This is a genomic window from Psychrobacter sp. NG254, assembly GCF_015277735.1.
GTDB lineage: Bacteria > Pseudomonadota > Gammaproteobacteria > Pseudomonadales > Moraxellaceae > Psychrobacter.
Window position 1 is genome coordinate 1 of sequence record NZ_JADHDA010000007.1, and the last position, 57,671, is coordinate 57,671.

39 protein-coding genes (1 of these 39 running past the window's edge) are annotated in these 57,671 nt (G+C 43.7%); 21 read left to right on the plus strand and 18 right to left on the minus strand.

What is annotated here, in order from left to right:
- Positions 1 to 162 precede the first annotated feature (162 nt).
- The gene (gene rimI, locus IP510_RS12005) at positions 163 to 660 is read left to right on the plus strand and encodes a ribosomal protein S18-alanine N-acetyltransferase (protein WP_194365091.1); all 498 of its coding nucleotides are present in this window, start codon (positions 163 to 165) and stop codon (positions 658 to 660) included.
- A gap of 130 nt (positions 661 to 790) precedes the next feature.
- On the opposite strand, the gene IP510_RS12010 is transcribed toward rimI, so the two are convergent.
- From IP510_RS12010 to trxB, 3 genes are read right to left on the minus strand one after another with little or no spacing between them, the layout of a single operon-like run.
- Entirely contained in the window at positions 791 to 1,249 is a 459-nt protein-coding gene (locus IP510_RS12010; protein WP_194365092.1) for a MerR family transcriptional regulator, read from the minus strand.
- Between the two features lie 24 nt (positions 1,250 to 1,273).
- Complete coding sequence (aat, locus tag IP510_RS12015) at positions 1,274 to 2,080, minus strand: leucyl/phenylalanyl-tRNA--protein transferase (RefSeq protein ID WP_194365093.1); 807 nt, start codon at positions 2,078 to 2,080, stop codon at positions 1,274 to 1,276.
- On the minus strand, positions 2,081 to 3,103 hold the full coding sequence (gene trxB / locus IP510_RS12020; protein ID WP_194365094.1) for a thioredoxin-disulfide reductase: 1,023 nt from the start codon (positions 3,101 to 3,103) through the stop codon (positions 2,081 to 2,083).
- A 1,031-nt stretch (positions 3,104 to 4,134) separates the two neighbouring features.
- Between trxB and IP510_RS13925 the strand changes: the two genes are divergently transcribed.
- Entirely contained in the window at positions 4,135 to 7,584 is a 3,450-nt protein-coding gene (locus IP510_RS13925) for a DNA translocase FtsK (RefSeq protein ID WP_194365095.1), read from the plus strand.
- 234 nt (positions 7,585 to 7,818) lie between these two features.
- Complete coding sequence (locus IP510_RS12030; RefSeq protein ID WP_194365096.1) at positions 7,819 to 9,306, plus strand: amidase; 1,488 nt, start codon at positions 7,819 to 7,821, stop codon at positions 9,304 to 9,306.
- Between the two features lie 318 nt (positions 9,307 to 9,624).
- Here the strand turns inward: IP510_RS12030 and IP510_RS12035 are convergent, their stop codons facing one another.
- The 8 genes from IP510_RS12035 to dapC all read right to left on the minus strand — a co-directional run bounded on the left by IP510_RS12035 (position 9,625) and on the right by dapC (position 18,855).
- On the minus strand, positions 9,625 to 10,530 hold the full coding sequence (locus tag IP510_RS12035; protein ID WP_194365097.1) for a DODA-type extradiol aromatic ring-opening family dioxygenase: 906 nt from the start codon (positions 10,528 to 10,530) through the stop codon (positions 9,625 to 9,627).
- Positions 10,531 to 10,612: 82 nt separating this feature from the next.
- Entirely contained in the window at positions 10,613 to 11,101 is a 489-nt protein-coding gene (rlmH, locus tag IP510_RS12040; protein WP_194365098.1) for a 23S rRNA (pseudouridine(1915)-N(3))-methyltransferase RlmH, read from the minus strand.
- A 73-nt stretch (positions 11,102 to 11,174) separates the two neighbouring features.
- Positions 11,175 to 11,717: a DUF421 domain-containing protein gene (locus IP510_RS12045; RefSeq protein ID WP_194365099.1), complete on the minus strand. Its 543-nt coding sequence runs from the start codon at positions 11,715 to 11,717 to the stop codon at positions 11,175 to 11,177.
- Positions 11,718 to 11,842: 125 nt separating this feature from the next.
- Positions 11,843 to 12,328: an ABZJ_00895 family protein gene (locus IP510_RS12050; RefSeq protein WP_194365100.1), complete on the minus strand. Its 486-nt coding sequence runs from the start codon at positions 12,326 to 12,328 to the stop codon at positions 11,843 to 11,845.
- 110 nt (positions 12,329 to 12,438) lie between these two features.
- Positions 12,439 to 14,487 (minus strand): D-alanyl-D-alanine carboxypeptidase/D-alanyl-D-alanine-endopeptidase, encoded by a 2,049-nt coding sequence (locus IP510_RS12055; RefSeq protein WP_194365101.1) that lies wholly within the window; start codon positions 14,485 to 14,487, stop codon positions 12,439 to 12,441.
- A 359-nt stretch (positions 14,488 to 14,846) separates the two neighbouring features.
- Entirely contained in the window at positions 14,847 to 15,452 is a 606-nt protein-coding gene (locus tag IP510_RS12060) for a 3'-5' exonuclease (RefSeq protein ID WP_194365102.1), read from the minus strand.
- A gap of 23 nt (positions 15,453 to 15,475) precedes the next feature.
- Positions 15,476 to 17,425 carry a DUF294 nucleotidyltransferase-like domain-containing protein gene (locus IP510_RS12065; RefSeq protein WP_194365103.1) on the minus strand — a complete coding sequence of 650 codons (1,950 nt, stop codon included), beginning with the start codon at positions 17,423 to 17,425 and terminating at the stop codon, positions 15,476 to 15,478.
- Positions 17,426 to 17,595: 170 nt separating this feature from the next.
- On the minus strand, positions 17,596 to 18,855 hold the full coding sequence (gene dapC, locus IP510_RS12070; RefSeq protein WP_194365104.1) for a succinyldiaminopimelate transaminase: 1,260 nt from the start codon (positions 18,853 to 18,855) through the stop codon (positions 17,596 to 17,598).
- A 250-nt stretch (positions 18,856 to 19,105) separates the two neighbouring features.
- Here dapC and IP510_RS12075 point away from each other — a divergent pair, with 250 nt between their 5' ends.
- Positions 19,106 to 19,777 (plus strand): hypothetical protein, encoded by a 672-nt coding sequence (locus tag IP510_RS12075; RefSeq protein ID WP_194365105.1) that lies wholly within the window; start codon positions 19,106 to 19,108, stop codon positions 19,775 to 19,777.
- 21 nt (positions 19,778 to 19,798) lie between these two features.
- On the opposite strand, the gene glnD is transcribed toward IP510_RS12075, so the two are convergent.
- Both glnD and map read right to left on the minus strand, forming a co-directional pair.
- Positions 19,799 to 22,555: a [protein-PII] uridylyltransferase gene (glnD, locus tag IP510_RS12080; RefSeq protein ID WP_194365106.1), complete on the minus strand. Its 2,757-nt coding sequence runs from the start codon at positions 22,553 to 22,555 to the stop codon at positions 19,799 to 19,801.
- 298 nt (positions 22,556 to 22,853) lie between these two features.
- On the minus strand, positions 22,854 to 23,645 hold the full coding sequence (gene map / locus IP510_RS12085) for a type I methionyl aminopeptidase (protein WP_194365107.1): 792 nt from the start codon (positions 23,643 to 23,645) through the stop codon (positions 22,854 to 22,856).
- A 298-nt stretch (positions 23,646 to 23,943) separates the two neighbouring features.
- On the opposite strand from map, the gene IP510_RS12090 reads away from it, so the two are divergent.
- The 10 genes from IP510_RS12090 (at position 23,944) to IP510_RS12135 (ending at position 41,569) form a co-directional block, all read left to right on the plus strand.
- Entirely contained in the window at positions 23,944 to 25,020 is a 1,077-nt protein-coding gene (locus IP510_RS12090) for an esterase/lipase family protein (protein WP_194365108.1), read from the plus strand.
- Positions 25,021 to 25,110: 90 nt separating this feature from the next.
- Entirely contained in the window at positions 25,111 to 26,208 is a 1,098-nt protein-coding gene (locus IP510_RS12095; RefSeq protein WP_194365109.1) for a lipase secretion chaperone, read from the plus strand.
- A 344-nt stretch (positions 26,209 to 26,552) separates the two neighbouring features.
- Entirely contained in the window at positions 26,553 to 27,041 is a 489-nt protein-coding gene (locus IP510_RS12100) for an META domain-containing protein (protein ID WP_194365110.1), read from the plus strand.
- Positions 27,042 to 27,259: 218 nt separating this feature from the next.
- The gene (locus IP510_RS12105) at positions 27,260 to 28,195 is read left to right on the plus strand and encodes a Xaa-Pro aminopeptidase (protein WP_227669746.1); all 936 of its coding nucleotides are present in this window, start codon (positions 27,260 to 27,262) and stop codon (positions 28,193 to 28,195) included.
- A 106-nt stretch (positions 28,196 to 28,301) separates the two neighbouring features.
- The gene (locus tag IP510_RS12110; protein WP_194365112.1) at positions 28,302 to 28,952 is read left to right on the plus strand and encodes a DUF1449 domain-containing protein; all 651 of its coding nucleotides are present in this window, start codon (positions 28,302 to 28,304) and stop codon (positions 28,950 to 28,952) included.
- 459 nt (positions 28,953 to 29,411) lie between these two features.
- Positions 29,412 to 31,487 (plus strand): flotillin family protein, encoded by a 2,076-nt coding sequence (locus IP510_RS12115; RefSeq protein ID WP_194365113.1) that lies wholly within the window; start codon positions 29,412 to 29,414, stop codon positions 31,485 to 31,487.
- 372 nt (positions 31,488 to 31,859) lie between these two features.
- A complete protein-coding gene (locus IP510_RS12120) occupies positions 31,860 to 38,018 on the plus strand; it encodes a DNA repair ATPase (RefSeq protein ID WP_194365114.1) in 6,159 nt (2,052 codons plus the stop codon).
- A gap of 252 nt (positions 38,019 to 38,270) precedes the next feature.
- On the plus strand, positions 38,271 to 38,441 hold the full coding sequence (locus IP510_RS12125; RefSeq protein ID WP_010196547.1) for a DUF2256 domain-containing protein: 171 nt from the start codon (positions 38,271 to 38,273) through the stop codon (positions 38,439 to 38,441).
- A gap of 51 nt (positions 38,442 to 38,492) precedes the next feature.
- Positions 38,493 to 38,639, plus strand: a complete 147-nt coding sequence (locus tag IP510_RS12130) for a DUF2256 domain-containing protein (protein WP_194365115.1) — start codon at positions 38,493 to 38,495, stop codon at positions 38,637 to 38,639.
- 95 nt (positions 38,640 to 38,734) lie between these two features.
- A complete protein-coding gene (locus IP510_RS12135; protein ID WP_194365116.1) occupies positions 38,735 to 41,569 on the plus strand; it encodes an SIR2 family protein in 2,835 nt (944 codons plus the stop codon).
- A 174-nt stretch (positions 41,570 to 41,743) separates the two neighbouring features.
- Here the strand turns inward: IP510_RS12135 and IP510_RS12140 are convergent, their stop codons facing one another.
- Complete coding sequence (locus IP510_RS12140; RefSeq protein ID WP_194365117.1) at positions 41,744 to 42,673, minus strand: bile acid:sodium symporter family protein; 930 nt, start codon at positions 42,671 to 42,673, stop codon at positions 41,744 to 41,746.
- A 208-nt stretch (positions 42,674 to 42,881) separates the two neighbouring features.
- Positions 42,882 to 46,676 (minus strand): methionine synthase, encoded by a 3,795-nt coding sequence (gene metH / locus IP510_RS12145; protein WP_194365118.1) that lies wholly within the window; start codon positions 46,674 to 46,676, stop codon positions 42,882 to 42,884.
- A gap of 590 nt (positions 46,677 to 47,266) precedes the next feature.
- Between metH and IP510_RS12150 the strand changes: the two genes are divergently transcribed.
- On the plus strand, positions 47,267 to 47,821 hold the full coding sequence (locus tag IP510_RS12150) for a fasciclin domain-containing protein (RefSeq protein ID WP_194365119.1): 555 nt from the start codon (positions 47,267 to 47,269) through the stop codon (positions 47,819 to 47,821).
- Between the two features lie 511 nt (positions 47,822 to 48,332).
- Positions 48,333 to 48,947, plus strand: coding sequence for a fasciclin domain-containing protein (locus IP510_RS12155; RefSeq protein ID WP_194365120.1), 615 nt, complete (start codon positions 48,333 to 48,335; stop codon positions 48,945 to 48,947).
- Positions 48,948 to 49,311: 364 nt separating this feature from the next.
- Here IP510_RS12155 and IP510_RS12160 read toward each other — a convergent pair whose 3' ends face one another.
- Positions 49,312 to 50,859, minus strand: a complete 1,548-nt coding sequence (locus tag IP510_RS12160) for an alanine/glycine:cation symporter family protein (RefSeq protein ID WP_194365121.1) — start codon at positions 50,857 to 50,859, stop codon at positions 49,312 to 49,314.
- 1,023 nt (positions 50,860 to 51,882) lie between these two features.
- Here IP510_RS12160 and IP510_RS12165 point away from each other — a divergent pair.
- The 4 genes from IP510_RS12165 to IP510_RS12180 all read left to right on the plus strand — a co-directional run bounded on the left by IP510_RS12165 (position 51,883) and on the right by IP510_RS12180 (position 55,656).
- Complete coding sequence (locus IP510_RS12165; protein ID WP_194365122.1) at positions 51,883 to 52,512, plus strand: LemA family protein; 630 nt, start codon at positions 51,883 to 51,885, stop codon at positions 52,510 to 52,512.
- A gap of 125 nt (positions 52,513 to 52,637) precedes the next feature.
- Positions 52,638 to 53,828 (plus strand): TPM domain-containing protein, encoded by a 1,191-nt coding sequence (locus tag IP510_RS12170; RefSeq protein WP_194365123.1) that lies wholly within the window; start codon positions 52,638 to 52,640, stop codon positions 53,826 to 53,828.
- A gap of 100 nt (positions 53,829 to 53,928) precedes the next feature.
- A complete protein-coding gene (locus IP510_RS12175; protein WP_194365124.1) occupies positions 53,929 to 54,453 on the plus strand; it encodes a TPM domain-containing protein in 525 nt (174 codons plus the stop codon).
- 204 nt (positions 54,454 to 54,657) lie between these two features.
- Positions 54,658 to 55,656, plus strand: a complete 999-nt coding sequence (locus tag IP510_RS12180; protein WP_194365125.1) for an adenosine deaminase — start codon at positions 54,658 to 54,660, stop codon at positions 55,654 to 55,656.
- An 87-nt stretch (positions 55,657 to 55,743) separates the two neighbouring features.
- On the opposite strand, the gene IP510_RS12185 is transcribed toward IP510_RS12180, so the two are convergent.
- Complete coding sequence (locus tag IP510_RS12185) at positions 55,744 to 56,544, minus strand: SIR2 family NAD-dependent protein deacylase (RefSeq protein WP_194365126.1); 801 nt, start codon at positions 56,542 to 56,544, stop codon at positions 55,744 to 55,746.
- 35 nt (positions 56,545 to 56,579) lie between these two features.
- Here IP510_RS12185 and IP510_RS12190 point away from each other — a divergent pair, with 35 nt between their 5' ends.
- The gene (locus IP510_RS12190) at positions 56,580 to 56,942 is read left to right on the plus strand and encodes a hypothetical protein (RefSeq protein ID WP_194365127.1); all 363 of its coding nucleotides are present in this window, start codon (positions 56,580 to 56,582) and stop codon (positions 56,940 to 56,942) included.
- Positions 56,943 to 57,254: 312 nt separating this feature from the next.
- On the opposite strand, the gene IP510_RS12195 is transcribed toward IP510_RS12190, so the two are convergent.
- Positions 57,255 to 57,671 carry the 3' portion of a tyrosine-type recombinase/integrase gene (locus IP510_RS12195; RefSeq protein ID WP_194365128.1) on the minus strand. It continues 405 nt past the right edge of the window, so only the last 417 of its 822 coding nucleotides appear in the window; its start codon lies beyond the right edge, outside the window; it ends in the stop codon at positions 57,255 to 57,257.

Here is a 57,671-nt window from a genome sequence, read left to right on the forward strand (position 1 = left end):
TAAACTAATCTATTAGTCTCAGTAATGAGCTGCTAAGTTAGTCATAAAAAGGCCACCCTGTTTTGGGTGGCTTTTTTGTGGGTGTAGAGTATTGAGCCAATTTTCTATAAGCTTTGCTAATATCATTTAGGCAAGTCTAAGCAATAATAATAAGGGATCGTTATGTTTTTGATAGAGGCGCTACCGACTGATGTAGTCATGCGTAAGCAGTTGATTCATGCTGTATCAGATATCGAAGCTGAAATTCAGTCGCAAGATGCTTGGAATGATCAGGCTCTATCTGAATTACTCATGCAAGACAGTATCGATATGCTAATAGTCTATGGGCCAGAGAAAACTGAGCGAGCTGAAGAAAATACAGTGGTTGGCTACTGTTTATATCAAGTGGTTTTTGAGCAAGCAGAAATTTTACGTATTGGTACCTATCCTGACTATCAGCGACAAGGCATCGCTTCACAGGTTTTTAGCAAGCTGCATAAATGGCTGGCAGAGAGTCAAGTAGAGAGTCTTCTATTAGAAGTACGTGCAGACAACACTGCTGCAATCGCATTGTATGAGCAGCAGGGTTTTACCATTATTCATAGACGTAAAGGCTATTACCAACAGCCGCATCAGCTAGCAATCGACGCGCTTATTATGCAGCGTGTCTATACTGACTAACTGACTAACTGACTAACTGACTAACTGACTAACTAACTTACGGACTGAGCTGATATGTTTGATGAGGTGCTTAACGTTCTAACATCTGATTAAACACGTAAGACAAAGGTTCTAGTAGAGAAAAAGTATCTCAATCAATATTAAATGCATAGTCGATACTGTCAGGTATCTTTTTTTTGCATACTTCAATGTCCAACTGATAGGCTTTATCCGCTTTCATATGTCCTAAGATATCTATGCGCTCGCTCAGCAGTTCTATCATGACGCTGATATTGGCTTGCTGCTTTTTGACTTGTGCCAGTTTTTGCTGGGTTAGCATCAGTTGCAGATCGACATCCAGTTGCCCATCGTAATAGTCGTTTAGGCTGTCTTTGATTTCCGTGAGCGTAAAACCGATGGCCTGTGCGCTTTTAATCAAATCAATCCGTTCGATACACTCTGAATCAAACTCGGTATATAGACGTGATCCTGCTTGGCGCTTTCGTGATTTTAGTAGCCCCAGCTGATCATAGTGGCGAACGGTGTCTTTGGTCGTATTGGCGCTTTTTGCCAGCTCTCCGATCAATAAAAACAATGTGTCAGTAGCCATAATCGCCTCGTAACGCTTTAGCCATTATAATTGCTCTTGCCAAGGTTGTGCTGTACCGAGATGCGACACTGACAAGGGTTTATGAGAGTTGCTATGCCATTTGCTCCAGTGACCCGCTATCTGCGTGTCTAGTTGAGTCAAAAAATCAGCACGCGGTAGAGTGGTGGCACCCAAGCTCATCAGATGGTCGTTTGGCAATTGACAGTCGACGAGTGCCACGTGGGTTTGTTCACACAATCGCATTAGGCCCCAAAAAGCAAGCTTTGAGGCATTGGACGCATGGTGAAACATCGATTCACCAAAATAGATATTGCCTATTTTTAACCCATATAATCCACCAACAAGTGACCCTGTCTCATCCCAAACCTCGATACTATGGGCAAATCCTTGCGCATGCAGTTCGGTATAGGCCTCAATCATCTCATCATGAATCCATGTGTGCTCACCTTCAGGCAGATCAGTATTGAGACCATCACTACGGGGTAGACTACAAGCATGTATAACCTCGTCAAACGCTTGGTTAAGAGTCAGCTGCCAACGCGTGCGACTTGCTTGTTTGCGTAGGGATTTGCTCGGTATATAGTCGGTTGGTACAATCACGCAGCGCGGTTCTGGGCACCACCAAGCGATCGGTTCATCTTCATTGAACCAAGGAAATAGCCCTTGAGCGTAGGCTGATATCAGTGTTTCGGGTGCAAGGTCGCCGCCCACTGCAACGATACCAACACCCTCAGGATCGACAGAGATGGGACTTGGGAAGTCATAACGCCCAAGACTTTTTAAGGTCTCAGGCGTGATGTTTTTATTATTATATTCAGAGAGAGTGACCATTTAGGCGTCTTGATCAGCGGTCAATGTTGAGGCATAGGTATGATCAGCAGCATGGGCTTCACCAATAGAATCCAAGTACTTTTCAGCATCCAGTGCTGCCATACAGCCCGTACCGGCAGAGGTAATAGCCTGACGGTAGATATGATCGGCCACGTCCCCTGCGGCAAACACACCTTCGATACTGGTTTGCGTGGCATTACCATGGAGACCACTGTTGACGACCAAATAGCCATCTTTCATGTCTAGCTGATCTTTGAACAGGTCCGTATTGGGCTTATGACCAATCGCCACGAACATGCCAAATACATCTAGTTGCTTGGTGCTGCCATCGATGGTTGATTTGATGACAACGCCATTGACGCCCATATCGTCACCAACCACTTCTTCAACACTGTGATTCCACTCGATTTTGACATTACCGTTCTTTACTTTTTCAAACAGTTTGTCTTGTAGGATTTTTTCAGAGCGTAGGCCATCACGGCGATGTACTAGCGTGACTTCAGCAGCAATATTGGATAAATACAAAGCTTCTTCGACAGCTGTATTACCACCGCCAATCACCGCGACTTTTTGATTTTTGTAGAAAAAACCATCGCAAGTGGCACAAGCTGACACGCCTAAGCCTTTAAACTTGGTTTCTGACTCTAGTCCTAAATACTGAGCAGATGCACCCGTTGAGATAATCAACGCATCACAAGTGTAAGTACCATTGTTACCCGTTAGTTGAAAGGGACGTTCATTGAGGTTCACATCATTGATATGGTCATAAACCAATTCTGTACCAAAACGCTCAGCATGGGCTTTCATACGTTCCATCAAGGCAGGACCGGTCAAGTCATGGGCATCACCTGGCCAGTTATCAACTTCCGTGGTGGTCGTTAATTGTCCGCCCACTTCCATACCGGTGATCATAACAGGCTTGAGGTTGGCACGTGCAGCATAAACGGCAGCAGAGTACCCAGCAGGGCCTGAGCCTAAAATAATGAGTTTTTCGTGACGTGGAGCAGTGGTGTCAGTTGCCATGAGTTGTTCCTTGCTAAATAGACTGATTAAAAGTATCAGGGATAAAATGAGTGATAAACAAATCAAAAATTACAACGAATAAGGTTTTGCTGATTGCTATGGGATAATAACATAAGGGCATATCGCACAAAGTGCAAGTTTGCTAAAACAAATACAGGTATCATTAGAATCAAAGCATATATAGTCAAGTCTATATAAATCCGCTACATCGTTATCCTCGCTACGCATACTAGGGTCTGTTTGATATTCAAATGTGGTGCTGGCAGTCACTATTTTTTAGACAATATGCAGTGAAATTTTTGATACCTAGTCATTCTAGGTGAAACAATTTCTCCATATATTGGCAAAAAAGAGTACTGCCCTGAAAGGCTGATGCTAAAATCACCCCAAACGTTGTTACAAAACTAGCCAAGGTCTCGACATTATCGTCGGTTTGCGCCTAGTTTGGTGCAATTTTAGCGATCAGCAGTCCTAATATTTGAATATCAAACAGACCCTAACGTATAACTTGCACTCGGTTTCCTTGTATCGAAATTATATTGAACTGACTATAGTCAATCCGCTAGAAAGGAGCGACAGTGCTGATTCGCGTAAAGCCTCTCATCAGCGTTTGCACTTAGCTACCTTGTAGCATTTATACTCGTAGCATTCGTGCATGGCATCAACGATAAAAGCCTTGAGACACACGTACCAAAAACAGTAGTACGTTTATAGGATTTGTGCAAGATTATTAGCCATGCTCTGTTAGCCGTGTTTTGCTATCGGGTTGCTTTTTGCGCAAATCAGCCATTGATTTACTTTCTTACACGCTTTCTTGATAAGAGTGTCGCCACTATACCTATGTATTTGTTATTATAAGAAGTTATGCCAAGTGTGATAGAGCCGAAGCGATACCGGTTATATCAGGGTCTTATGATAGGTACGTCCTCCCGACACTTTGCCAGCACTCTATGTCAGCACTCTATGTCAGCATGATTAGATTTAGTCATGCGTTGGCGACCATTTAGTATTAATAACAAGGCAGATCTTACGTGATATCAGCACCGCTTATTGAGTATTTAAAAAAGGGAATATTTACCCTTCTTGGGTTAATACTGGCAGTCTATTTATTTGTCATCTTGATGACCTATACCGGTAATGATCCGAGTTGGTCGCATATCAGCAGTGATATGACTACGATCAATAATATGGGTGGCCAGATGGGTGCTTGGTTATCGGATTTGCTATACAGCTTTTTCGGTTTTGGTGCATGGTGGTTTTTTGCGTTTGTGGTCTATGAGTCCATTCTTATTTGGTGGAACAATAAACCGACGTTTTGGCTCATGCGATTGGTCGCCTATGTGTTTTTATTATTAAGTGCCAGTGCGTTATTTGCCCAACTGGTTGCACTGGTTCAGCACATGACCAACCCTGCATCGACAGGTCTAGAGGGCGTAGCTGGCGGTATCATTGGACTTGAGTTGCAGGAGCGTTTGGCGCAATTGTTATCGCAGTGGGGGAGTGTGGTCTTCTTAGCCGTATTTGTCGCTATTACTTCGACTTTTGCGTTCAATGTGCATTGGCTTGCGATATATCAAAAAATTACAGCACTGTCATGGCTTGGATCAGGTATCAAAAATAAAGACACGGCTCAAAACTCACATAGCGATGAGTCACGCAGCAACGGTCTAAACGATGACAGCACTCTAGACGGTAGCACTCTAAATGACACGACCAGTCAAAAAGCAGAGCATGAGCAGCTGCCACTTGAATTGCAACCGGCAGAGCATGCCAGTAATGCCCAAGCCTTTGGCAGTGGCGGTCGTTTTGGTCATGCATTATCAGATTTTTTGACGACGTCAGGATTGGCCGATAGCGTGAAAGCCTCTCTAGCAGTAGCAAAAGAAGCTGCAACCTCTAGTCATCAAAAAGAGCCGCAAGCTTCTACCGCTGCGAACAGTAGTGGCAATAGTAATAATAGCAGCAATGATGACACGAACAATGCTATGTCTGTCTCGACGCCAAGTCCTGCTGTGGCACCGAATCGTAAAGTCGAGCCAAGCTTTGCATGGAATGATGTCAATACGGTTGATGACTTGCTGGCTCGTGAGCAAATGGCTCATAGCACAGACAGTACGGATAGCTTTGCTTCGCCGATACCTAATTATGCCAGTTCCCAGACCAGCACTTATGCAGCGCTTCAAGAAACGTTAGCTGATACTAGCGTATCCCAGTCAGCTACCTATGACGAAGAAAGTATCTTTCAGCCAGCAGTGAATGAAGTGATCAATACTGCAACAATTAGTCAGGACATTGGTGAAGGGGAAGTGGTCGTATCAGACACTGAACTAGGCAATGAAACAGACACTGATAGCAAAAGCGTAGATAAGCTAGCAGAGGCATGGTTGGCTGAGCATGCTGATATATCAGATCCAGTGACTATTCAGGCAGTTGAGACCAAAGCGCCTACCATTCAGGCGGCTACGACTCAGACAGTTGATAGCGTGCAAAAAGAAGTAATCGAGCAACCAGTGGCAAAAATAAGCACGCCTGTACCAGAACCAACGCCGCAACCAGTATCAAAACCGGTAGTAGAAGTCACTACTGATTATTCAGATTCGTCTGAGCATCAACCGTCCAATGAGGCAGACGTGCTAGCGGATAATGATGAAGCCTTTATCGCATCTGAAGCTACCGTCGCATCAGTACAGTCAGAGGTTGCGCCGGTAGTACCAAACACTTTGGATATGACGCCGACCAATACGCCACCTGCCAACCCAACATTACCACCAACAGCTAAATCAGTTGCTGTGGTTGAGTCAATGACTGAGACAGTCACTGCCCCTAAAGCCAATGTCAGTTTTGATATTCCTGAGGGCGATTCTAGCAACCATATTGCCGATATGATGCCAGATGATACAAGTGCCGATGTTGCTGCTCCTGTTATGCCGGATATCAGCGATGATGCAGCGTTCAGTACCAAGTCACGCTCAATGCAAACAGCGGCCTACCGTAGTAGTCTGACGCCGATTCCTGAGATGTCGATTTTAGACAAGCCAGATCCTGATCGCCAACCGAGTTACACCGACGAAAAACTGGTTGAGCTGTCAGAGCTGTTAGAAATCAAATTACAAGAGTTCAATGTAAAAGCATCGGTCGTCAACGCGATTCCGGGACCGGTTGTGACCCGCTTTGAGGTCGAGCTGGCGGCAGGGGTAAAGGCTAGCAAGGTCACCGGTATTTCACGTGATTTAGCGCGCTCGCTGTCTATGGCCTCTCTGCGTGTGGTTGAGGTGATACCGGGCAAGCCTTATATTGGTATCGAAGTACCCAATCCAAAGCGCGAAATGGTGCGCCTGATAGAGCTGTTAAATACTGAAAAATTCAAAGACCCCAAAGCGCAAATCAGCATGGCAATGGGTAAGGATATTGGTGGTAAACCTATCATTACTGACCTTGCGCGTGCGCCGCATATGCTGGTCGCTGGTACGACAGGTTCTGGTAAATCAGTATTGGTCAACTCGATGCTGTTATCGATGCTACTCAAATACACGCCCAATGAGCTGCGCCTTATTTTGATTGATCCCAAGCAGCTTGAGCTTGCTAACTACAATGATATTCCACATCTGCTAACGCCTGTAGTGACAGATATGACGGAAGCAGCGAGCGCATTATCATGGTGTGTGGCAGAGATGGAACGCCGCTATCAACTGATGAGCTTACTCAAAGTTCGTAAACTCGATGAATTCAATAAAAAAGTACGCGCCGCTGAGGCCTCAGGCAATCCTATGCTTGATCCGTTATGGCGACCGAATGACAGCGTGAGTATCAGTCAAGCGCCCAAGCTCAAAACCTTACCGATGATTGTCATCGTTGCGGATGAGTTTGCCGATATGATTATGCAGGTCGGTAAACAAGCAGAAGAACTCATCACCCGTTTGGCACAAAAATCGCGTGCGGCAGGTATTCACTTAATGCTAGCCACTCAGCGCCCATCGGTCGATGTCATCACTGGTTTGATCAAAGCCAACATCCCAGTGCGTGCGGCACTGCGTGTTAACTCAAAAGTCGACTCACGCACGATCCTAGACAGTGGCGGTGCAGAAGATATGCTCGGTAATGGTGATATGTTGTTCTTAGGGCCAGGGCAGATTGAGCCCGACCGTGTACATGGTGCGTATGTCAGTGACGAAGAGGTCAACCGTGTCTGTGACGCTTGGCGTGAGCGCGGTGCACCTGACTATATTGATAACATGGCAGGGAACTTTGAATTGTCCAGTCCAGGCGGTAGTAGCAGTAGTGCCAATGCGTCAGGTGAAGACGATGACTTATATAACGATGCTGTTGCCTTTATCATGGAGACGCGTAAAGTTTCTGCTTCTAGCATCCAGCGTAAATTCAGTATCGGCTATAACCGTGCTGCCCGTATCGTTGACTCGATGGAAGAAGCAGGCTTGGTCAGTTCAATGGGTAAAAGCGGTAAGCGCGAGTTGCTAATGTAAATCTGTTGATTCAAGTATGGTCAATTAAAGAGACGAGTCACAATAGTGGCTCGTTTTTTTTGTGAATTTTTCTGGTTAATTTTAATGAATGATTGCCTGAATGCCCAAATGACTAATGAGTTTGTTTATCACTCATAAGTAGCAGTTTTTTATACTAAACTAAGAAATATGTATAAAATAAATACCTGCCATTATTAAAAATTTTAGGTCGTTACTCTCCAAGGAAGGTCAGTTATGTTTAAAGAATATACTCAGTATGACGGTTTGGCTTTGGCATCGTTAGTCAATTCAGGTGAGGTCAGCGCAAAAGAGGTGCTCGATGCAGCGATTCACCAAGCAAACACACTCAATCCCAAATTAAATGCCATCATCCATCGCTTTGATGAGCGTGCTTATAATGCCGCGCAAGCGGGACTGCCAAAAGGTGCCTTTAACGGGGTGCCTTACCTACTAAAGGATTTGTCATTTAGCTTTGCTGATGAACCTATCACAATGGGCAGTCGTAGCGTCAATATCATCTCAGAGAACGACAGTGAAATCGTCAAACGAATGAGAGCCACAGGCGTCAATACCTTTGGTAAGACCAACACGCCTGAGTTTGGTTTGATTATCACCACAGAACCCAAAGCACATGGCGCAACGCACAACCCTTTTAAAAAAGGGTACAGCTCTGGTGGCTCATCGGGTGGTAGTGCGGCGGCAGTGGCCAGCGGTATCGTACCGATGGCAGGAGCGGGTGACGGTGGCGGCTCGATACGTTTTCCAGCAGCATGGTGCGGTGCGTTTGGTCTCAAGCCTAGCCGTGGACGTAATCCAATGGGGCCAGCCTATGGTGAAGGCTGGGAGGGCGCAGTAGCGGATCATGTCATTACGCGCTCCGTGCGCGATAGTGCCGCCATGCTAGATGCCACTAGCGGTGCGGAGACAGGTGCGCCATTTATCATTGCGCCGCCAGAGGGCACGTTTTTGCAAGCAGCGATGCGTGCACCTAGGCAATTAAAGATAGCTTTGCATCAGCAGCCATTGATTGCCAATACCAAAGTGGATCCAGAAGTGCTAGCAGCTCTTGAACAGACCGCTAAGCAGCTAGAGGCGATGGGTCATCAAGTCGTACACGCTGAGCCAAACATTAATATCGAGCAGTTTTGGCATGATTATCTGGTGGTGGTCTGCACGCATACTGCCTTTACAATTGATAATATCGAGCGTCAGTTTGGTGCCCAGCATATCAAAAACCTAGAACCACAAACCTATAATATGGCGCTACTCGGTCGGTCATTGTCCGCAGTGGATTTGGCTCATGCCAAGCACGGTTGGCACCATAGCCAATATCAGACGGGTCTCTTACTAGAAGAGTACGACATGATATTGTGCCCTACGGTACCCACACCTGCGGTCAAACATGGCGTGCTACCGCCTAGCCGTATGGATGAGATGATGATGCGTAGTACTGAGGTGCTCAATAAAGGCTTTAATATGGGCAAGTATGCCTTTAGCTCAGGCATGATTGAAAAACTAAGCGCACCTGTATTGGGCAAGATGGGCTTTACGTTACTGGGTAATGTCACAGGGTTGCCCGCGATGTCAGTGCCGGTGGCGATGAGCAAAAAAGGCTTGCCAATCGGTATGCAACTGATCGGGCGTATGAATGATGAGGCAACGTTGTTTAGCGTGGCAGGCGAGATGGAGCGCGCTGGTTTGTTTACTAAGCCTGCCTTCTAATAGTAGATGAGGAATTAGTAGATGAGGAATCTAATTTTGGATAAATAATGCTTAGGGTCTGTTTGATATTCAAATGTGGTGCTGGCAGTCACTATTTTTTAGACAATATGCAGTGAAATTTTTGATGCCTAGTCATTCTAGGTTAGACAATTTCGCCATATATTGGCAAAAAAGAGAACTGCCATGAAAGGCTGATGCTAAAATCATCCCAAACGTTATTGCAAGCCTAGCTAAGGTCTCGACATTATCGTCGGTTTGCGCCTAGTTTAGTGTAATTTTAGCGATCAGCAGCCCTAATATTTGAATATCAAACAGCCCCTAATCAAAGCGATAGATATCCATGCCTAAGCTATGGTGTGCCATGCTTTGATGGACAACTGAGACGCGCTGACCTGTCCCTAATGCAAAAAACAGTGGCAGTAAGTGCTCATCGCTCGGGTGGATGTCTTTATAGTCAGGATATTGTTGCCAGTCGAGTGCAGTGGGAATGTCTATCTTTAGCTGTTGGAGCAACCACTGCTTAAAGGCACTTGCTGTTTGATCGATACTGTCAGCCTCCCAACGCAATGCTTGCAAGTTGTGGGTGATATTGCCCGAACCAATGACGAGGATTTGCTCATCACGCAGCTGCGCAAGCTGTGCGCCTAACTGATAACAGGCGATACTGTCGTAGTGCTGCGGCAATGATATCTGTACGATAGGCACATCTGCATCGGGATATAGGTGTCTGAGCGGCGCCCAAACGCCATGGTCACAGGCACGTACCGGATTGACACTACAGTTGATACCGCGTGCCGTGAGCTGCTGGGCAAGCGATTCAGCCAGGGCGGGCTGACCGATAGTAGGATACTGTAGCTCGTACAGCTCAGGCGAAAACCCTGAAAAATCATGCCACGTTTTTGGCTGAGGATTGCTACTGATTTCAAGCTTGGCTGACTGCCAATGCGCGGACATAATGACGATGGCACGCGGTTTGGGTAAGTTCTGTCCGATACGTGCCAGCGCACTGGTCGTGGCAGACTGTTCAATCGCTAGCGTCGGTGCGCCGTGCGAGATGAATAGTGCAGGCAGTTTGGCAGTATTGGCCGCTATCGTAGAGGTACTTTCAAATGCAGCAGCAGAACTAATAGGTGCTCGCACTTTACCGACAGACTCATCCTGTGGATGACGAGTCTGAGGGTTGTGGATTGAGCGACTGGGTGTGGCGTTTTTTGGATATCTCATGCTGCATTTATTAGGGCATGCACTGGTTTTTCAATCTATTTGCTAGAGATATCGTGAACAAAAGCATGACTGGGTATCTGACTTAATTACCACGATGATAAGGATGATTATTGTTAATGCTCATCGCGCGGTATAGCTGCTCCATCAGTACGACACGTACCAGTGGATGCGGTAATGTCAGTGCTGATAGTGATAATTTTGCATCGGCTTTTGCTAGTACTTCTGGCGATACGCCATCCGCACCGCCGATGACCAAGGCAATATCATCGCCTTGCTGCATCCCATCAGCCAGTTTATCCGCTAGTCCTTCTGTCGAAATCATTTTTCCTTTGACATCTAATACCCATAATTGCTCACGGCTTGAGGCATTGTGAGTGGCCAATATGGCTTGGCCTTCTTGCTCGCGGTACTGTGCTAGATTGGCATCGGATGGGTTCTTTGCACGTTTAGCAGCCGCAATTTCTACAATCTCAGTGCTCAGCATGGGCTGAATACGTTTATGGTATTCATCAAATCCTGTCTGTACCCAAATGGGCATCTTATTGCCAACCGTCAAAATTCTTACCTTCATAGTACGTACCATCTTAATAATTAAACAAGTATCAATTTTTTTCATTAATCATGAGCGGGTTATGATTTGACGCCTACATCAAAGGTTTAATGGTTTCTGGCACAGTGCTATCACTATTTGAGCTATCGTCATCATTTGGTCGTGGCTTTGGAATGACGCTGAGTTTGGCATCAGATTCAAAGACAATGGCTTCGACATCATCGAAACTATTGATGCCTTCAGTACGCATGGCGCATTCGATTTCTTGACGCGTCAAACGTTCAGCGCGCATCGCATCAGGCAAAAACTGTCCTTGATAAAAGACGATACGCGGCTCAGACAAAATAAAACTACTAAAGGGCGTTGAAATAGACGCATATTTGGTGACCAAAAACTGCAACATATAAAGTACTAAAATCGATGAAGCCCCTTCGACAAAAGGAATGTCTTTGAGCAAAATAGTACTGGCACCTAATGAGCCAATCATCACGGTGACGACCCAATCAAAGTTATTGAGCTGTGACGTCGAGCGCTTGCCAGAGATTTTGGTAATCAACACGATGAATACGTAAATCATAATGGTCGTTAAGACGATACGTCCAAGTTTGTCTATATTGTCAAAAAATAACATTTCCATGACGTTCTCCTATGATAAAGGGAAATCGATTAACACCAAGCGCTGCTTGATTGCAGTTATTCTAATAGTTTTCTGTGTTTTCACAGGACAACAGGGTATTGCCGCTGATATCTAACAGTCTACACTCAAACGGCTTTTCGTGCAGGGTTCAACAGTCGATTGATGGCCCATAGGCTGATTCGCGCGCTCACCAATGTAAACACAAGCATCATGACCAGTGAGGACAGTAGGGGTAGAGGACGTGCCATTCCCATCTCAAACAGGACTTCACGGCTGACAGTATCAAACAACCAAAACCAGATGGCCAAGAAATAAATGATGGTCAATATCCAGACCACTACGACGCCGCCAAACATCAACCGATTCATTTCACTATGATTTAAGGCTCGCTGCTGATGTTTTATAAATTTACGAACGGCAATGTACGCACCAATCACGATAGAGAGTGCCATTACCAATTGTGAGTTCAGCGCAAACTGGGTTTGAATCATCATAAATATGGTGCTGGCAAGCGTATAGCCAATCGCAAAAAAACCGATATATTGCGCCAGTTTCGGCTGAGTTGGGGCAAGCGTTTGAGGCTTATTAAGATTGGTTGTCTTGGCTGACATAAACTGACCTGTATAAAGGTAAAAAATAAGGGAAGAAACAGACACTACTGATGTCATACGTAGGACATTAAACCTCTCAATGTCTGAATCAAAGTATTCAAGATTGAGACCTAGTGCTTGGCCGTCCAGTCGAGCAGGGCATCTAATACAGGTCTGGCTGTATAAGCATTTAATGCCTCTTCTGTGTTGATGATGCCAACGACGACATAATCTTGACCGGACAAGCCTTTGACATAACCTGCCATCGAGGTGACATTGTTTAGGGTACCTGTTTTTATCCAAGCGCGGCCGATGGCTGCTGATTCAGGCAAGCGCTCGCTATGAGTGGTAATGGTGCCACTGACACCAGCAACACCCAACGAGTTGACGTACGCATCAAAGCTTGGACGATCGTAGGCGTAAGCCAGCAGCTCACTCAAATTGGCTGCGGTGATTGTGCAGTCACGGCAGAGTCCTGAACCGTTAGTCAGATAAGGCGCAGGCGTCTGTAGCGTGGTCTGCCACCACTGGTTGATGGTCTGCAAAGCTGCTGGATAATCGGTCGTAGTTGGCTTACCAAACTGGTATAAACTTGCCAGTTTTTGAGTGGGCTGCTGATAAAGCGCGCGCTCACCACTGTGTGTTTGAACGGTATTGGTTTTATCATCATGCGTTTTATTGTCAGGAGCGACTGATGGCATGATGTGAGGTTTGCCATAAGCGCCTATAGAGAGCGCCACTTGTTCAGCCATGACGTTGTTTGAGAAATGATTAATATCATAAATCTGCTGGGTTAGCGTCAGTGATGGGTAGCTGACCAACGGCAGCGGTGACATAGCAATGGCGGTCAGACCGTGTGCCGCTGTTGGGGTTTTTGTCACATCATAAGGAATCTCGTTTGATACCACTTGTCCGCTCAGTGTGTTGCCTAAGGTTTTCCATTTAGAGGCAACCACGCGCGCAGCGAAATCCTTGGCATCAGGATACGCCACATAAAAGGCATGCTCTCTGCAGCTGTCTGGCAGATTGGTATTTAGCGACAATTGCTGTGATTGCCACTGCGGCGCTAGGCTATAGCTCGCTGACCCACAAGAGGCTGTACGGGTGGCTATCGTGCTTGGCAACTGATAGTTTGCAAGCATCGGCTCATAGGTCAAACTTGCTTGACCGTTGTCCAGAGGGTAAGTCTTTATGCCAATGGTGCTAAAGTTAACCAAAAACCCATCAGGACTGGCGTTGTAAGGACGTAGGGGCGCATTATCAAATGCCGCAGGGTCTTTACTGATGTTTTTAAATACGGCACTGTCGATGATGATGTTGCCATCGATATGACGAACCCCTGCCGCTTGTATTTTATATAGTAGCTGCTCTAAACGCTCATGGGTCATCTTTGGATCGCCACTACCCTGAATAATCAAGTCACCTTGTAATCGATCACCAATAATAATGCCGGTGTGATAAATACGGGTATACCAAACAAAGTCAGCCCCTAGCGTGTCCAAAGCAATAAAGCTAGGGACGAGCTTCATGGTGCTGGCGGGCGTACGAGGGATGTCTGACTGATGATTAAGCAAGGGCGAAAATGATATTTTTATCTTAGCTTTATCGGTGCTGCTTTGCTCATTGTCGGTATGAATACTGTCTGTATGTACACTATCGTTCTGGGAGGCTACGGATTTTTCCGCATCAGCCAATACGGTGGAGACATCCTCTATGCTCTGATAGGTATAAGGGTCATCTGTATAAGCGTGTATCGTCTTTTCATGCTGCTCAATCGTACGTTTTTCAATCGTGATCAGTGTGCTTTGATGGCTGGAATTGCTAATAGCATTATGAGCATTTTTCCCATCGCCGTCAGCTTTAGTAGGAGCAGGGTCGTTATTTACCTTGCTGCTATCGATGACCTGAATCGGCGAGGGTAAATGGCTGGCGTTTTTGTCACCGACTGGTGTCACCATGATGCTGATGTCAGCTTCTGTCAAATTTGCACGTGACAATGCCATCTGAACGGCTTCTGGTAAGACCGCTTGTGCATACAGCGGTGATGACATAGCCGCTACCAATAGAGTCAGGCGAGACAGGCGTTTACCAATTGAATAACGCGGTCGTAGATGATCATGAGGGGTAAGGGTTTGGGTGGCAATAGTAGCGTCGTGGTGGTGTTTAGAAGAGTGTCTCATGAGCATCTTTCATCAGTTGGCAAAAACGGCCTATGGTAACATGAGTGGTCGTTTTCGCGTAGATACTCTCTGTTTTATGCTAGGGCATGTCATCAATTAGCACATTAATATATTTAGTGGTCTTAAAATGGCTAAATTTTGATAAATATCGTCAGAAATTTTGTCAATATGTTCATATTCATGGCAATTTCTTCCTCATTTATCTACAATTTTTCTCATTTTAAGCCTCACAATCTAATTGATGACACGCCCTAGGTGTTTTATGCGATAAATTTTTGGTAGTTTGGTTTGAGATATGGTCTTTATGATTAGTGACTAACTATAAGTTAGCAGCGACGTATTAGCGCATGTGCAAAGTCTCAGCGTACATGCAAAAACGCCATCGCGGTCATCATGGCATCGTTGTAGGCGTCATGAGCACCCATATCAGGAATGTCATAATGCGCTAAGATACGGCTCAAATGCTGGGCTTGGGCGGAGAGTCCTTGGGTATGCCCACTGATTCGTCGACTGTATAAATGCCGCACATCGATGATTTCGTTTGGCAGAGGTGTGCCCATATAGCCTTTGACCAAAGGATTCAAAAATCCCATGTCTAGTCGTGTGCAAAAACCAACGATGGGTCGATTGCCGATAAACGGCAATAACAGTGCCAACATCTCATGGTAGTTCAAACCGTGCTCGACATCGGCAGTACGCAAACCATGAATGACAATGGTGTCGCGATCTGGCATGACAGGTGGGCGACATATCAGATGCATGCCATTCCCTGTGTCGATTGTATTGCCATTGATGTGTATCGCTGCCACTGACAATAGGTGATGCTTTTTGGGGTTCAGCCCTGTCATTTCACAGTCAATCGCTACCCACTGCTCAGCCATAGGCTTGGTGAACATCGTTGCCAATTCTGGACGCTGTAGCTGCGTCTTTTGCCAAGTATTAGCCAGTTGCTGTAGCCAGCTCATATTAGTCGCTCATCCCTCTATATTTACGTTATTTCTAGCTGATAGTGCTGGCGCAGCTGATTCTTAAAGCTTTTGACCACGGTTAGGCATTCTTTTAATAAATCACGTTCAAGTGCGCTTAGTGTCGTTGGGTTTACTTGCCGTGCCTGTTTATCCTCAGTCGCGAGCGCGACGGTGAGACGCTGTGCCATAAAAAACTCTAACGCTTCTAATAAAGTATCCGCACGCTCTTGGGTCAACGCATGGGCATGTACCAAGGCTTTTAGGCGATCTTTGCTACTGGGTACGTCCAGCACATCGTTTTCTAATGCTAAGGCGCGAATGCCATGCACCAGTGGAAAGATACCGGCTTTTTTTAGATCGATATCTGGTGAGGCATTTTTGCCACTGAGTAAGGGAACAAACTTTTGCCACCACTGATTGACGTCGCCAAATTGCAACGCTGCTCGCGTGAACTGGCGCACAAACATAGGGTCTGCCTGACTGTGAGCCAGTATTAAGTGCTGACGTACTTGGGTGAGCAAGGATTCATCGCCGCAGACGTATTCGCCATCTAATATTGCGGATAAATAAATGCCATGCATCGGATCTGTGTTTCTAAACCATAAGCTGATTTGCGCATTAAACACTTTAAGCGGTTGCCGCCACATGGGGTTGGTCATCATGATATTGCCATCGCACAGCGGATAGCCTAATGTCGATAGATGGGTGTTAAAGGTTTCGGCAAACTGTGCCAAGTCAGAATGGTTATAACCATCTCGAAGGATCAAAGCATTGTCTTGGTCAGTACGCATGATTTGCTCGCCGCGTCCTTCTGAGCCCATGACAATCAGACAGGTATTTGCCATCATCTCATCAGGTACGATAAGTTGCCAAAGTTTGGTAAACACCTGTGCATTTAGGGTCTGTACCATGCGGCTGATATTACCGATTTTTACCCCATTCTGATGCTGTGCACGGATATAGCGACCAATCAGCTCGACTGCCGTGGCTAGGCTCGACAAGTCTGTTGCTTGCTCGATTTGAATACTGATGAGCTGTGAGTGATGACCAATGTGCGCCAACATATCGCTCTGCCCTAGCACCCCAACGACATGACCCTTATCATCAATGACGGGCAGTCTGTGAATCCGGTAGCGAGTCATGGTGAGCAGTGCGTCCCCAATCTCATCTGTGGCTTTGATGGTACGTAGATTAAAATTTGCATAGCGCTGGCATGTGGTAGTGGCAGGATCTTGTTGCTCGCTGATGGCGCGACAGATATCAGTGTCCGTCAGCATACCTAGCAGGTGCTTAGTTTGGGGTGCGGTCTCTTGCTCGACTGTTAAATGCTCCAGTGGTCGCACCAGCACATGCTTTAGACCTGCTTGGGTCATGATACGAGTAGCGTCGTACAAGCTACTATTGGCATTGACGATGTGTACTGGCAACAGCCGAACCTCTATCACTGGTTGCAGCATGATTTGCTGTACTTCTTGCTGATCGTTGTAATGATTAGTGCTGGATGGTTTGTTGTGACGGCGCTGCTGTAAGGCCTTCAAGCGTTCAGGCAGTTTGTCTGATAGCATTTGTCGTACTAGATGGTTTTGCGCGCTGATTTTATCGACAGCGATTCCTGAAATCTGAAGCAATAAAGTCTCTTCACTGGCGCAAAATTGATAGGGCTGTATGGTCGCGTTTTCGCTTTCTAGCATACTGTGTTTTATGAGTGATTCAGGTAGGCGGCGACTATCAAACCAGTCATTGTTATTTGGATCATCAGAGTGATTGCTTCCTAAATAAGAAGCGACGAACTCGCCATCCAATGACTGCTCGATTTGTCCTTTTATCACCACGTAGAGATACTGCAATTCATCGGCAGGCAAGTACTCGTCTTTAGCAAGGTAGCGTATCTGGGTGTGTTTTCGGATGCTTTGACGTTCGGCCAGACTCAATACATCAAAGGGTGGCTGAGTAAAATCAAGATGGGGCATGGCATCATCCTTGATAGCATGTCTGAATAGAGGTTTCACTATAGCACTATTCGGACAAAAGCCCCTAAATAAGACAACAGTCATTAACGCAAAAAACCTCTAATAACCTTTGCTTGCATAAGGTTGTTAGAGGTTGCTGTATTGACTAAGACTAAGCTTTTATTTGAACGCTAAACGTCTATCGACGCACCCAGCAGTTTTTTAATACGGCTGATGGCTTCGCGGCTTTCATCAACGCTTGCGACCAAAGCAATACGCACATAACCTTTGCCTGGGTTTTCACCATCGACTTCACGTGACAAATAGCGTCCTGCTAGTGCATGGATATTGGCCTGCTCATACAGTGCTTTAACGAAAGTCTCATCATCGCCATCAAATTGCTCAGGAACTTTAATCCAAAAGTAAAACCCAGCATCTGGCATACGCAGATCCAATAACTGACCCAGCTCAGACATCCATAAAGCGAATTTTTCTTTATACAGTGCACGGTTGAGTGCCACATGTTTTTCATCTTGCCACGCTGCGATAGAGGCGAGCTGATGCGGTATCGGCATCGCACAGCCTTGATACGTACGATACTGCAAATAGGACTGCAAAATCTGAGCATCACCTGCCACAAACCCAGAGCGTAACCCTGGTAAGTTAGAGCGTTTGGACAAAGAGTGGAACACAATACAGTTTTTAAAGTCACGACGACCGAGTGTCGCACAGGCCTGCAGCAAGCCAATCGGTGCTGTATCAAAATACAGTTCGCTATAGCACTCATCGCTGGCAATGATAAAACCGTACTGGTCTGATAAACGAATCAGATACTCCCAGTCATCCATTGTCATGACCGAGCCTGTTGGGTTGTTCGGGCTACAGACAAACAACAGCTGCGTGCGTGCCCACACTTCTTTTGGGACTGCACGATAATCACCCTTAAACTCATTATCCTGTGTACAAGGAACGAAGTAAGGCGTTGCTTGTGCCAATATCGCTGCCCCTTCGTATATTTGATAAAAAGGGTTGGGCATCACTATGAGAGGATCTTGAGAAGAAACGTCAGACAATGTGGCTGATGTATCTGCCTCTTCGATATTCGCAGGACTATGATCGACGACGGCTTGCACCAAGCTAAAAATGGCTTCGCGTGTGCCCATCACTGGTATTACTTGGGAGTTGGCATCGACATGATTGAGAAAAAACCGCTTCTCTAACCAATGGGCAATGGTCTGACGCAGCTCAAACAAGCCGTTAGTCGTCGGATAACGACTTATTTTGTCCAAGTTTTCATGTAGTACGTCCAGCACAAATGCAGGCGGCTCATGTTTTGGTTCACCAATACCCAGTTTTATTTCACTGTAGCCATTAGCAGGCTTACTATCGGCCAGTAAAGTAGCCATCTTTGCAAAGGGATATGGGTGTAGATGCTTTAAGTTGTGATTCATAAGTTCGGTAACTATAATAGACAATTAATAATAAAGTTATAAAGAAAATTTACATTAGAGCAGTGTAGCACTTCTCTAATTTTTTGTCTTTTTCTTCTTATATCATGATGAAAACTGTGTCGGGCTTGAACGATTAATTGTATGACAGCCCGCAGCACAACACTTAAAAAATTTTCGTGGTTAATAACTAATAACAATATAAAGAGTGACTGCCAGACTTATCGGTAGAGTATTCTAAGGATAAATTGATATGTCTAGTGTGCTAAACAATGATGGTCTCATCGCTAAAGATATCAGTAATCAAAATCTCGATGAAGGTTTGCAGCGTGCAGACCTATACAAACTACTAAAAGAGCGTGAACAGTGCTGGTGGCAAGCGCGGCAACAGCTGATCGAGCGTCAAGAAAAGAAAATGTTCTGGTACGGTGACAACAGTCTGTTCATGTGGTTATTGTGGCAACTGGTGGGTTACGTGGTTGTGGCCATGGTGTTAATGCTACTTAATAATTTTTTGAATATATCGCTACCATTATGGCAATACGTTGCCTTATTTGTTTTACAAACTGCATTTTTTATCGGTATGCTCGCAGCGAAAGGTCGGCTCGAAAATCAGCTACAACGCAAAATAGAAAACGATGAGTTGATGAGCGAAGAGATGCTTAATGAGATGGTTATTTTGGCGGAAGACAGCCTTTATCCGGATGTACATGCCAAATCACCTATCTCTCTAGAGCAGTTAGATGATTATCTTGGTGGTCAGTTTCATTTGGCAAGTTTGCAGTGTCTGCTACAAAAAGAAGTTGATGCTGGACGCTTGATAATAGGAGATCAACCGCTAGAAATGGGCGTTTTGCCGCCAGAGCTTGCTGATGGTGATCTCAACGAACACGCTGATGAAATATTTTATAAGAGCACGCTATAAAACGTGCTCTTATAAAATCAATTAATAGCTATAAACCACGTTGTTTTCTCTCTTTGTAGTGAGACTGTCCATTAAAGCCGATTTTAAGGCTTCAAGTCTGTCTGCGGACAACGGCTCATCGTTTTGATCGCTGATATAAAACATATCTTCTGCGCGCTCACCTAGCGTGGTAATGCGAGCCGCATGCACCTCGATTTGCTCTTGTAAAAACACTTGACCCACCCTTGCCAATAGGCCGGGTTGATCGAGTGTCTCTAAGCTCAGGATATGCTGATCTGATGCGTCATTGAACTCAAAATTAATCACCGTTGTCACTTCAAAGTGTCTGAGCTGACGCGGCATACGTTTGTTGGTGAGTTTGAGTACAGTCGGATCTTTGAAAGCATTAATCAATCGCTGTTTAAGCTCATGCTGACTGTCTTCATCGACCAGTAATGTACCACTAGGGTCTAATAATACATAAGAATCCAAGGCAAAGTCACGAGTGGCCGTGATGATACGCGCATCCAAAACATCGAGATTCATCTGATCAAACACTGCCATAGTGACTGCAAACAGATTTATCTGATCTTGGGTATAGACAAAGACCTGCACTGCATCTAGTGCCAGCTCACGATGCTCGCGTAGTACAACCAGCGGCGGGCTATCGGCATTAGAGGCCAGACCAATCGGTGGGTGATTAAGAATGGCCTCAGTGTGCCATAGAATGTCTTCTGGAATCTCACGCAAAAAATACTCATCGCCTAGGTCATCCCACAGCCGCAATACCTCATCACGGTTCATATGTTGGTTATTGACATTGTCTAGCATCGCTTGCGCTTGCGTGCGGGTAGCGCTAATCATATCTTGGCGATTGGTCGGCGCATCGATATCAGCGCGCAAGATACGACGAGTCTGCGAATACAATTGTTTCATGAGCGTCGCCCGCCAGCTATTCCAAAGCTGTGGGTTGGTGGCGTTCATATCAGCCACTGTCAGTACATAGAGATGGTTTAGATGGGTCACGTTACCGATAAGATCAGCAAAGATAGTCACCACTTCAGGATCTGAGATGTCTTTTTTCTGGGCAGTGATGGACATCAATAGATGATAGCGGGTCAGCCAACCAACCAAATTGGCATCTGCCAAACTCATGCCATGCGATAAGCAAAATTCAATTGATTCTATTTGCCCAAGCTCACTATGATCGCCGCCCCGACCTTTGGCGATATCATGGAACATGGCCGCCAATACTAGAATCTCTTTGCGCTCGATACGCTGAAAGATGGAGCTGACCAATGGGAATTCGTCACAAAACATCGGATCAGTAAAGCGGTGCAAAATCCGAATCAAAAACAACGTATGGGCGTCGACCGTATAGCGATGAAACAAATCATATTGCATGAGGCCCGTGACCTGCGCAAAAGCAGGCACATAATTGCCCAATACCCCATAGCGATTCATGGTACGCAATCGATGAAACAGATAGTTTTGCTCTTTTAAATTGGCCAAAAATAACGTCTTATGAGCAGGATTGTCTCTATAAACCTGATCGATGCCTCGTGCCGCAATTTTGAGTGCACGTAGCGTATGGGTGCGAACCTTGTCGATGCCGTGCTGACCCATCAATAAAAACATCTCTAAAATGGCGTCAGGGTGCTGCGCAAACACTCGATGATGGGCGATGGCAATCTGGTTGCCAATCCGATTGAATCGCGCATTGATGGGCTGTTTTTTTGGACGTTCATCATCAGGTAGTTGCGGCTCTATGATGGTCTCATAATAGTGATTGGTCAGCATTTCAGACAGCGTCGATATCTGCATGGCACAGCGGTAGTAATCGCGCATAAAGCGTTCAACCGCAGCATTAGGCTGATCATCGGGCTGGGTCTCATAGCCCATTAATTGTGCAATCTCACGTTGATAATCAAACAACAGCTTGTTTTCGTTACGGCCGGTCAGTACATGCAAGTAATGACGTATTTGCCATAAATAACCTTCTGAAAAACTGAGCTCATCAAATTCTTTTTCAGTTAAAAAGTTCTGTTGTACCAAGTCATATAATTTACCCACCCGAAAGTAACGCTTGGTCACCCAGCCGATGATATGAATATCACGTAGGCCACCAGGCGCGGTCTTTATGTTTGGCTCAAGATTATATTCTGTGGCATTGTGCTGTAAATAACGCGCTTTAGACTCTTGCATCTTTACATCAAAAAACGCGCGGGGCGACCACAGTTTATTGACGATTTGAATAGGCATGTCTTGTAGTGCTTCATTACCGATGAGCAGTCGCGCCTCTAACTGGGCACTGGCAATAGTATGGTCAAGCGCCGCCTCTAGCGCATCATCAATGCTACGCACAGAGAGGGCAGGCTCGAGACCAATATCCCATAACAATGCGACCAACTTGTCAATCTTGCTACTAGCATCAGCACCTATCTCATCAGGAGAGAGTAGTAGGATATCGATGTCTGAATATAGAGACAACTCACCGCGACCGTAGCCACCAGTGGCAAAAAATGCCAAATCAGTCTTATCCAGTTCAAACCATTTAAACAATGCAATCAATAAGCTGTCAATCGCAGAGGCACGCGCGCTCACCAGTTGACGAATATTGGTGCCGCGTTCAAGTAATCGGCTGATATCCTCATTGATTTGTGCCAGCCATTCAGGAATCCCAAGCAGCATCTTTTCTGTCGCATTTTGGGCTGGTGACAAGGACGTATCTTTTTTTGTCTCGTCTGCTAACAGAGGTAAAGGCGTTAAATCGATAGAAGCGCCATCAGAATTAAACATGAGCGTTATCCCGTTAAAAATTTACAAATAGAGGAGGCCAGCTAAAACATTCGCTGAAAAACCTGTGGCGATCAGTATGATGATTGGTAGCCTGCCTGCGAAAAGCAGCAGTAAAGACATCAGTCAGTAGCTTATTAAGCAATTCAGTAAGTAGCTAAGTAAATAACTTAGTAAGTAACTCGGTAATCAGGTTGAGGACATACCCTAGAGTATAAAGACAAAAAGTCTGTCAGCACAATACTCAATATGCCTGAATTATTGGCCAAAAAAAAGACCGCCTAAGCGATCTTTTATGATGTTACTGTGTCAAAAAACTTAAATCTTCTTCAGGGCGGGCAGTAAACACCTCACAGCCATTGTCTGTGACGACCATGGTGTGCTCCCACTGCGCAGACAGTTTACGGTCTTTGGTAATCGCCGTCCATTCATCAGGTAAGATTTTGGTTTGCCATTTACCTTCATTAATCATTGGCTCGATGGTAAAGGTCATACCTGTCTTTAGCTCGAAACCTGTGCCTTTTTTGCCGTAGTGCATGACTTGTGGTTCGTGATGGAACTCATTACTGATACCATGTCCACAGAACTCACGAACGATACTGAAGCGCTCAGGCTCGACCACTTCTTGAATCGCTGCGCCAACATCGCCTAAGCGTGCGCCATTTTTGACAACACTCATGCCAGCATAGAGGGCATCTTGTGCCACTTTACAGATACGCTTTGCCATAATAGAACCATTGCCCACGATCCACATTTTTGAGGTATCGCCGTAATAGCCATCTTTGATAACTGTCACATCGATATTAATGATGTCGCCATCTTTTAGCAGTTTCTTTTCACTTGGGATACCATGACAAACCACATGATTGACCGAGGTGCAGATTGATTTTGGGAAACCATTGTAATTAAGTGGCGCTGGAATAGCACCTTGTACATTGACAATATAGTCATGAGCAATTTGATTCAATGCTTCGGTGCTGACGCCCACTTTAACGTGCTCGTCTAACATCACCAGCAAGTCGCTAGCAAGTTTACCGGCAACACGCATTTTTTCTATGGCGTCGGCTGACTGGATAAGGGATTTTTTAGTCATCGTTTTCTGTCTTATATTTATGGGTTTAATATGGGCAGATTATACCATAAATGGATTGATGACAGTTCTGGATTGAATGATGGTAAATCTATCACTATGATTGATAATAATTGCTTTACAGCACAAAAGTAGGGGCATGACCCTCTGGTCACGTTAATATATTCATATTCTGATAAATGGGTTGAATGTTACAGAAGATATAAGTAATGTAATTTTGCCTGCTAAAGGGATTAGCAGCAATCTTTGCCGCTTTCGTGAGGTAAAGATAACCCACACTAATGATAACAAGGATGTTGTTATGACACTTTCTTCGTACGTTCGTGCCACGCTCAAGCCGCGCGCTTTTTTGCCAATACTGGGGTCAATCGGTACTGGTGTTCTTTTGATGACACTGCAAACCGCATCAGCCCAAGCAGCTGGACAGTATTATAACTGTGCTAATGCCAACGGTTGCAAGCTAGTCGATAGTAAGTACTTCACGTCTAGTTATACCAAAACTCAGTATCCAGTCGTTATGGCTCATGGGCTTGGCGGCTTCACTAGGATGTTTGGGGTCATTGATTATTTCAATGGGATTCCTCAAGAGTTGATGAAAGGCGGCTCAGAGGTATATACCACCAAAACCTCAGCCGTCAATAATAGTGAGGTTCGCGGAGAGCAGCTGCTACAACAAGTCAAAACCATCTCTGCTGTTTCGGGCAAGCCTAAAGTCAATCTATTTGGACATAGCCAAGGCGGTATAGACATTCGTTATGTCGCTGGTGTTGCGCCAAAATATGTGGCTTCAGTAACCGCAGTATCAAGCCCAGAGCAAGGGTCAAAAACCGCAGATTTTGTCAAAAATACCCTTGAGCCGAATAACAATACTGGAAGCCCGTCAAACATCACAACAGAGTTAGTCGCAGGGCTGTTTAATTTGATTGGTGGCTTTACAGATATCGGCTCTGGTATCAGCTTCTCAGAGATTCAAGAACAAGATGGCTGGCAAACATTGATGGCGCTATCGACCGATGGTGCTGCCCAATTTAATGCTAAATTCCCTGCTGCCATGCCAAAAAACTACTGTGGTCAGCCGACCAGTACGGCTGCCAATGGCATTAAATACTACTCATTTAGCGGTGTTGGACAAATAACCAGTGTACTTGATCCTAGTGATTATCTATTGGCAGTGACTGGTGTACCGTTTGCCGGTGAGTCGAATGATGGACTGGTATCTGCTTGCTCAAGTCGTTTGGGTTATGTGATTCGCGATGACTATAGAATGAACCATTTAGACTCAGCCGATCAAGTGTTGGGTCTGACTGCATGGGGCGAGTCTGAGCCAAAATCTATCTATCGCACTCAGGTCAATCGTCTCAAAAACGCCAACCTTTAATAATGTAAGCCTTAAGAGCAACAGCTTTTAAGAACGTAAGTTTTTAAGAATATAAACCTTTAAACGGACTGATAAAAAGAACCCTCATTTATGTCTAATAATCGCCGCCCAGCCTATCTACCAATCGCTATCATCGCTGTGGTCATCATAGCGGTCGCTGCGGCGGTGATTATGTGGTTCAAGCCTGACAGTTCGCGTATCATGCCAGCGCAGCCAGTATCTAATACTCTCGCTAGTGAAGCTAATAGTAGTCAGTCAACTGGACTAGGTGATGGTCAACTGGTGCAAACCACTGTCAGCCAAAACCAGTCTCCATTTGTCACCGGATTGGAGCGTTTGCCGCGTTCATTAAAAGGTACGCAAATCGATGGTGAGATCATCATTGATGAAAACAAACAGTTGCTCGTTACCGAAGGTCTACGGCGTTTATTCGATTATTTTTTATCAGCATTAGGAGAGGAGAACGAAGCGGTTATAGTTGCTCGTGTGGAAAGTTACATTCGCCATCACACGCCAGAGCCTGCCGCCAGCCAAGCGGTCGCTATATTTAATCAATATGTCGCCTATCTCAAAGCACTGCCAGAGATAGAAAAACGTTATGGCAACCTGCAACTACAAGCGACAAAAAGTGGTGAGCTAGATTTAAATGCAGTCACTCAGCAAAAAAGGGATGTGGCCAATCTACGTCAGCAGTATTTTGATAAGCCAACCATCACTGCATTCTTTGGGGCAGGGGACGACTATGATGACTATAGTATAGAGATGGTCAGAATTAACCAAAACACTCAAATGTCTGATGTACAAAAACAAGCCGCTAGGCAAGACTATGTCAGCCGCCTACCAGATAGCACTACCAAAACCAATATCATGCAGCAAGCCAATCTGGGTGAGCTCATGGCACGTACCGAACAGATGAAAGCCCGTGGCGCGACGCCCGAAGCACTATATAATATGCGCCGAGAGCTAGTGGGTGCACCAGCCGCCGAGAGACTGGCGCAGGTAGACCGAGAGGATGCCAATTTTGAGCAACGCTTTAGCCAATATGAAACCCAAAAACAGCGCCTATTAAGTCAAAGTGCAGATCAAGCTCAAGCAAAAATTCAGATAAACCAGCTTGAGCAGCAGTTGTTTGATGATACTGAGCGCAAGCGTTTAGAAGGTTATGCTGCCCTACAACAACAAAAGTAGTCAGTACATTTTGCTTGACCATCTATACTTACTGGTACATTTATCCTGCAAAACTTCTGGTCAAACATTGACTGAGAAAAAAAGTGTTAGCAGGTAATATCACGACTGGAAAAGCGTATAGGTCACATCCTTGCAAAGTGACATAGAGTCCTTTTCCAAGTAATTACCCAATTCATAATGACACCTGACTGTCAGTCATCCAAAATATCGCTATTGTGTAAAACAATGCACAAGACAATAAACAAATCATAATAAATCAAAATTTTCACTAAACTTGAGGTCTGGTATTAATATGCAGCTCTCAGACTTAGTGACAATTTTAGGTCTAATAAAGCGAGGAATACATGAGAAACATGAAGACAGTCATGATGGCAGCTACCTTTGCAGTTGGTGCACTTGCCGCGGGTTGCCAAACGACAGCCAATTTACCTGCACCTGTCAGTCAACCAATCACTGCAAATGTGCTGCAAGCACATAACTGGCAGTTGGTTGATGCCAAACGCAGCAATGGCGATCAGATTACTCAGCTATTTTTTGACCCAGCCAAGCCGTTAACGCTCAATTTCATGAGTGATAAGGGCAGCGATTATATGGCATTTATGAACACTTGCAACAGTATGAGCGCGAGCTATAGCGTTGCTAACGGCGATGTACAAATCAAAAACGGCATTAGCACTATGATGGCGTGCCCTGAGCCGCAAGCCAGTTTTGATAAAGCTGCATTAGCAACCGTACAAGGTAAATACAGCCTCAGTAAAAATGCCAAAAACGTACCTATTCTGACCATCAAAAATGATAACCAAGTGGCTTACTTTAAAGCGGTAACTAAGTAATTATGTGCTAAATGGAAGTAATTTAGACATTGCAGTTGCAATCGACAAGGCCTCACTAATAAGTGGGGTCTTTTTTTATCCAACGTTTGATGCAGTTTGCGCTACACTAGAGTAATGGTTCTGTAATACTTTTATCATCAGGTTCTATTGGATATCACGTTATGTTTAAAACAGTCATGTCAAAACAAACCATGAATAGGCTCACAACAACAGGCGCTATGACGATAGCTATAGCTACGGTGCTCACTGGCTGTCAGACCCTATCTAGTGCGCCAATAAAAAAGCCAAAAAGTACAGTCGATACCAATCCACTAACGGCTCAAATGCCTACGATTGATCGCCAAGGGTACATCGCTTATGTCGAGGAGCAAGGGTTTGGCGCGGCCAAAGTCTCGACACTGTATAGCATTCGTCCTGACGGCAGCGATCGTCAGTTGATTGATCAGCTAAAGGGTTATATCTATGCGCCTGCATGGTCAGCTGATGGTAAATGGCTCGCCTATAGCAAACAATCCGCGCGTCAACATCCCAAAATTTATCTTTATGATAAGAGCAGTAATACACGCAATCTCGTGGTAAACGCTGAAGGCAGTAATATGTCGGCATCATTTTCACCCGATGGTCAACATCTGCTCTATAGCTCGACGGTCGGTGGCAATGCTGATATCTATGAGATGCGTCTGAGTGATGGAGATACGAGGCAACTGACGACACTGCCTAGCACGGAGGTGCAGCCAAGTTATGCATCTGATGGCAAAAGCTTCGTCTATACCAGTGATAAAGTCCGTGCTGGACGTCCACGTATTTATCGTTATGACTTCGCTACAGGCAATGCGACGCCTATGCCGACTAGTGGCTATGTCGCGAGTCCTCAACTCAGTACAGATGGTCAGCGTATGGCCTACCTAAATGGTCGAAAGGCCGCCGTTATGACCCTGAGTACTGGACAAATCATCAATCTGGCAGAGACGGGACTCGATGAGCCAGCGCGCTTATCTCCCTCTGGTAACTATGCTGTCTATCCGACAAAGTTGTCGCAAGTGGGCGGCCAAAATGGTGGAAGCTTGGTTATATACTCGCTTTTGGGCAACACAAGCTATGCCATTAGCGGTCAGAATAATAGCGTGGTGCGTTCTCCCGTTTGGGGGCGCTAATGGCGAAACCTATGTATTATAGGGTAAGATGTCTATATAACAATAAAGAAACATAAGTTGATTCTAAAAGTCTAATTTTTAGATCGTCAAAAGGAGAAAGTACGTAATGCAAGAGTCGTTTTTGATATTCATCACCAAAATCAGCTTGTACCCGACGATAGTCTTTACAGGATTGGTGATGTTTGTGACCTTGTATTGGATGGTTTCTCTACTTGGTATGGCAGATATGGATACGGTAGATATTGGCGATGCAAGTGGCGAGGGTAGCAATTTGACCTCATCAGGTTTTGTGTCGGGTCTGCTGCTTAAGTTCGGTCTATATGGTGTGCCGCTTATCGTTATCCTTAGCCTAATCAGCTTAATTGGTTGGTTATTAAGTTACTTCTATACCAGTTTTTTACATCAAAATTTTGATTCAGGCATCTTATATTATCTATTCGGCACCGGGGCGTTAATCTTTGTATTGGTCATCTCCATGTGGCTGACAGGTATCATCATCTCTCCCATCCGCAATAAAATAGCCAAAATACCTAGACGCAATGCTGCTAGCAATATCGGCAAAATCGCGGTTGTGCGTACCCTTAGTGTCACGGACAAACACGGCGAAGTAGAATTGAATGATGGTGGTGCAGGATTGATACTCAAAATTCGCTCAGACATCAATGATGGCTCGCTGAAACAAGGTGATCGAGTGATGTTGGTGGAGTATTTAGAGGCAGCCAATACCTATCGCGTCGCCCCTGTAAAAGATAAATAACCACTATAGTCGCTCCACTATAAAAGTGTTACTGCGTTAACCTCGCTTGAAGTATTTGATATACATCTACACTCGGTTGCCTTGTACTACTTTTAAATTGAATCGACTATATAAATAATTTAGCCACTAGTAAGTAATTTAGTCACGATGATTCGCCATCGTTATTTTCAGCACATCATTATCGCTTTTAGCACAGAATAACTCATAGAATAAACAGCGATTTAGCCAGAGGTTTTAGAAGCATCTCTGGCTTAGGCATAATATTTTTAGCAATGATTTAAACGGTTTTAAATTTGGTGATAGTCGGTTCAGAATAATGCAGATATAAGAATGGTGCGTGACAGGGCTACAAAGCGCACGTGCTATAAACAGTGCTATAAACAGTAAAGTTAGCAGGCCTGATAGCGTATCTGATTTATATAGAATTGATTATGGAATGTTTTAATTAAAGGAATGGATATGGACACACTCATTATCGTCGGCGTGGTTGTAGTGCTGGCGTTTGTTTTTATGATGGTCGCACTACTGATGCTCAAGGCCTTTTACTTTAAGGTCGAGCAGGGCAAAGCACTCATTATCAACGGTGTGAGTAAAATTGCCGTACGTTTTGATGGTGGTTTTGTTTGGCCAGTCATCAACAAAAAAGAGTTGATGAGAATCTCGCTTATCACGTTAGAAGTAGACAGACGCGGTAAAGAAGGTTTGATTTGCGCAGACAACATGCGTGCTGATATCACCGTGGCATTTTATTTACGCGTCAATGAAACCGAAGAGGATGTGCTAAAAGTCGCCAAATCGGTTGGGGTAGAGCGTGCGTCAGATAAAGTCGCTGTCAACGAGCTGTTTAATGCTAAGTTCTCTGAAGCGCTAAAAACAGTTGGTAAGCAGATTGATTTCGTCAAACTGTTTGAAAACCGCAGCGAGTTTCGTGACAGTATCGTTCAAGAAATTGGTAACGATCTGAATGGCTATGTCTTAGAAGATGTAGCGATTGATTATTTAGAGCAAACGCCAAAAGCGTCATTAGATTCAAGTAATATCTTAGATGCTGAAGGTATCAAAAAGATTACTCAATTAACGGCCTTTCAGAACGTCATCACCAACGAGCTTGAGCGTGACGAAGAGCTAGCCGTTAAGAAAAAGAATGTCGAAACCAGAGAGGCGATGCTAGAGCTAGAGCGTCAGCAAGCCGATGCCGAAGCCAAACAGCAACGTGAAATCTCGTCAGTGATTGCACGTGAAACGGCTGAAACTCGCAAGATTGAAGAAGAGGAGCGTAAAAAGTCTGAAACGGCCGTTATCTCGGTTGAGCAGGATTTGGCCATTCAGCGTGAGAATCAGCAGCGTGAAATCGAAGTAGCAGGTCAAAATCGTTTGCGTGCGGTCGTCATCGAAGAAGAAAAAGTGACACGTGCTCGTGATCTAGAAATTGTCTCTCGTGAGCGTGAAGTTGACTTGCAACGTATCGAAGCTGAACGTGCGATTGAGCTTGAGAAAAAAGAAATCGCCAACGTCATTCGTGAGCGTATCGCGGTAGATAAAACGGTCGCGCAAGAAGAAGAGCGTATTAAAGAAGTTCGCGAAATTAGCGAAGCCGAGCGTTCTAAGCAAACACGCGTCCTAGCAGCAGAAGCCGATGCAGAAGAAATCAAAGTACGTCAGGTGAAAAAAGCCGAAGCAGAAGAGCTATCTGCCAAGCACAAAGCCGTCGAAATCACCACATTAGCTGCTGCTAATCTTGAAGCATCTGCCAAAGATTCAGAAGCCAAAATTAAGATGGCCGAAGGTACCAAAGCAGAAGAGTCAGCACATGGCTTCGCTGAAGCAGCTATCCAAGAAGTCAAAGCGGCTTCTTTGGAAAAAGAAGGCATTGCGAAAGCCAATATTATTAGAGCGACTGGACAAGCTGAAGCGCAATCAGATCGTGAAAAAGGTATGGCAGATGCTGAGGTTATCGCCGCTCGTGGCGAGTCTAAGGCAAAAGCTGAGCGTGATATCGGTATGGTCGATGCAGAAATCATCGCCGCTCGCGGTGAATCTACCGCCAGAGCTGAGCGTGAAAAAGGCATGGCAGATGCTCAAGTCATCGCGGCTCGCGGTGAGTCAAATGCCAAAGCAGAACGTGAAGTTGGATTGGCAAAAGCCGAAGTTACTCGCGCACATTTCCAAGCTGAAGCAGATGGTCTGGTCGAGAAATTCAATGCCATGGGTAGCATGAGCAAAGAAGCACGTGAGCACGAAGAGTTCCGCATGAGTCTTGAGACAGCATTGCAAGAAGCGCTTGCTTCTATTGACGCTGGTAAAGAGATTGCGAAAGAAAATGCTGAAGTATTGGCAGTTGCGTTACAGAAAGCCAAAATCGATATTGTTGGCGGCGAAGCGCATTTCTTTGACAACTTTGCTAAGTCACTGTCTATCGGTAAAGCCATCGATGGCCTAGCGGGCAAGTCAGACACATTGAGCGGTATCATCAATGGTGTGATGGCCAGTCAAGCCATGAAATCAAACCAAAAAAATGATGATAAAGCGGTTTAATGCTATATCAGGTCAAATTGACGGATATTTATATATCCAGAATTAGTAAGCAACATTAATATCAATAAATCATCTGTCGTTTAGGCGGCAGATTTTTTTGGCTAACTCAGGGTGATTCAGAATGACGAATCATGATGAGTTGGCTAATCTAAAAAAATAGCAGTGACCACTCGTTTTTTTAGATTAGCCAAGTGCTTCTTTACTTTCAATGATTCTTTATTGCCCAAAATTCTCTTATAGTGGATTCAGTTTAAAAGAGATTCAAGGCAACCGAGTGCAGATGTAACTGTGATACTTCAAGCGAGGTTAACGCTGTAGCTCTTTTATAAAGGATTGACTATATTATGTAAAAACAGAAACGGACGAGCAACGATGGCGGACACGCAAAACTCAACAAATTCAGACAGCAACGATAACGCTAATCAAGCCAACCAAACCGATCAGGCAGTTGCTTCAGGCAATGCTTATGAGCTCATCAAAAAACGTCTGACAGAACAAGGCGGCCGTTTAGAGCAGCAGACGCAGACGCTCAATAATGCGCGTCTTGAAGAGTTCGGCAGCACCCAAATGCAAGTCATCGCCCGTACTCGTATTCGTACCGAGTACAACTGTGTGGCACAAGATATGGTGCAGGTTGGTGATTATTTGCTGTTTGGCTACAACGTTTTTATGGGGCTCAAACGCGCGAGCAATATTAAAGACGTACTGTCGTTATATCGTTTGAACGAGCCAGCTGGTAATGAAGAGGAGTATCAGCTCGAAGAGGTTGACCTAAAAGGCACTTTTTTGGCTCAAGACGCTTTTGTCCAAGACTTCAATGAGCTGTATCGATATTACAAACAAACGCGCCTGATTCAAATAACGGTGAAAGACAGCAAATTGCTGTTGGCGTTTCAGATTGGCGAGCGCATCACCGATATTAGAGTATTCCGTTTCGCGTTAGATTTTAGCCAAGGCACACCAGAGTCAGCGCAAGTCGCTTATGTGGACAATCGAGGCGAGCGTGATATTGAGCTACCGCCTGCTTATGATTTTGACTGGATTGAGACCACACGCGATCAAATGGTGAATGGTAAATATCCGCATATGAATATCTTAGACACGATATTTGTGGAAACGGTCGGTGGTGATTTGACCATTAAAATTGAGGACAATACGCAATCCGGTCAGGGTATTTATAGTGAACCAGTCAATGACCGTACCCAGTCGCTGACCGATGCTGAGATTGCGTATGCCAAAGTGGGCAGTTTAATACTGCTTAAGATATTGCCCTATCGTGAAGAGGACTACCGTTATTTTGTTTATAACACCTTGACCGAAGCGGTTCTGCGTTTGGATGCGATTGGACAGTCGTGTGTTCAGCTACCAGAAGACCACGGCATCATGTTTCCGGGTGGTTACTATCTACAGACGGGTGAGTATAAGCTGTTCGAGGCCAATAACGTTGGCGCTACTGACTTACGGTTTAAGCGTAAAATTGTATCGCCGAATGGTGAAGATGTTTTATTCTTATTTTACGACAGAGACTTGGGCGTCACGGGGCTGTTCCCTTATAACTTGATTAAAAAGCAATTGGCAAATCCTATCTATTGCAACGGTATGGCTTTGGCAGAGAATGGCCGTTTGGTGCTGTTTAGCGACCAAAGCGAGCCGTCTCGTATTCACCCGATGCAGATATGGCACACGCCTTATGCCTCGCATGAGTATGTCAGTGAGTTGCCAGAGAGCACGAGTTTTTATGGCAAAATCGGTAATAAAGAGTTGGTACGCGGTATCTCAGATCTTTATAGCATTACCCGCCTGATTGATAATCAAAGCGTGTCACAGAAGCTCTATGAAGAGCTTACCAATAATACCAGCCGACTCTTTGACAGCTATTATTGGTTATCTGAGCCTGAGCTGAGCGAAGTCGCCAGTAGTATCAAGGAAGTGACGGCAACGGCTGAGCTGGTCATTGATGAGTTCGCTAAAGTACAAAGTATCCAAAAGCAAACCCAAACTGCGCTAGCCGATGCTGATACACAGCAAAGTGAGATTTTGCGGCAGATACGCGTCACTAGCTTTGAGTCGGCCAGTGATTATGTCGATCAGTTGACAGCGCTAAGATGCCAAAAAGGCCGTCTGGTCAGCTTGGAAGATTTGCGTTATCTAGATGCCGATAAACTACAAGCATTGCAGACGCAGCTAGAAGAAGCAGAGAGCGAGCTGGCTGAAAAAACGGTGCTGTTTTTAAGTGGCGAAGAGGCGCTTTCGAGTTACGAAGGCATATTGGTCGACGTCAGTGAGCGCTTAAACACGGCGGAGACCAATGCTGAGCTAAAACCTGTACTGGAAAAAATTGATGAGACCGCGCAAGGGTTAGATTTATTAACCGAGCTGCTCGGTACCTTGGACGTTGCCGACGCCACGGTACGCACGCAAATCATCGATGACATCTCGACCATTTATGCGAGCCTAAACCAGAGCAAAGCCAAGCTTAATCACAAACGCAAAAATCTAGGCTCAGCGGAGGCCGTCGCGCAATTTGGCGCGCAGTTTAAGCTATTCGGTCAGTCCATTGCCAACGCCTTATCCATTGCCAATACGCCTGAGAAATCAGACGAGCAAATGGCAAAATTGCTGGTACAGCTAGAAGAGTTGGAAAGCCAGTTTGCTGATCCAGAAACCAATAGTGGCGACCAGTTTTTAGCAGACATCATCAGTAAACGTGAAGAAATTTACGAAACTTTTGAAAATCATAAGCAGCAATTGCTCGATGCTCGTAATCGTAAAGCACAAAACTTAGGTGATGGCGCGCTGCGGATGCTTGAGAGTATTAAAAAACGTACACAAAGCACTGGCGTCACGGGATTTACAGAAGAAGAAGCGTTAAATACGTATTTTGCGGCTGATGGTCTGGTGCAAAAAGTCCGCAACATCGCAAAAGAGTTACAAGCGATGGGCTTTAGTGTCAAAGCCGATGACATCGATGCCCGTCTAAAAGCCATTCAAATCGAGAGCTATAAGAGTCTAAAAGACAAGTCAGATTTGTTTGAAGATGGTGGTCAAATCATCAAACTGGGTAAGCATCGCTTTTCAGTCAATACTCAGCCATTAGATTTGACCTTATTGAGTCGTCAGCAGTCAGATGGCAAGCGTGTGCTGAATTTGCATCTAACGGGTACCGACTATTATGAAGTGCTTAATAACACTGAGCTAAACGCCTTGCGCCCGTATTGGGACATGAATATCGCCTCCGAGTCTGACAAGGTGTACCGCGCTGAGTACTTGGCCTATAGCATTATCGAAAGTGCTAAAAACAGCCAAGACGGCTTAACCGAAGAACGTCTATATCAAGCATATGATGCGACTGTCATTACCCTAGATATTAATGGCGATATTGATAATGACAGTCCATTGTCTAAACTGGTCAAAGCTTACGCCACCCCTCGCTATCAGCTCGGCTATGACAAAGGCATTCATGACCATGATGCCACGCTATTACTGATGCAAATTCTGCCGACATTGCGTGAGGCAGGGCTTCTGATTTATACCCCGCAAGTACGTGCCTTGGCGCAGTTATTTTATTGGCAGCTAAACATCGTACAAGCGCTTGGTTTAGACAGTCTGCGTCAATTTGGTTATGACGCTTGGTTAAATGAGTCAGTGCTGACACGTGCAAATAACTGGACAGATAGAGCCGTTACCGCTGAGCAATTGCGCCGTGCATTGGGCAGTGACACTGCTAAATCTCTATTGGTCGAGGACATGAGCCAAGTGATGCGTCACTTCGTCGCCGCTCATAATGATGACAGTGCTAGCGTTGATAAAGATGGTAGCGTTGATAAAGGTGCTAATATCTTCAAACCAAGCTACGTTCAGCTTGCTTGTGAATATTTGGTGAGCGTCATGGGGCAGTCGGCTGAATCGAATGCCGGCGCACATAACACAATAAAATGGCAAACCAGTCAACAAGCACAGCAGTTGTGTGAGCAGTTAAGCCAAACGTTGAATAGTGCCTCAGGCAGCACACAAATTACGGCTAGTTTTGACCAACTACAGTCTTCAATCGGCAAGCTTGGATTCCAACCCAAATCAGCCTATGAGTTACTAGCCACATGGTTTCATGCACTACTTGATAAAACCTACGGTGGTACTGAGTCGGCTGATGGCACGGATGAGGCAGGCGAGGCACTCAGTGAAGAGCAGCTTGCCGAGATTGAAACACAAAACGCGCTACGCAAGCAGCAATTAGAGAGTGGCCGTCATTATGTGCCTGAAGCCATTGCTGTCTTGCTTACCCAGTTAAATGATGCTCAGCGTGAAGCCTTGGTGCAACGACTAATTGATTCAGGCGCTAGCTTTGATAAAGGGGCTTTTAATAAAGGGCTAGGCAATAAAGGGTTGGGCAACCAAGGTTTAGGTAGTAACGGACTAGGTAACCAAGGCGCGAGTGGCACACCATCGGCCTTGTCATTTTCCTCAATCACCTCATCAACGCCTTCATTGACCAGTATTAATAATCCGCTCAATCAAGTACAGAGCTTTGAGCGTAGTACGGGTAAGGTATCGCTTGAGATACAAGTCAATAACCTGCTGGGTGAGCATACACGTATTCATCAGCAGACCTTAACTTTTGCCGTCGATGATTTTTTAAATCGTTTGCATCATCATGATACGCAAGTCATCCCTGCCTATAGACGTTATCTGGCCATGCGCTCAGAGATATTGCATGACTCAAAAGAGACGTTGCGACTGGACGAATTTATGCCGCGTCCATTGTCCTCGTTTGTACGTAACCGTCTGATTAACGAGAGCTATCTGCCACTTATCGGTGACAATCTTGCCAAACAGATGGGCACGGTCGGCGAGGATAAGCGTACTGATCTGATGGGTATCCTTATGATGATATCGCCACCAGGGTATGGTAAAACCACCTTGATAGAATACGTGGCAAATCGTCTCGGCCTTATCTTTATGAAAATTAACTGTCCGTCACTCGGTCATGACGTCACCTCATTAGATCCAGAAAAAGCGCCCAATGCCACTGCGCGAGAAGAGTTGAATAAAATCAACTTAGCCTTTGAAATGGGCAATAACGTCATGCTGTATCTTGATGATATTCAGCATACGCATGCGGAATTTTTGCAGAAGTTTATCTCGTTGGGTGATGGCACACGCCGTATCGATGGTGTCTGGCAAGGCAAGACTAAGACTTATGACATGCGTGGTAAAAAGTTCTGCGTGGTCATGGCAGGTAACCCGTATACCGAAAGCGGCGAGGCCTTCAAAGTGCCAGACATGCTTGCCAACCGTGCCGATATCTACAACTTAGGCGATATCATGAGCGGCATGGAAGAGGTGTTTGCCCTCAGTTATATCGAAAACTCACTGACCTCTAATACGGTTCTCGCACCAATGGCCAACCGTGACTTAAGCGATGTCCATCGTTTGATTAAAATGGCAAAAACGGATAATGCGAACCTTGCTCAAGCACAAAGCAGCGATCTGACGTATCCGTATAGCACCTCAGAAGTTAACGAGATTATCGCTATTTTGCGCCATATGTTTAGGGTGCAAGAAGTTATTCTAGACGTCAACCAAGCCTATATTGCTTCCGCTTCGCAAGATGATAAGTACCGCGTTGAGCCGATATTTAAGCTGCAAGGCAGTTATCGTAATATGAATAAGATGACCGAAAAACTGTCGGCGGTCATGAATGAAAGCGAGCTGAACCAGCTGATAGATGATCATTATCTGGGCGAGTCGCAGCTATTGACCCAAGGCGCAGAGAGTAACTTGCTCAAGCTTGGCGAGATGCGTGGTGTGTTGACTGACGCAGAAACAGAGCGTTGGGCGCAAATCAAAGCCGACTTTTTACGGAACAAAGCCATGGGCGGTGAAGATGGCGATACGGGCGCGCGTATCGTCGCCCAGTTGGTCGATTTAGCCAGTGGCTTCAATGCTATCAGTAGCCAGTTTGAGACATACTTAACGAAAAACGACCCAGAGCAAATCGCTCGCTTACGAGAAGCAGGTCAGCAAGCGCAACTCGATGCCCAGTTAAGCGCTCAATTAGAAGCACAGAAAATCCTTGCCGATAGCGTGCTCAATAATGCCAAAGTCGTCAGCGACAGTATTGATAACGGCTTTGAAAAAAGCGTGAGCCAATTGCTGCAAATATATAAGCACGATCACAATGCTGGAAAGGCAGAAGGCGAGTATCTCAAGCAAAACCAAGACGTGCAAAAAGCACTGATGGTACAGCTGGTCAATGCTGTTGAACAACTGGCGCAAAAAATGGCGGATAGCCTGTCTAATAGTTTAACTGAGACCCTAGCTAAGAGTGATGAGAATCAAACAGCCGATAGCGATATCCCTGATATTCGTCAGCAGACGGCATTGATGGCAACTGCCCTCAAGCAAGCGTTAGAGCCACTGACGATGCGGATGGATGAGAAGCTGGCGATTGATACCAGCACCGATCAATCTGGTAAGTTAATCGTCAATAGTCTCAATAGACTTAATAAAATCTTTGATGATTATGATTAATCACTACCGATTAATAGCTGACGATTAACAACTAATGCTTAATTATTAACGCTTATGAGCAATGCTGATGATTAGCACTTATGAATAGCACTATAAATAGGGCTTATGATTAAGAGACAATGGTAATATAGTCGGCAACAGCTACTTTGGATACAATGATGGCGATTAAAGTTTCTATAAACAGCATATTAAGCGAGCCTGACACCGTATCCGATGGTAGTGAATCGACTATATCAAACCAATGAGAAAATTATGGCGCACAAAAAGAAAAACGTCCGCAAAAAACTTTGCCCTGTCTGCGAGCGCGAGTTTAGCTGGACTAAGAAGCTTGATAAAAACTGGGAGAGCATGGTCTATTGCTCCGACCAATGCCGACGGGTGAAAAAGTATGAAGGGCTGGATCATCAAAAAGAAGATAAATAGGCAGTAATAATTAACCATAGATATTAGATATACGGCACAAGGGGGCAGGTGATGGCACATAAAAAGGTAAATCTACCGCAAAAAACCTGCCCCGTCTGCCAGCGCCCGTTTACCTGGTGTAAGAAATGGGAGAAAGATTGGGAGCAGGTGATTTATTGTTCTGAGCGGTGTCGTCGGGGGAAGGATAAAGGCAACTGAATTTAGAGTATTCAGCTATTGGAAAGAAATACTATAATCTTAAGTCTGAGTTATAGAGGTTATATCTATCTGTATTAAATATACTAGAGGGTTATATGCAATTTAATCAAGCACATATAAACACGATTATTAATGCAAAAAATAATGATAATTTAGTTATTTTTGTAGGCGCAGGGGTTTCTAAGTTTTCTGAGACAAATAGCCTGAGTTTTCCATTCTGGGGAGATATAATAAATGTGCTTAAAAAAGATCTAGATACGGAGGAAAGTGACTATTTGAAAGTAGCGCAATTATACTATTTACAATTTGGTGAGTATTCACTTTATGAAAAATTAAAATCCTTGATTCCACTACATGCTAGCTCATCTGAGATTCATGAAAGAATATTTGAATTAAATCCTAAATATGTCATCACAACTAACTGGGATAATATCTTAGAGAGTACAATAGAAAAAAATGGTCATATTTACGACATTATAAAAAGTGATGCTGATTTAATTAAATCTATATTACCTAGGAAGCTTTTAAAAGTACATGGTGATTTTTCCAGCCACAACATTGTATTTAAAGAAGATGATTATTTGCAATATAGCGATAATTTTCCTTTGATAGAAAACTTCTTGAGACATATATTGTCATCTTATACTATATTATTCTTGGGATATTCATACAGTGATTACGATCTAAAAGTTATTTCTAAATGGATTGAAAGGCGATCTAATATAGCTCCCCCAAGGTTTATTTTGTCAATCAGTGAAAATATTATAGAAAGTATGTATTTGAAGAGTCACGGAATACAATCAGTTTTTCCAATAGCTATAGATAATGAAAAATTTTTTGAATATAGGAATGTATACAAGACATTTATAGATAAAGTTAACTCGGAATATAATATCCCATATAATTTATTATCTGTAATTGAGGGTGAGTATAGTAATGAAGAAATTGAAATTAGTAGCCAAATTAAAATAGAGGTCGTCAACTTTTTATATGAAAATCTTAAAGGTTTACTAGAATTTAATGCTTTATTACCTGAGCAAATTACTAATGTACTGTCAAACTGTTCAGTTGAATATCATCTTAATTGTTTTGGATTATGGTTCCACGATGGAGCAATGACGACGGATTACGAAGAAAGGCAGCGAAAAATATACAAGATGTTTTTTAACATCATTAAGAGCTATGATAGTTACAATGCTCTAAAGTGCGATAAAGATATTTCTATAAAAATGACAGCAATATTTAAAATTTTTTATCTAGCTAATTGTTTATATCTTACTAATAACGATAAGAAAGACTGGGTAGAGGTTAGAAAATTTTTATCAGAAACTGATATTTCTGAATTAGGTACTATAGATTTAAAGTATGAGAAGTACTTAACGTTCTCCCATAAAAATAAAGAAATGATGGGTGTGATAAAAACAGTTGAGAGTAATACATCTGAAAATTTAATAGTCTATGAAAATATAATAGATAAATACAATAGTGAGATTTATCAAAATTTAAAGAATAAAGAGTTTTATAAAGCAATAATATCTATGTTTAATGTTGATCTCATAATAAAAAAAATAAGGTATAATTTTCAAATAAAACCTGAGGATCAACGAGAATTTAATAATTTAGAAACCAAGTGGAGAAGTAAACTTGACTTGTACCCTGCAAGCGTTAAGAAACATATAAAAGGTTTGTATGAGTTTTTAAATTTTGAAATTATTCATGAATTTTATCATGATGCAAATAAAGAGTTTTTAGATTTAGAAAAGAATTATTTAATTAATACTAATAACTATCGCTCAAATGATAGAAGCTTGCAAATATTACGTTTTTTCATACTAAATGAAATAATGATTGATGAGTATGGTATTTTTAAAGATTTAATGAAAATATATGTAGAGCTAAAATTTAGGTTGATGATTAAAAACAATAAGAGCGAGACTAATATTTTCCAGTCCCCTCTATCAGGCACTCACAGAATAGAAGAACATGACCTATTTATTTTAGTTAAGTATTTTGAATTTAAAAAACTGTATGAATTGATTCATAATATTTTAGAGTATTATGAATCTAGTGGTACTTATATAGATTGTGTTAAACATACTAAGTATTTGCTAACAACATTTGAAAATTTAGTGTCATTATATGATAGCTCTCGAACGGGAATTTTTAGTGATATAGTTGGGAAGGCAATAACAAATTTAATCGTTGTAAACTCAATAATAGAATGGAGGAATGAGGATCTAGATAAGTTAATCGATCTAATTTCGTTAAGTTTTATGAATAAAAACTTGCCTTTGGATGCGTACAAAGCGCTAAATAAATTTATATATTATAATTTCAAATTATTTAATATTTCGAGTGAAAAAATAAAAATTCTATTAGATATACCTCTTAGAAAGATTCTATCAGGAGGATTAAAGGGTTTAGAGTTTCATTCAGTTAGTAATGACCTAGGTAATTTATTCGGGATATTAGCCGAGACTGACGTTAAATATGAAAATGATATTTTGATTAGTCAGGTAATTGGCTCACTGAAACCTCTGGAAGATGTAGATCATCAGCGTAAAATATCCAAAAATGTTCTTATTAAGTATTTATATATTGTCAATAGAAAAACAGTTAATCAGCTTCATAGCTATATAGATTCTATAAGAATAAAAGATTGGTCTAATTCAATTGGTAATGAACTACTATTCGAAGAACTCACATTCAACATGTTTGGGTTAAAGGTTAATGATAAATTTATAAATTTCTTAGCTAGTAATATAGAGGATTATAAGAGAGTAACAGAAGAAGTTGGTCCCAGAACTCGAGAACAACAAGAAAACCTATCAAGAATTTTAGATATTCCTATTTTATTTGAGTTTATAATCGCTTTATCTAATAAAAATATTCCTGAATATATCGAACTTCAAAAGAAAATTCTCTCATAGATAAAGACGCCTATTACATTAATAGGCGTTTCCACTAACTGCCTACAAATTCAAAACTATCTAGCAGTCTTCGTATTCCGACATTCATATTCAGTATAACTTTTTAACTTGTCATAACCGATTTTAACAAAGTTAAAGCAACTATAACTAAGACACAAGCAATAAAACTATTGCTTATTTAGTATCTCTCTTAGCAAATATATTCGCAACCAACGCACCACTGAAGTTATGCCACACACTAAATATTGCACTCGGTAAGGCCGCGACAGGGTTGAAATAAGTTGCCGCAAGGGCAGCGCCCAGACCAGAGTTTTGCATGCCCACTTCTATCATAATCGCGCGGCGTTGTTTCTCCGTAAAGCCAGACAAGCGAGCGATTACATATCCCAAGGTATAACCCGTCATATTGTGTAAAGCAACCACGATAAATACGATAGCACCGCTATCTAAGATGGTCGCTTTAGACACGGCCACCACTGCCGCTATAATGATAGAAATACCCAATACTGACACCATCGGTAATACCTCAGTGACGAACTCGATTTTTTTACCCAAAAACTTATGAAAGATAACACCCAGTAATATGGGCAAGATTACGATTTTTGTGATGGTTATCATCATACTGGCCAAATCGATATCAATCAGCTGCCCCGCAAAAACACTGAGCAGAATAGGGGTCAGAAAAGGTGCAAGTAGGGTAGAGATAGAGGTAATCGCCACACTCAATGCCACATCACCTTTGGCTAAGAACGTAATCACGTTACTAGACGTACCGCCAGGACAACAACCAACCAAGATAACACCGACAGCTATTAAAGGATCGAGGTTGAAAATGACCGTTAATAGATAAGCAATCAACGGCATGAGCGTGAACTGCGCCAATAGGCCTACCAATACAGGTTTAGGACGTTTGACAATCTCTAGGAAATCTTCTGTTTTGAGCGTCATGCCCATCCCAAACATAATGATGCCAAGTATGGGAACGATCAAAAAAGCCAACGAGGCAAAAAATTCAGGAAAAATAAATCCCAAAACAGCACTGACCAATGCCCAGATTGCAAAGGTTTTGCCAATCCAACTAGAAAGTAATGCAATCTGATTCATAGCCTATCTCACAAAGATAAAAATAATAGAATAGACAATAATCTAGCATGGTTATTGTTAGCAAATGATGAAAGTATTTTGCTATGAACGTAGCGATAAGTTTGCTGATGATAGGCAAAATAGAATGCCATAGAAAATGGCTTACTTATATTAAATAAGTAAGCCAAAAAATAACTATCAGTTTTCTATAATTTAATTGGTTAATCCATTACAAATTCGGATTCAACCACTTCTCAGCAGTCTTCATATCCCAACCTTTACGCTCAGCATAACTCTCTAACTGATCACGGCTGATTTTACCGACATTGAAATACTCACTATCAGGATGGGAGTAATAGAATCCGCTCACTGATGATGCAGGCCACATCGCATAGCTCTCGGTCAAAGTCGTACCGATTGCCTCTACCGTACCGAGCCAGTCAAACAATTTGCCTTTTTCGGTATGCTCAGGACAGGCAGGGTAGCCAGGCGCAGGGCGGATACCGACGTATTTCTCTTTGATCATCTCATCATTGGTGAGTGACTCAGTCGGTTGATAGCCCCAATATTCTTTACGGATGAGTTCATGTAGATGTTCAGCGAATGCTTCTGCTAAACGGTCAGACAGTGCCTGTACCATAATCGCATTATAGTCATCACCTGCCGCTTTATATTGCTCAGCCAGTGCTTCTGTACCGACGATAGAAACAGTAAAGCCGCCCAAGTGATCGGTATGCATCTCTGATGGTGAGACAAAGTCTGCCAAGCTAAAGTTCGGCTTGCCACTGGCTTTGTCGCTTTGCTGACGTAAGTGTTCAAACTGGTAGGTCGGTTTGCCGCCATCAGCAGGTGCATTGTCATAGACCGTGACCGTATCGGCACCAGTACGGCGCGCAGGCATGAGTTTAAAGACACCTTTGGCCACGAGTGATTTCTCATCGATCATCTTTTGCATCAGCTCATTGGCATTTTCAAACAAATCGCGAGCCGCTTCGCCGACCACATCATCCTGCAATATCTTCGGATACTTACCGACCAGTCCCCAAGAGATAAAGAACGGCGTCCAATCGATATATGGCAGTAGATTGGTGATAGGGTAATCATCCAATATCACTTGGCCTAACTTATTAGGCACTGGTGGCACATAGTTTTCCCAATCGTACTGAAAGCCAATCTTGACCGAGTTCGCATAAGAGATCTTAGCCGCTTTTGGCTGACGCTTGGCCAGACGCTCACGCACCTTGGCATAATCTTCGCGTGTCTCATCGATCAGCGCTTGACGATGCTCTTTTGATAGCAGCTTAGTGACCACACCGACCGAGCGTGAGGCATCAGTGACGTAGATGACACCATCATTTTGATACTGCGGCTCAACCTTGACGGCAGTATGCGCTTTAGAAGTCGTTGCACCGCCGATCATGAGTGGTAGCGTCATGCCGCGCTCTTGCATTTGCTTGGCAACATAGACCATTTCATCGAGGCTTGGGGTAATCAAGCCAGACAGTCCGATGATATCGACTTTTTCTGCAATAGCAGTATCGAGGATTTTTTCACAAGGTACCATCACGCCCAAATCGACAATGTCGTAGCCATTACAGCCAAGCACCACGCCCACGATATTTTTGCCGATATCATGCACGTCGCCTTTGACGGTTGCCATCAGAATTTTACCTTTGACTTCGCCTTCGACTTTTTCAGCTTCAATGTACGGATTCAGCCACGCAACAGACTGCTTCATCACGCGGGCTGATTTCACGACTTGCGGTAAGAACATTTTACCGGCACCGAATAGATCACCGACGATATTCATACCGTCCATGAGTGGGCCTTCGATGACTTCTAGCGGTTTGGGATATTTCTCCCACGCTTCTTTGGTATCGGCTTCGATAAAGGTGGTAATACCTTTTACTAGCGCATGGGCAATACGGGCTTCGACGGTGCCTTCACGCCAGCTCATATCAACTGTGCTTTCTTTTTTCTTACCACCGTCTTGATAGTTTTCGGCAGCTGTCATCAGGCGTTCAGTTGCGTCTTGACCTGTTTCGCCTTGATTGCGATTGAGCATGACATCTTCGATAGCGTCACGCGCTTCCTTTGGAATATCATCGTATAACTCAAGCATGGCTGGGTTAACGATACCCATGGTCAGGCCATTGGTAATCGCATGATATAAGAATACCGAGTTGATGGCTTCACGAATCGGGTTACCACGGAAACTAAACGACACGTTAGATACGCCGCCCGATACCATGGCGTTTGGCAAGTTATCCGTAATCCACTTAGTGGCATTAATGAAGTCAGCACCGTAGTTGTTATGCTCAGTGATACCAGTGGCAACGGCAAAAATATTTGGATCAAAGATAATATCTTCAGAAGGGAAACCGACTTCATTAACCAACACATCATAGCTACGCTGACAGATTTGGATTTTACGCTCGTAAGTATCAGCTTGACCATCTTCATCAAATGCCATAACGATAACGGCAGCACCATAGCGCATACACAGTTTGGCGCGCTCGACGAACTCAGCATGACCTTCTTTTAGTGATATAGAGTTGACGACAGATTTGCCCTGCGTGCGTTTTAGGCCTTCTTCGATGATGTCCCATTTAGAAGAGTCAATCATGAGCGGTACGCGGCTGATATCTGGCTCGCCTGATACCAAATTGATGAAGTGAATCATCGCCTGCTTGGAGTCGAGCATGCCCTCATCCATGTTGATATCGACGATTTGCGCGCCACCTTCTACCTGATCGCGAGCGACATCGAGGGCTTCGGTGTAGGCTTCAGTTTTGATCAAACGTAAGAACTTTTTGGAGCCTGTCACGTTGGTACGTTCACCCACGTTGACGAACAAGCTGTCTGCTGTGATGGTAAATGGCTCAAGTCCAGACAAGCGGCAGGCAGGGGCGATTTCAGGAATCATACGCGGCGCATAGTTTTTCACCATATTCGCGATTTGGCGAATATGTTCTGGTGTCGTACCACAACAGCCGCCCACGATGTTTAAGATGCCTGCCTTTGCAAAGCCTTCTAGTAATGCTGTGGTTTCATCAGCGGTTTCATCATATTCACCAAACTCATTGGGCAGGCCTGCGTTTGGATGCGCTGACACATAAGTATTGGCAATGTTAGATAGCGTTTGAATGTGTGGACGTAGCGCATCCGCACCAAGTGCACAGTTGAAGCCAACCGATAATGGCTTGGCATGGCGGATTGAGTTATAAAATGCTTCAGCCGTTTGACCTGATAACGTACGACCTGATGCATCAGTAATCGTACCCGAAATCATAATCGGTAATTCAAAACCAATATCATCAAACACGCCAGTAATGGCAAATATTGCTGCTTTCGCATTGAGAGTATCAAAGATTGTCTCGATTAGGATAAGGTCGACACCGCCTTCTATCAAGCACAAGGTCGCTTCACGGTAGTTGAGTACCAATTCATCAAAGGTAATATTACGAAACGCAGGGTCATTGACATCCGGTGACAGCGAGCAAGTGCGTGAGGTAGGGCCCACGACACCAGCGACAAAACGAGGCTTGTCAGGTGTCTTGGCAGTAAAGGCATCTGCTGCAATGCGGGCAAGCTGAGCTGCTGTCTTATTTAACTCAGGTACCAAATACTCCATATCGTAGTCGGCCATGGATAGACGCGTACCGTTGAAGCTATTGGTCTCGATGATATCCGCGCCAGCAGTTAAATGATCGTTATGGATGTCTATAATCATTTGTGGTTGCGAGAGTACGAGCAAGTCATTGTTACCGCGCACATCTTGGTCTATATCCGCAAAACGCTCACCGCGATAATCTGCTTCTTCTAATTTATAGGTTTGAATCTGCGTACCCATCGCCCCGTCTAACATCAAAATTCTTGAGGCCATTTGCTCAGTGATACGAGCACGTGCTTTTAGCTGCTGCTCTTTGTATGGAAACACGGCAGGCGGCGTCAGTATAAAGTCATCAGCAGATTGTGATGAGTGAGAAGTGGCATCAGTGTTTGAAGTCATTGTTTGGGTCATAGGAGCGCTGCTTATATCGTCAATATTATAAAAGGAGGGGATAATAAATAGGGTGTAAATATATATAAAAGTCGTTGAAAAAGTCGCATTATTCTAGCATGAAAAATCTGTCGTATTAGGATACTGCATATTCTACTTTGGCAGTAGACAAGTAAAAGATTTACTTAATACGGTAATGCTTTTAGACGAGAGTAGGCGATGTAAATCCCTTACAAATAAAGCTAAATGACTCTCATTCGGGTTCGCTATTACACAAAGTGTTGACTCTGTAATCTAAGACAAACGCTTATGCTTAGAAGTCAGACACAGTTTACATCGCTACTACAAAAAGTTGCGTAAAGGCAGATTGATAAAGTTTTCAGACATGTTAATTTAATTTCAGAAAGATAGATTTTTCGTAAGCACTGCTTATAAATGCATGTTTCAGTCATATGAGGTTTTTCATATGATGAATGTTTATACCGCGTGCTAGTTGTGATGAGCTGCTTATCATAAACCACTTATAAAGAAAGACACTCTAAACTGTGATCAATTGAGTAATCTAAATTGAATAGTACAGTGAAAAATAATCAATCATTAAGGAAAATGTTATGAAACTTACCAAAATCGCTACTATCGGTACACTTGCTCTGTCAATCGCAGGCTTAAGCGCTTGTAATAATATGATGCCAAGCAAAAGCGCAGACATGAAAGCGCCAATGCATAGCCAATCTATGGCAAAAATGAATGTGGTACAAGTGGCGCAAAGCAATCCTGAGTTCTCAGTATTGGTAGAGGCAGTACAAGCAGCCGGTCTAGCAGGTATGTTGTCTGATCCAAACGCTCACTACACTGTGTTTGCACCGACGAATGATGCCTTTATGCAAGCCTTGAAAGAAACTGGAATGACCAAAGCACAGCTATTTGCAAACAAGCCATTATTGACCAAAATTTTGGGCTCACACGTCGTAGCTGGTGATATGGCAATGTATGCAAAAGATGTGAAGCCAGGCAATGTGATGACCGCCAGTAAAGATACATTAACAGTTACCAAAGACGGTAAATTGATGGATGAGAACGGCCGTATAGCCAATATCTTAAAGACTGACATCGCTGCGAACAATGGTGTGGTGCATGTCATCGATAAAGTATTGATGCCTAAGTAAATGCAATAATATTAGACACAATGGTCTTACACGCAATGATTTGATTTCTTAAATTTTTGAAAGCGTAAGTACGACAATATAAAGTTTTGAATAGAGCAGCCACTATCTGTAATAAATAAATAGGCAGATAGTGGTTGTTTTAGTTTTGTATCACAGAATAAATATCAGGCTAGTAGTACTTATTTTTGGTATGCCAGACCATATCAGACGACGTTAGACAGTGTCGTACTTGGCACAGCAGTTATTTGCTGAATAGATAATATAGCAAATAAAAGTAAACAACAGCATATACGTGATTGATACAGTGTTGCTACCTAAGTAAATACCAATTAAAAATTAAACCGTTAGTATTGTATGTATCGACATGACGAATTTGATCTCAGGACTAGATAATCAGTAGTCGATAATATCTACGAGATATCAGTCACTGTTATCTTTATCAACAGACATTAATGAAAGATAAACGTTTGTTAATCACAGAATTTAATCCATTATCCATAAGGAAGTACCTATGTTAAAGAAAAACTTGTTATCTATCGCCGTAGTAACTGCAGCTATGTCATTGGCAGCTTGTAGTGACAAAGAAGCAGCCACAGAGACTGCTGAGCCTGAAGTAACCACTGAAGAGATGGCTGTAGAACCAGCAGCTGAAGTAGAGCCGATGGCTGAAGCTGAACCTATGGCTGATGATATGAACATGGAAGCCACGCAAACGATCGCTGAAATCGCTGCAGGCAACGAAAACTTAACCATTCTAACAGCAGCATTAAAAGCAGCTGGTCTAGACACCATGCTAATGGAAGATACTAAGTACACTGTTTTTGCACCAACGGATGATGCATTTGCTCCTGTGTTAGAAAAATTGGGTGTGACTAAAGAAGAGCTATTAGCAAATACTGATTTGTTGAAAAAAGTACTTCCTTACCATGTCGTGCCAATGGAAGTGAAAGCAGCTGATATCCCTTATGGTACTGATATCGAAACAGCTAATGGCAAAACAATCAATATTAGCGATGCCAATGTTATTACTGATGCGACTGGTAACACAGCTAACATCACAGGTACTGACATTATGGCAACCAATGGTGTGGTTCACACTATCGATGCGGTATTAATGCCTGAGTAAGTTTTTAACTTATTTGTTTATACTTTATCAATGATATCGAAAAGGCCTAGCTTTTAGCTGGGCTTTTTTGTGCCTAAATACTATTTGTCGTCAATCCTCTATAAATTCGATATAGTGTCAGTCCTGCTTAGTCTACTGTCTGTAGTACTATCACTTGACTTCCTTATGTCCAAATTATATTGAATCGACTATATAAGTAGAAGAGTAGGTATCTATCTAAACGGATGATTTAATTTATTATATTTTGGCTGTCTTCGTTTGGATCTAACTCATTAAAAATATATAAATAAAAAAGCCCGAGACTATGGTCTCGGGCTTTTTTTACTTAGTGGTTAGTACTTTAGTAGCACTACATTAAAGAGTATTAGACATTGTCTTTACGTAGTGGATCTGCATTCATTCTTTTTTGCTCTTCTAAGTGACGCTCCTCCCAATAAGGGGCGTTTTTGATACCAAACTTGGCAGGATCAAAACTGTAGCGTGTCACACCAGCTTTACGCTGTGCTTCATAATCTTTAAGCATAGTAAGCGTTGGACGTGCCACGACAAAGATGATGAGGATACCAACGATGTTCAACCAAGCCATCAGGCCAACACCGATATCACCGATTGCCCAAACATAACCAGCTGAATTCAAGCCACCATAGGCAACCATTACCATGATTAGGATCTTGACTAAGAATAGACCAGTTTTGTTTGCACCGCGACCGAGGAAGCGTGTCAAGTAAGCCACGTTTACTTCAGCGATGTAGTAGTAAGCCAAAATGGTTGTAAAGGCAAAGAAGAATACAGCGATGGCGATAAACACATTACCAAACGTACCGTATACAGATTCCATTGCCATTTGCGTAAAGGCAGGAGCATTGATTTCAGTAGCAGCGGCAACGTTCTGCACGATGAACTGACCATCTGGTAATGTACCTTGGATGTTGTACATGCCAGTAGATAAAATCATGAATGCAGTCGCAGAACATACCAGTAATGTATCAACATATACTGAGAATGCCTGTACTAGACCTTGCTGTGATGGATGCTCAACTTCAGCAGCAGCAGCAGCGTGAGGACCTGTACCTTGACCTGCTTCGTTAGAGTAAATACCACGTTTCACACCCCAACCGATCGCCGCACCAAAACCTGCTTGTGCAGTGAATGCATCACCAACGATCATACCAAATACATCTGGAATCAAGCTAAAGTTACTGAACATGATAATCAAGGCTAAAGCAATATAACCGATTGCCATAAACGGAACGGCAAATTCAGTAAAGGTTGCAATACGTTTGATGCCACCGAAAATGATGATACCTAGTACTACTAAGATGATAGCCAAACCGACCAAACGCATAGAGCCAACTTCTAGGCCTGCTACGTTCATGATCGTACCTTCGCCCATTACCTGTGCAAATGCACTGATAACACCGTTCGCCTGTACACCCGGTAAGAACATACCACAGGATAAAATAGAAGCGATTGCGAAGAGGATGCCGTACCACTTTTGACCAAGGGCACGCTCAAAGTAATAAGCTGGGCCACCGCGATATTCGCCAGTGATCACATCTTTTTCTTTGTAGATCTGTGCAAGGGTAGACTCGACATAAGCAGTAGATGCGCCCAAGAAGGCCACAACCCACATCCAAAATACCGCACCTGGGCCACCGAAGCCGATAGCCGCAGCTACCCCAGCGATGTTACCCATACCCACACGCCCTGCGAGGGAAACGGCTAGTGCCTGAAATGATGAAATACCTTGTGCACTAGATTTACCAGTGAATAGTAGTTTGATCATCTCACCGAACAGACGTACTTGTACAAAGCGCGTCATAATGGAATAGAACAGACCGGCGCCCAAGCAGAGATAAATCAGTGCTGGGCTCCAGATAATTCCGTTTACTAAGTTAACTAAACCTTCCATATTTATATTCCTAGTACTGTCTCAAGGTGGCGCTGTCTGCTAGGAGTAAGCTAACTGGTTAACTTACTTATTTAAGTTAAGCAGTTAAATTATCTGCACCGACTTACATATGAATGAAGCCTTACGCGTGCTTTGCCACCAAGAATGGACTGTAATTTTCTGTAGTGATCCGCTTGGCTCATCCGTGATAGTAACTATCTACATAGCGTATATCACTCACAACATTAATATCAGCTGCATTTATATTTGTATTGCAACCTCTGTCACTGCCGTATCCTATCATCGTGTGATGAATGAGATGAGTCATAAGTTAACCCGCGGACAAAACAGGCGGTTATATGATTGAATACGCATCATGATGGTATTCAATTTGCTATGAGCTGTTCCGATTGACTACACTACTGGTAGGGCGTATTGACGATATTGGCGAGTAATTGAGCACTAATTGAGGTTTTTATATCTAAATCAGCCATTCGCTAATACTAATCAAACTATAAGTCCACTACCAAATGTATTCAAACCGTACGGCTACGTAACTGCAATTTGCCATATTTTTATACTAATTACTAGAATTTTCTTTATAGACGGTCGATATATTCGTATTTAATTTTGCAGATACTTGAGTAAGATGCGCCAAACCTATGATTAATTGTTTGTGATTACACAACATTTGGTACAGCTGTGTGAGTAAGTCTTATTTTTGTTCCATATCTATCGTAGTAGAGATGCGTTATTGTTAGAGCGGTTGAGGTTGTTTTTTGGTAATGTTCAATTGTAAACATGAGATTATGTCGGCATTATTAGCAGGATAAATAGTCGGCTATAGCGTCTCACTATAATATTAGGAATAGCTATATAGACAGCAGTCTTTGAATGGTAACCAAAGATGTGCATTTCTATCTAAAGTATAGAGCGTACATGACAGTTAGATGAATGCTAAATATATACTACGAGACAAATTCAAAAACGATTAAAAATGTATTCCCAGATATTTGTGATTTATCATTATTAGGAGAGTTAACGATGACGCGTCAATCAATTGTAAAACCTATTTTACTCGCAGCAGTATTAGCAACGTCTACCGTTGGTCTGAGCGGTTGTGGCTACAACAATCTTCAGGCACAGGATGAGCAAGTGACAGCTTCGTGGTCAGAGGTCGTTAACCAATATCAACGCCGCTCTGACTTGGTGCCAAACTTGGTCAAAGTCGTGCAGCAGTACGCTGACCAAGAACAAGAAGTCTTCACTCAAGTGGCTGAAGCGCGTTCACGTGCGGGCGGCATCACTGTGACGCCTGAATTGCTCAATGACCCAGAGGCGATGGAGCGTTATGCCGAAGCTCAGGGTCAAATGACAGGCGCATTATCACGTCTAATGGCTGTGTCTGAGCGTTATCCTGAACTAAAATCGGATGCGCTATTTCAAGACTTACAGGCGCAGTTAGAAGGCACTGAAAACCGTATTGCAGTAGCACGCAATCGCTATATTCAAGAAGTGCAAGGCTACAATACAACGGTACGCCAGTTCCCGACCAACATCACCGCAAAAGTATTTGGTTTAGATACCAAGCCCAACTTTACGGTAGAGAATGAACAAGCCATCTCTACTGCACCTAGCGTTGATTTTGGTGATTCTAAAGAAGCGGCAAAGTAAAGCGTGTTAGGGATATACAAAAATAGAGCGGTCTATACCGTTCTGTTTATTTAGCTGATAACGTAATGACGGTTGGTTAATGTCCATTAATTTGTAAACGTGTCATTTGAGGTGGTAGAGAGTAGATGAATCATTCAAAAGCAATCTTATCAGCATTACTGTTCACACTGAGCGTTAGTGGCGCGTCAGTGCTGCATGCTGCGCCTAATGGAGATGGTAATGATATTGCTGTGGCGATAGACAATGCCTCGAATCTACAAAACCGTAGTGTCGAAGACTTGGTGGCGATTGCCAAAGCAGGAGAGTCCAACGAGGCGATCAATGATGCGGTGTTGAATAATGAGGCCATTAATGAGGCAGTACTGGGTAACGATGCTATCAATCAAAGCGGTGTCAGTGACGAAGCAACCGCTGGTTCAAAAACAACCGCTCAGCCACCAATCAGATCCAGTGCTGAGAGTGTCGCTGCCGACAAGCTGATACTCAACGAGCCCGTCGTTGATCAGGCCAATATCTTAAATCCGCAAGAAAAGCTACGTCTAGAGACACAGCTCAGAAGTATCTATCAGCAAGGTTTAGCGCAAGCAGCCGTTGTCATCGTCCCAACCACCAATGGCGTACCAATTTTTGACTATGCGTTGCAGGTCGCTGAGAAATGGGAATTGGGTGATAAAGCAATCGATGACGGATTATTGGTCGTCGTCGCTGTCAACGATCGCGAAATGTATATCCTAACCGGCTACGGATTAGAAGGTGTGCTACCAGATGCGGTGGTCAACCGTATTATTCGTGAAGATATCACGCCACTATTTAAAAAAAATGACTATGGCGCGGGGATAATCGCTGGTGTCGATGCACTCAAAACGCGCCTAACTGCTGATCCTGAAGTGTTGGCGCGTGCTGATGCGCAAGCTGCAGAGCGCACGGCACAACAAGGCTCAGATGAGCTACCATCACCTATTTTCTTATTTATCATGGCGATGATTTTTGGTAGTTTTATTACCAACATCTTAGGCCGAGTGTTTGGTTCTATTATTACCGCAGGTGGGTTTTTTGCTGGCTCTTTGGCACTGGGCGGCGGGTTCTTTATGACGTTGATTATGGCAATATTTATATGGCTGTTTTTGATCTCACGCGGCGGTGGCGGTGGCAAAGGTGGCGGCGGTAAAGGCGGTAAACGACGCGGCGGTATGATTTTCTTACCCGGTATGGGCGGCGGAAGTGGTGGCGGCTTTGGCGGTGGTGGTTTCGGAGGCGGCGGCTTTGGTGGCGGCGGTGGAGGTTTCGGTGGCGGCGGTGCTGGCGGCTCATGGTAAGTAGCTATTAAAAATTGGTTAGTAAAAACCAAGCAAATGAAGCCGCAGTAAAACACACGCAAACAACCTGCAAAAACGATGTCTGTGAGGAAATAATTAAATGTCAGAAAACAATGCTCCAAAAACCAGTTTTGCCCGCTGGTGGCGTCAGGTCTTATTCGTGCCTTTATTGCATAGCAAGTGGCTGACAGCAGATGCTAGAGCTCGCCTGACAGACGAGGTGACCCGTGCTGAGCTTGGACATCGCGGCGAGGTGTTTTTGATTGTAGAAAACCACCTGCCTATTCAAGACGCCTATCAGATGGATTGCCGCGAGCGCGCCGTTGATTTGTTTAGTGAATACCGAGTTTGGGACACTGAAGAAAATACAGGTGTCTTGGTTTATGTCAATATCTGCGAGCATCAACTAGAAATAGTTGCTGACCGCGGCATCAGTAACCATGTGAGCCCAACTGTCTGGCGCGCCATGAGCGAAAAAGCAGTATCAGGTATTGCCAATAAAAAAACAGAAGCAAGCTTGGCTGAACTGCTAGACGAAATTGGGCAGGTGTTGCGTCAATACTATCATCTTGAGCATGACCCAGCCGGCAATGAGTTGTCTGATACGGTAGTATTTTTAAAGTAGTTTGTGCTTTGTACGGTTTTATTAAGAAAGCTACTTCTATAAACAGGTTATCTATGCAGTCAAAGGGTTTTGTTTTAGGCGATATGCTTTTAGTGTTAAAATGGCGCCTCTGGGACAGATAACGCCTTATATATGCATAGCTTGATTATCCTGCTATGTAACATTTACTAGTGCTCGTCTCGATAAAATTATTATTGGAATACTATGATTGATTTAATACAGAAGTTACCAAAAGCTGAACTACACTTGCACATTGAAGGCTCTTTAGAACCTGAGCTGATGTTCAGATTGGCTAAAAAAAACAAGGTAGAAATTCCTTACAAAGACATAGAAGACGTACGCAATGCGTATAATTTCACCAATCTACAAACGTTTTTAGATATTTATTATGCAGGCGCAAATGTCCTACTCACCAAAAGCGACTTTTATGATTTGACGTGGGAATATATTCTCAAATGTGTAGAAGACAATGTCATTCATACAGAGATATTCTTTGACCCACAGACACATACTGACCGAGGCGTGCCTTTCGAAGCTGTCATCATGGGTATCAAAGAAGCACTCGCCGATGCCAAAGAAAAGTATGGTATTACCTCTTGCATCATTATGTGTTTCCTAAGACATTTATCACAAGAACAGGCGTTTGAAACCTTAGAGCAAGCATTGGCGTACAAAGACGACATCATTGGCGTTGGTCTTGATTCATCAGAATTGGGTAACCCGCCGTCGAAATTCAAAGAAGTCTTCAAGAAAGCCAAAGAAGAAGGGTTTAAGTTGGTTGCTCACGCTGGTGAAGAAGCTGACTTTTCGTATATCTATGAAGCATTAGACTTGTTGAACATCAATAGAATCGATCATGGTGTACAGTCTATAAAGAGTCCGGAGCTGATGCAAAGGCTCAAAGATGAGCAGATGCCACTGACCGTTTGCCCTAACTCAAATATCGAACTCAGAGTCTTTGATACTTATAAAGAGCATAATATCAAAGAGCTTTTGGACTACGGTCTGAACATCAGTGTCAACTCAGATGATCCTGCGTACTTTAAAGGTTATGTGAATCAGAACTTTATCAATTTATGCGAAAATCTGCCAATGACAGAAGAGGACATCGTCACGCTAGTAAAGAATTCTTTTAGATCAGCGTTTATCAGCGATGAGCTAAAAGACGCTTACTTAGCGAGAGTGGATCTTGCATTACAGTAAGTCTCCAACCGCGACGCTGCAGTAGAAAAGGCTTAACAGTTGATATCAATCGTTAAGTCTTTTTTATTATTTATTTGATACACATACTTATAAAGCCGTAATGTCTTCTATCAGCAGCGGCAAGACGATACCAGCTTTCTGTGATAGCGTGATATCGACGATGCTATTGGGGGTTGGATCAGGGTTTATTTCAATAATATGAGCGCCGTTTTGTTTGGCCAGTTGCGCCAGTCCTGCAGCAGGATAAACGAGGCTTGATGTGCCAATACTGATAAACACCTCACAACCAGCGGCCGCTGTTTCAGCCGTCTCCCATGCCTGTACGGGCAGTGCCTCTCCAAACCAAACAATATCTGGTCTGATATAACCATCGCAGTGTGAGCAAGTAATCAAGGTGTCATCAAAATTTAAGACGTTTTGGGTGTCATAGGCAGCGCTTGATTGGTCTTGATAGGGCGTCTCACAACTACTACATCGATTGCGTGACAGTTGGCCATGCAGATGAGTCACTGTACTACCAGCTTGCTCATGCAAGTTATCGACGTTTTGGGTAATGAGAGTAATCTGCTGCTTAGAAGACTGAGCATGGTACTGCCACTGGGCCAACGCATAATGGGCAGGATTGGGTGATTTATCGGCAACCAGCTGCCGGCGCCATTGATACCAAGACCATACCAGCTTTGGATCGCGAGCAAACCCATCAGGTGTTGCTAAATCCTCCACACCATAGTTTCCCCATAATCCTGTTTGCTTATCGCGAAACGTTGGAATGCCACTTTCGGCTGAAATGCCCGCACCAGTTAAAATACAAATACGCTGTTTCGATCCCAATAGTGTGGCCGCAAATTTTACTTCTGCTATTACCGCTGGTGATAATTCTGCTAACATGAGCCAACCCTTGCAAATAATGGATATTTTTTCTTATGATAGATGGAATTTGGTGGCTTGTCATATTGTTCGCCGTTATCGTCACTTTATGGCTTATTGCAAAGTCGCGAGAAGCAAAAGCAGGCGAGAAACACGGTAGCACCAAGTCAAAAAACACAACATCTAATGATGCTTTGCAAAAGACGTTTGTCTTACTAAAGCAGTATTTTCCCGATTATAAAGTTGCACGCAAATCGAATCATTTGCTTGTTAGCCAGCAAAATAGAAAAATTGCAATGATTACGATTGATAAAAAGATTGCTTCAGGCCAGAGACTGTTAGGAGACGTGCCTGTGATCAATTATCACCGTGTACCCAGTCGCGCTCAGCTGATGGCTAACTTGCAAGACGCAGAGTAAATTTGCTATATAGTCAATCCTCTATAAATTGTGTAAGGTGCCAGTCTCGTTCAGTCTACTACTTGTAGTACTTTCATTCGGCTTCCTTGTATCCAAATTATACTGAACCGACTATAGGTGAGAGATTTAGAAATATATAGGCACAGAAAAGCTGCAAACCTTTTGAAGTGTGTTTGAGAAGTATAGGCAATTTGGGGTAATGTTAGGGAAGGCTGTAATACGATGATTGGTGCGCTCGGCGGGAATCGAACCCACGACCCTCGGCTTCGGAGACCTACCGAGCACAATTATCAGTTACAATAAATTACATTGTTAATCTAATAAATCGACCGCTTCGACATATTGAGCATAATCAAGATGGGCGTAACGCATCGTACTCTCTATATCACCATGCCCCAATAAATCCTTAATTGTATAAATCCCAACGCCTTTTTGAATAAGCCATGACGCGTAAGTATGGCGCAAATCATACATAGTACAATTAACGCCAGCTCTTTTTTTGCATAATTGAAAACCTTTGCTATAACTTTTCACCCTGTCGCCAGTCTTACAGTTAGCAAAAACATAATCACTTTTTGCTTGCTCGTGTCTCTCCAATAGCACCATCAAAGCGGTATTATTCAAGTATTTATACATGGTGCGCTTAGACTTACTATAATGATTTCTAACAATAAATTGATGTTTGTCTAAGTGTACGTTTGACCATTTCAGAGTTAATAGCTCAATAGG

What these genes read in the sequence shown, in the direction of transcription:
- rimI (WP_194365091.1), top strand. Translation starts at nt 163, where the DNA reads ATGTTTTTGATAGAGGCGCTACCGACTGATGTAGTCATGCGTAAGCAG.
- IP510_RS12010 (WP_194365092.1), bottom strand. Translation starts at nt 1,249, where the DNA reads ATGGCTACTGACACATTGTTTTTATTGATCGGAGAGCTGGCAAAAAGC.
- aat (WP_194365093.1), bottom strand. Translation starts at nt 2,080, where the DNA reads ATGGTCACTCTCTCTGAATATAATAATAAAAACATCACGCCTGAGACC.
- trxB (WP_194365094.1), bottom strand. Translation starts at nt 3,103, where the DNA reads ATGGCAACTGACACCACTGCTCCACGTCACGAAAAACTCATTATTTTA.
- IP510_RS12030 (WP_194365096.1), top strand. Translation starts at nt 7,819, where the DNA reads ATGTTTAAAGAATATACTCAGTATGACGGTTTGGCTTTGGCATCGTTA.
- IP510_RS12035 (WP_194365097.1), bottom strand. Translation starts at nt 10,530, where the DNA reads ATGAGATATCCAAAAAACGCCACACCCAGTCGCTCAATCCACAACCCT.
- rlmH (WP_194365098.1), bottom strand. Translation starts at nt 11,101, where the DNA reads ATGAAGGTAAGAATTTTGACGGTTGGCAATAAGATGCCCATTTGGGTA.
- IP510_RS12045 (WP_194365099.1), bottom strand. Translation starts at nt 11,717, where the DNA reads ATGGAAATGTTATTTTTTGACAATATAGACAAACTTGGACGTATCGTC.
- IP510_RS12050 (WP_194365100.1), bottom strand. Translation starts at nt 12,328, where the DNA reads ATGTCAGCCAAGACAACCAATCTTAATAAGCCTCAAACGCTTGCCCCA.
- IP510_RS12055 (WP_194365101.1), bottom strand. Translation starts at nt 14,487, where the DNA reads ATGAGACACTCTTCTAAACACCACCACGACGCTACTATTGCCACCCAA.
- IP510_RS12060 (WP_194365102.1), bottom strand. Translation starts at nt 15,452, where the DNA reads ATGAGCTGGCTACAGCAACTGGCTAATACTTGGCAAAAGACGCAGCTA.
- IP510_RS12065 (WP_194365103.1), bottom strand. Translation starts at nt 17,425, where the DNA reads ATGCCCCATCTTGATTTTACTCAGCCACCCTTTGATGTATTGAGTCTG.
- dapC (WP_194365104.1), bottom strand. Translation starts at nt 18,855, where the DNA reads ATGAATCACAACTTAAAGCATCTACACCCATATCCCTTTGCAAAGATG.
- IP510_RS12075 (WP_194365105.1), top strand. Translation starts at nt 19,106, where the DNA reads ATGTCTAGTGTGCTAAACAATGATGGTCTCATCGCTAAAGATATCAGT.
- glnD (WP_194365106.1), bottom strand. Translation starts at nt 22,555, where the DNA reads ATGTTTAATTCTGATGGCGCTTCTATCGATTTAACGCCTTTACCTCTG.
- map (WP_194365107.1), bottom strand. Translation starts at nt 23,645, where the DNA reads ATGACTAAAAAATCCCTTATCCAGTCAGCCGACGCCATAGAAAAAATG.
- IP510_RS12090 (WP_194365108.1), top strand. Translation starts at nt 23,944, where the DNA reads ATGACACTTTCTTCGTACGTTCGTGCCACGCTCAAGCCGCGCGCTTTT.
- IP510_RS12095 (WP_194365109.1), top strand. Translation starts at nt 25,111, where the DNA reads ATGTCTAATAATCGCCGCCCAGCCTATCTACCAATCGCTATCATCGCT.
- IP510_RS12100 (WP_194365110.1), top strand. Translation starts at nt 26,553, where the DNA reads ATGAGAAACATGAAGACAGTCATGATGGCAGCTACCTTTGCAGTTGGT.
- IP510_RS12105 (WP_227669746.1), top strand. Translation starts at nt 27,260, where the DNA reads ATGACGATAGCTATAGCTACGGTGCTCACTGGCTGTCAGACCCTATCT.
- IP510_RS12110 (WP_194365112.1), top strand. Translation starts at nt 28,302, where the DNA reads ATGCAAGAGTCGTTTTTGATATTCATCACCAAAATCAGCTTGTACCCG.
- IP510_RS12115 (WP_194365113.1), top strand. Translation starts at nt 29,412, where the DNA reads ATGGACACACTCATTATCGTCGGCGTGGTTGTAGTGCTGGCGTTTGTT.
- IP510_RS12120 (WP_194365114.1), top strand. Translation starts at nt 31,860, where the DNA reads ATGGCGGACACGCAAAACTCAACAAATTCAGACAGCAACGATAACGCT.
- IP510_RS12125 (WP_010196547.1), top strand. Translation starts at nt 38,271, where the DNA reads ATGGCGCACAAAAAGAAAAACGTCCGCAAAAAACTTTGCCCTGTCTGC.
- IP510_RS12130 (WP_194365115.1), top strand. Translation starts at nt 38,493, where the DNA reads ATGGCACATAAAAAGGTAAATCTACCGCAAAAAACCTGCCCCGTCTGC.
- IP510_RS12135 (WP_194365116.1), top strand. Translation starts at nt 38,735, where the DNA reads ATGCAATTTAATCAAGCACATATAAACACGATTATTAATGCAAAAAAT.
- IP510_RS12140 (WP_194365117.1), bottom strand. Translation starts at nt 42,673, where the DNA reads ATGAATCAGATTGCATTACTTTCTAGTTGGATTGGCAAAACCTTTGCA.
- metH (WP_194365118.1), bottom strand. Translation starts at nt 46,676, where the DNA reads ATGACCCAAACAATGACTTCAAACACTGATGCCACTTCTCACTCATCA.
- IP510_RS12150 (WP_194365119.1), top strand. Translation starts at nt 47,267, where the DNA reads ATGAAACTTACCAAAATCGCTACTATCGGTACACTTGCTCTGTCAATC.
- IP510_RS12155 (WP_194365120.1), top strand. Translation starts at nt 48,333, where the DNA reads ATGTTAAAGAAAAACTTGTTATCTATCGCCGTAGTAACTGCAGCTATG.
- IP510_RS12160 (WP_194365121.1), bottom strand. Translation starts at nt 50,859, where the DNA reads ATGGAAGGTTTAGTTAACTTAGTAAACGGAATTATCTGGAGCCCAGCA.
- IP510_RS12165 (WP_194365122.1), top strand. Translation starts at nt 51,883, where the DNA reads ATGACGCGTCAATCAATTGTAAAACCTATTTTACTCGCAGCAGTATTA.
- IP510_RS12170 (WP_194365123.1), top strand. Translation starts at nt 52,638, where the DNA reads ATGAATCATTCAAAAGCAATCTTATCAGCATTACTGTTCACACTGAGC.
- IP510_RS12175 (WP_194365124.1), top strand. Translation starts at nt 53,929, where the DNA reads ATGTCAGAAAACAATGCTCCAAAAACCAGTTTTGCCCGCTGGTGGCGT.
- IP510_RS12180 (WP_194365125.1), top strand. Translation starts at nt 54,658, where the DNA reads ATGATTGATTTAATACAGAAGTTACCAAAAGCTGAACTACACTTGCAC.
- IP510_RS12185 (WP_194365126.1), bottom strand. Translation starts at nt 56,544, where the DNA reads ATGTTAGCAGAATTATCACCAGCGGTAATAGCAGAAGTAAAATTTGCG.
- IP510_RS12190 (WP_194365127.1), top strand. Translation starts at nt 56,580, where the DNA reads ATGATAGATGGAATTTGGTGGCTTGTCATATTGTTCGCCGTTATCGTC.